The organism is Acinetobacter sp. NigerLNRRAM0016, from assembly GCF_054112845.1.
On the sequence record NZ_JBSYVT010000006.1, the window covers coordinates 57,672 to 115,342 of the forward strand.

The 57,671-nt window shown below is 41.4% G+C and carries 56 protein-coding genes, 1 tRNA gene and 3 pseudogenes (2 of these 60 cut by a window edge); 44 read left to right on the forward strand and 16 right to left on the reverse strand.

From position 1 onward, the window contains the following. From lpdA to ACWQ4X_RS06060, 15 genes are all read left to right on the forward strand, one after another. Nucleotides 1-256, forward strand: partial view of a dihydrolipoyl dehydrogenase gene (lpdA, locus tag ACWQ4X_RS05990; protein ID WP_457903061.1) — the end only. It extends 1,145 nt beyond the left edge of the window; only the last 256 of its 1,401 coding nucleotides appear in the window; its start codon lies beyond the left edge, outside the window; its stop codon occupies nt 254-256. A gap of 11 nt (nt 257-267) precedes the next feature. Beyond that, complete coding sequence (locus ACWQ4X_RS05995; RefSeq protein WP_457903062.1) at nt 268-1,053, forward strand: acetoin reductase; 786 nt, start codon at nt 268-270, stop codon at nt 1,051-1,053. Nucleotides 1,054-1,074: 21 nt separating this feature from the next. Continuing rightward, nucleotides 1,075-2,133, forward strand: a complete 1,059-nt coding sequence (locus ACWQ4X_RS06000; protein ID WP_457903063.1) for a 2,3-butanediol dehydrogenase — start codon at nt 1,075-1,077, stop codon at nt 2,131-2,133. Between the two features lie 709 nt (nt 2,134-2,842). After that, nucleotides 2,843-4,042, forward strand: a complete 1,200-nt coding sequence (locus ACWQ4X_RS06005) for an MFS transporter (RefSeq protein ID WP_457903064.1) — start codon at nt 2,843-2,845, stop codon at nt 4,040-4,042. 285 nt (nt 4,043-4,327) lie between these two features. Further along, nucleotides 4,328-5,551, forward strand: coding sequence for an efflux RND transporter periplasmic adaptor subunit (locus ACWQ4X_RS06010; RefSeq protein ID WP_457903065.1), 1,224 nt, complete (start codon nt 4,328-4,330; stop codon nt 5,549-5,551). Further along, nucleotides 5,548-6,771, forward strand: a complete 1,224-nt coding sequence (locus ACWQ4X_RS06015; RefSeq protein ID WP_457903066.1) for an ABC transporter permease — start codon at nt 5,548-5,550, stop codon at nt 6,769-6,771. Before ACWQ4X_RS06010 ends, ACWQ4X_RS06015 begins: the two co-directional genes overlap by 4 nt. Further along, a complete protein-coding gene (locus ACWQ4X_RS06020) occupies nt 6,764-7,471 on the forward strand; it encodes an ABC transporter ATP-binding protein (protein WP_457903067.1) in 708 nt (235 codons plus the stop codon). The genes ACWQ4X_RS06015 and ACWQ4X_RS06020 overlap by 8 nt, the downstream gene beginning before the upstream one ends. 308 nt (nt 7,472-7,779) lie before the next feature. Next, nucleotides 7,780-8,340 (forward strand): lipocalin family protein, encoded by a 561-nt coding sequence (locus ACWQ4X_RS06025; protein WP_457903068.1) that lies wholly within the window; start codon nt 7,780-7,782, stop codon nt 8,338-8,340. A 125-nt stretch (nt 8,341-8,465) separates the two neighbouring features. Continuing rightward, nucleotides 8,466-9,446, forward strand: coding sequence for an acyl-CoA desaturase (locus ACWQ4X_RS06030; RefSeq protein WP_457903069.1), 981 nt, complete (start codon nt 8,466-8,468; stop codon nt 9,444-9,446). Continuing rightward, nucleotides 9,443-10,708 (forward strand): NAD(P)/FAD-dependent oxidoreductase, encoded by a 1,266-nt coding sequence (locus tag ACWQ4X_RS06035; protein WP_457903070.1) that lies wholly within the window; start codon nt 9,443-9,445, stop codon nt 10,706-10,708. The genes ACWQ4X_RS06030 and ACWQ4X_RS06035 overlap by 4 nt, the downstream gene beginning before the upstream one ends. Before the next feature lie 21 nt (nt 10,709-10,729). Next, nucleotides 10,730-11,515: a DUF1365 domain-containing protein gene (locus ACWQ4X_RS06040; protein ID WP_457903071.1), complete on the forward strand. Its 786-nt coding sequence runs from the start codon at nt 10,730-10,732 to the stop codon at nt 11,513-11,515. Between the two features lie 6 nt (nt 11,516-11,521). After that, nucleotides 11,522-12,721, forward strand: coding sequence for a class I SAM-dependent methyltransferase (locus ACWQ4X_RS06045; RefSeq protein WP_457903072.1), 1,200 nt, complete (start codon nt 11,522-11,524; stop codon nt 12,719-12,721). A gap of 27 nt (nt 12,722-12,748) precedes the next feature. Further along, the gene (locus tag ACWQ4X_RS06050) at nt 12,749-13,528 is read left to right on the forward strand and encodes a DUF1295 domain-containing protein (RefSeq protein WP_457903073.1); all 780 of its coding nucleotides are present in this window, start codon (nt 12,749-12,751) and stop codon (nt 13,526-13,528) included. Nucleotides 13,529-13,536: 8 nt separating this feature from the next. Continuing rightward, a complete protein-coding gene (locus ACWQ4X_RS06055; protein ID WP_457903074.1) occupies nt 13,537-14,589 on the forward strand; it encodes an SAM-dependent methyltransferase in 1,053 nt (350 codons plus the stop codon). A 26-nt stretch (nt 14,590-14,615) separates the two neighbouring features. Then, nucleotides 14,616-15,941 (forward strand): sensor histidine kinase, encoded by a 1,326-nt coding sequence (locus tag ACWQ4X_RS06060; protein WP_457903075.1) that lies wholly within the window; start codon nt 14,616-14,618, stop codon nt 15,939-15,941. Here the strand turns inward: ACWQ4X_RS06060 and ACWQ4X_RS06065 are convergent. From ACWQ4X_RS06065 to ACWQ4X_RS06075, 3 genes are read right to left on the reverse strand one after another with little or no spacing between them, the layout of a single operon-like run. Beyond that, nucleotides 15,938-16,633: a response regulator transcription factor gene (locus ACWQ4X_RS06065; protein WP_457903076.1), complete on the reverse strand. Its 696-nt coding sequence runs from the start codon at nt 16,631-16,633 to the stop codon at nt 15,938-15,940. The two genes, ACWQ4X_RS06060 and ACWQ4X_RS06065, sit on opposite strands and share 4 nt — an antisense overlap. 18 nt (nt 16,634-16,651) lie before the next feature. Beyond that, complete coding sequence (locus ACWQ4X_RS06070; RefSeq protein ID WP_142768413.1) at nt 16,652-17,152, reverse strand: chalcone isomerase family protein; 501 nt, start codon at nt 17,150-17,152, stop codon at nt 16,652-16,654. Then, complete coding sequence (locus ACWQ4X_RS06075) at nt 17,125-17,697, reverse strand: nuclear transport factor 2 family protein (RefSeq protein ID WP_457903077.1); 573 nt, start codon at nt 17,695-17,697, stop codon at nt 17,125-17,127. The genes ACWQ4X_RS06070 and ACWQ4X_RS06075 overlap by 28 nt, the downstream gene beginning before the upstream one ends. Nucleotides 17,698-17,917: 220 nt before the next feature. Between ACWQ4X_RS06075 and ACWQ4X_RS06080 the strand changes: the two genes are divergently transcribed. After that, nucleotides 17,918-18,166, forward strand: coding sequence for a TIGR03643 family protein (locus tag ACWQ4X_RS06080; protein WP_161934316.1), 249 nt, complete (start codon nt 17,918-17,920; stop codon nt 18,164-18,166). A 60-nt stretch (nt 18,167-18,226) separates the two neighbouring features. Here ACWQ4X_RS06080 and ACWQ4X_RS06085 read toward each other — a convergent pair whose 3' ends face one another. From ACWQ4X_RS06085 to cysS, 7 genes and pseudogenes are all read right to left on the reverse strand, one after another. Beyond that, entirely contained in the window at nt 18,227-18,382 is a 156-nt protein-coding gene (locus ACWQ4X_RS06085) for a DUF2256 domain-containing protein (RefSeq protein WP_457903078.1), read from the reverse strand. A 4-nt stretch (nt 18,383-18,386) separates the two neighbouring features. After that, nucleotides 18,387-19,910: a cryptochrome/photolyase family protein gene (locus tag ACWQ4X_RS06090; protein ID WP_457903079.1), complete on the reverse strand. Its 1,524-nt coding sequence runs from the start codon at nt 19,908-19,910 to the stop codon at nt 18,387-18,389. 428 nt (nt 19,911-20,338) lie between these two features. Beyond that, nucleotides 20,339-22,567, reverse strand: a complete 2,229-nt coding sequence (locus tag ACWQ4X_RS06095; protein ID WP_457903080.1) for an OsmC domain/YcaO domain-containing protein — start codon at nt 22,565-22,567, stop codon at nt 20,339-20,341. Nucleotides 22,568-22,702: 135 nt separating this feature from the next. Then, the gene (locus ACWQ4X_RS06100; protein ID WP_457903081.1) at nt 22,703-22,858 is read right to left on the reverse strand and encodes a hypothetical protein; all 156 of its coding nucleotides are present in this window, start codon (nt 22,856-22,858) and stop codon (nt 22,703-22,705) included. Beyond that, nucleotides 22,855-23,030 (reverse strand): annotated as a pseudogene (locus ACWQ4X_RS06105) (IS481 family transposase); the annotation flags it as partial. The gene ACWQ4X_RS06100 and the pseudogene ACWQ4X_RS06105, both read right to left, overlap by 4 nt. A gap of 138 nt (nt 23,031-23,168) precedes the next feature. Further along, nucleotides 23,169-23,244: transfer RNA gene (locus tag ACWQ4X_RS06110), tRNA-Gly, on the reverse strand. 65 nt (nt 23,245-23,309) lie between these two features. Beyond that, the gene (gene cysS, locus ACWQ4X_RS06115) at nt 23,310-24,731 is read right to left on the reverse strand and encodes a cysteine--tRNA ligase (RefSeq protein WP_457903082.1); all 1,422 of its coding nucleotides are present in this window, start codon (nt 24,729-24,731) and stop codon (nt 23,310-23,312) included. Nucleotides 24,732-24,986: 255 nt separating this feature from the next. Between cysS and ACWQ4X_RS06120 the strand changes: the two genes are divergently transcribed. The 8 genes from ACWQ4X_RS06120 to ACWQ4X_RS06155 all read left to right on the forward strand — a co-directional run bounded on the left by ACWQ4X_RS06120 (nt 24,987) and on the right by ACWQ4X_RS06155 (nt 30,699). Continuing rightward, the gene (locus ACWQ4X_RS06120; protein ID WP_100242975.1) at nt 24,987-25,964 is read left to right on the forward strand and encodes a KpsF/GutQ family sugar-phosphate isomerase; all 978 of its coding nucleotides are present in this window, start codon (nt 24,987-24,989) and stop codon (nt 25,962-25,964) included. A gap of 3 nt (nt 25,965-25,967) precedes the next feature. After that, nucleotides 25,968-26,507 carry a KdsC family phosphatase gene (locus ACWQ4X_RS06125; protein WP_100242974.1) on the forward strand — a complete coding sequence of 180 codons (540 nt, stop codon included), beginning with the start codon at nt 25,968-25,970 and terminating at the stop codon, nt 26,505-26,507. 44 nt (nt 26,508-26,551) lie between these two features. Further along, nucleotides 26,552-27,106 carry an LPS export ABC transporter periplasmic protein LptC gene (lptC, locus tag ACWQ4X_RS06130; protein WP_457903083.1) on the forward strand — a complete coding sequence of 185 codons (555 nt, stop codon included), beginning with the start codon at nt 26,552-26,554 and terminating at the stop codon, nt 27,104-27,106. Continuing rightward, nucleotides 27,090-27,656 (forward strand): lipopolysaccharide transport periplasmic protein LptA, encoded by a 567-nt coding sequence (gene lptA, locus ACWQ4X_RS06135; RefSeq protein ID WP_142768425.1) that lies wholly within the window; start codon nt 27,090-27,092, stop codon nt 27,654-27,656. The genes lptC and lptA overlap by 17 nt, the downstream gene beginning before the upstream one ends. After that, on the forward strand, nt 27,656-28,402 hold the full coding sequence (gene lptB, locus ACWQ4X_RS06140) for an LPS export ABC transporter ATP-binding protein (protein WP_100242971.1): 747 nt from the start codon (nt 27,656-27,658) through the stop codon (nt 28,400-28,402). The genes lptA and lptB overlap by 1 nt, the downstream gene beginning before the upstream one ends. A 125-nt stretch (nt 28,403-28,527) precedes the next feature. Further along, complete coding sequence (locus ACWQ4X_RS06145) at nt 28,528-29,124, forward strand: IMPACT family protein (RefSeq protein ID WP_457903084.1); 597 nt, start codon at nt 28,528-28,530, stop codon at nt 29,122-29,124. Then, nucleotides 29,117-29,734 (forward strand): acyltransferase, encoded by a 618-nt coding sequence (locus tag ACWQ4X_RS06150; protein ID WP_100242969.1) that lies wholly within the window; start codon nt 29,117-29,119, stop codon nt 29,732-29,734. Before ACWQ4X_RS06145 ends, ACWQ4X_RS06150 begins: the two co-directional genes overlap by 8 nt. A gap of 122 nt (nt 29,735-29,856) precedes the next feature. Next, nucleotides 29,857-30,699, forward strand: a complete 843-nt coding sequence (locus ACWQ4X_RS06155) for a universal stress protein (RefSeq protein ID WP_142768427.1) — start codon at nt 29,857-29,859, stop codon at nt 30,697-30,699. Between the two features lie 128 nt (nt 30,700-30,827). Here the strand turns inward: ACWQ4X_RS06155 and ACWQ4X_RS06160 are convergent, their stop codons facing one another. From ACWQ4X_RS06160 to mutS, 4 genes are all read right to left on the reverse strand, one after another. Further along, the gene (locus ACWQ4X_RS06160) at nt 30,828-31,493 is read right to left on the reverse strand and encodes an O-methyltransferase (RefSeq protein WP_457903085.1); all 666 of its coding nucleotides are present in this window, start codon (nt 31,491-31,493) and stop codon (nt 30,828-30,830) included. A gap of 125 nt (nt 31,494-31,618) precedes the next feature. Further along, entirely contained in the window at nt 31,619-32,335 is a 717-nt protein-coding gene (locus ACWQ4X_RS06165; protein WP_100242966.1) for a D-Ala-D-Ala carboxypeptidase family metallohydrolase, read from the reverse strand. 134 nt (nt 32,336-32,469) lie between these two features. After that, nucleotides 32,470-32,793: a ferredoxin FdxA gene (fdxA, locus tag ACWQ4X_RS06170; protein ID WP_004938070.1), complete on the reverse strand. Its 324-nt coding sequence runs from the start codon at nt 32,791-32,793 to the stop codon at nt 32,470-32,472. Nucleotides 32,794-33,256: 463 nt separating this feature from the next. Continuing rightward, the gene (gene mutS / locus ACWQ4X_RS06175) at nt 33,257-35,893 is read right to left on the reverse strand and encodes a DNA mismatch repair protein MutS (RefSeq protein WP_457903086.1); all 2,637 of its coding nucleotides are present in this window, start codon (nt 35,891-35,893) and stop codon (nt 33,257-33,259) included. A 317-nt stretch (nt 35,894-36,210) separates the two neighbouring features. Here mutS and ACWQ4X_RS06180 point away from each other — a divergent pair, with 317 nt between their 5' ends. The 17 genes and pseudogenes from ACWQ4X_RS06180 (at nt 36,211) to ureC (ending at nt 52,602) form a co-directional block, all read left to right on the forward strand. Continuing rightward, nucleotides 36,211-37,110 (forward strand): AraC family transcriptional regulator N-terminal domain-containing protein, encoded by a 900-nt coding sequence (locus tag ACWQ4X_RS06180; protein ID WP_457903087.1) that lies wholly within the window; start codon nt 36,211-36,213, stop codon nt 37,108-37,110. A 154-nt stretch (nt 37,111-37,264) separates the two neighbouring features. Beyond that, nucleotides 37,265-38,179 carry an alpha/beta hydrolase gene (locus tag ACWQ4X_RS06185; RefSeq protein WP_457903088.1) on the forward strand — a complete coding sequence of 305 codons (915 nt, stop codon included), beginning with the start codon at nt 37,265-37,267 and terminating at the stop codon, nt 38,177-38,179. A 162-nt stretch (nt 38,180-38,341) separates the two neighbouring features. Next, nucleotides 38,342-39,493, forward strand: a complete 1,152-nt coding sequence (locus ACWQ4X_RS06190) for an NADH-dependent flavin oxidoreductase (protein WP_457903089.1) — start codon at nt 38,342-38,344, stop codon at nt 39,491-39,493. 25 nt (nt 39,494-39,518) lie between these two features. Further along, nucleotides 39,519-40,415, forward strand: coding sequence for an AraC family transcriptional regulator (locus tag ACWQ4X_RS06195; protein WP_457903090.1), 897 nt, complete (start codon nt 39,519-39,521; stop codon nt 40,413-40,415). Nucleotides 40,416-40,757: 342 nt separating this feature from the next. Next, a complete protein-coding gene (locus ACWQ4X_RS06200) occupies nt 40,758-41,663 on the forward strand; it encodes an AraC family transcriptional regulator (RefSeq protein WP_457903091.1) in 906 nt (301 codons plus the stop codon). A 351-nt stretch (nt 41,664-42,014) separates the two neighbouring features. Next, nucleotides 42,015-42,937: pseudogene (locus ACWQ4X_RS06205) on the forward strand (alpha/beta hydrolase). A gap of 37 nt (nt 42,938-42,974) precedes the next feature. Continuing rightward, complete coding sequence (locus tag ACWQ4X_RS06210; protein WP_457903092.1) at nt 42,975-43,892, forward strand: alpha/beta hydrolase; 918 nt, start codon at nt 42,975-42,977, stop codon at nt 43,890-43,892. Nucleotides 43,893-44,122: 230 nt separating this feature from the next. Continuing rightward, the gene (locus ACWQ4X_RS06215; RefSeq protein ID WP_457903093.1) at nt 44,123-45,223 is read left to right on the forward strand and encodes an MBL fold metallo-hydrolase; all 1,101 of its coding nucleotides are present in this window, start codon (nt 44,123-44,125) and stop codon (nt 45,221-45,223) included. A 206-nt stretch (nt 45,224-45,429) separates the two neighbouring features. Continuing rightward, a pseudogene (locus ACWQ4X_RS06220) lies at nt 45,430-46,065 on the forward strand (SDR family oxidoreductase). A gap of 765 nt (nt 46,066-46,830) precedes the next feature. Continuing rightward, nucleotides 46,831-47,313, forward strand: a complete 483-nt coding sequence (gene ureE, locus ACWQ4X_RS06225) for an urease accessory protein UreE (protein ID WP_005100601.1) — start codon at nt 46,831-46,833, stop codon at nt 47,311-47,313. Beyond that, nucleotides 47,300-47,965, forward strand: a complete 666-nt coding sequence (locus ACWQ4X_RS06230; protein ID WP_100242792.1) for an urease accessory protein UreF — start codon at nt 47,300-47,302, stop codon at nt 47,963-47,965. The genes ureE and ACWQ4X_RS06230 overlap by 14 nt, the downstream gene beginning before the upstream one ends. A gap of 17 nt (nt 47,966-47,982) precedes the next feature. After that, nucleotides 47,983-48,597, forward strand: a complete 615-nt coding sequence (gene ureG / locus ACWQ4X_RS06235) for an urease accessory protein UreG (protein ID WP_005100598.1) — start codon at nt 47,983-47,985, stop codon at nt 48,595-48,597. 14 nt (nt 48,598-48,611) lie between these two features. Then, nucleotides 48,612-49,178: a HupE/UreJ family protein gene (locus ACWQ4X_RS06240; protein ID WP_457903094.1), complete on the forward strand. Its 567-nt coding sequence runs from the start codon at nt 48,612-48,614 to the stop codon at nt 49,176-49,178. A 71-nt stretch (nt 49,179-49,249) separates the two neighbouring features. After that, complete coding sequence (locus tag ACWQ4X_RS06245; protein WP_457903095.1) at nt 49,250-50,128, forward strand: urease accessory protein UreD; 879 nt, start codon at nt 49,250-49,252, stop codon at nt 50,126-50,128. Between the two features lie 100 nt (nt 50,129-50,228). Continuing rightward, nucleotides 50,229-50,531, forward strand: coding sequence for an urease subunit gamma (gene ureA, locus ACWQ4X_RS06250; RefSeq protein WP_000422459.1), 303 nt, complete (start codon nt 50,229-50,231; stop codon nt 50,529-50,531). 19 nt (nt 50,532-50,550) lie between these two features. Then, on the forward strand, nt 50,551-50,859 hold the full coding sequence (locus tag ACWQ4X_RS06255) for an urease subunit beta (protein WP_005244909.1): 309 nt from the start codon (nt 50,551-50,553) through the stop codon (nt 50,857-50,859). 42 nt (nt 50,860-50,901) lie between these two features. Then, nucleotides 50,902-52,602 carry an urease subunit alpha gene (ureC, locus tag ACWQ4X_RS06260; protein ID WP_457903112.1) on the forward strand — a complete coding sequence of 567 codons (1,701 nt, stop codon included), beginning with the start codon at nt 50,902-50,904 and terminating at the stop codon, nt 52,600-52,602. Nucleotides 52,603-52,707: 105 nt separating this feature from the next. Here the strand turns inward: ureC and ACWQ4X_RS06265 are convergent, their stop codons facing one another. Next, nucleotides 52,708-53,817 (reverse strand): S-(hydroxymethyl)glutathione dehydrogenase/class III alcohol dehydrogenase, encoded by a 1,110-nt coding sequence (locus ACWQ4X_RS06265; RefSeq protein ID WP_109429099.1) that lies wholly within the window; start codon nt 53,815-53,817, stop codon nt 52,708-52,710. Between the two features lie 19 nt (nt 53,818-53,836). Further along, a complete protein-coding gene (locus tag ACWQ4X_RS06270) occupies nt 53,837-54,112 on the reverse strand; it encodes a metal/formaldehyde-sensitive transcriptional repressor (protein ID WP_142768511.1) in 276 nt (91 codons plus the stop codon). 997 nt (nt 54,113-55,109) lie between these two features. Here ACWQ4X_RS06270 and ACWQ4X_RS06275 point away from each other — a divergent pair. The 3 genes in view from ACWQ4X_RS06275 to ACWQ4X_RS06285 are tightly spaced (at most 43 nt apart) and all read left to right on the forward strand, a layout consistent with a single transcriptional unit that may run on beyond the window. Beyond that, nucleotides 55,110-56,237, forward strand: coding sequence for an amidase (locus ACWQ4X_RS06275; RefSeq protein ID WP_457903113.1), 1,128 nt, complete (start codon nt 55,110-55,112; stop codon nt 56,235-56,237). Then, nucleotides 56,234-57,403, forward strand: a complete 1,170-nt coding sequence (locus ACWQ4X_RS06280) for an acyl-CoA dehydrogenase family protein (RefSeq protein ID WP_457903096.1) — start codon at nt 56,234-56,236, stop codon at nt 57,401-57,403. The genes ACWQ4X_RS06275 and ACWQ4X_RS06280 overlap by 4 nt, the downstream gene beginning before the upstream one ends. 43 nt (nt 57,404-57,446) lie before the next feature. Further along, nucleotides 57,447-57,671, forward strand: partial view of a hypothetical protein gene (locus tag ACWQ4X_RS06285; protein ID WP_032068777.1) — the 5' portion only. 135 nt of this gene lie beyond the right edge of the window; 225 of the gene's 360 nt are visible here — the first part of the coding sequence; it begins with the start codon at nt 57,447-57,449; its stop codon lies off the right edge, out of view.

Consider the following 57,671-nt stretch of genomic DNA (forward strand, 5'->3'; position numbering starts at 1 on the left):
AGCCAATGGCAAGGCTTTGGCACTGGGCGACAGCACAGGTTTTGTCAAAACTATTTTTAATCAAGAAACAGGGGAATTGTTAGGTGCTCACATGGTGGGTCATGAAGTCACAGAACATATTCAAGGTTTCGCGATTGCAAAATACCTAGAAGCTACAGATGAAAGCTTAGCGCAGGTCATTTTCCCTCATCCTACTTTGTCTGAGGCGATGCATGAGTCGGTCTTGTCGGCGATGCAACGTGCAATCCATATTTAAGGAGTCGCAACATGCCTAGAGGTTTAAACAACAAAGTTGCTTTAATTACGGGTGCGGCACAAGGCATTGGACGTGGTATTGCCTTACGTTTAGCACAAGAAGGTGTTCATATTGCCTTGGTCGATCTTCATCAAGAAAAGTTAAATACTGTTCAAAAAGAGGTTGAAGCCTTTGGCGTAAAAGCCACCACATTTATTGCGGATATTTCAGATCCAATACAAATCAGTGACGCTATTAATCATGCAGAATCGACACTTAATGGTTTTGATATCATTATTAATAATGCAGGTATTGCACAAGTCAAAGCTTTGGCAGAAGTAACGCCGAGTGAATTTAACCAAATTATGAACATCAATGTCGGTGGTGTACTTTGGGGGATTCAAGCCGCAGCAAATAAATTTAAACAACGCCAACAGGCTGGAAAAATTATTAATGCATGCTCAATAGCAGGTCATGAAGGCTTTGCTTTACTCGGTGTTTATTCGGCAACTAAATTTGCAGTTCGTGCATTGACGCAAGCTGCGGCTAAAGAATATGCCAGTGTTGAAATTACTGTAAATAGTTATTGTCCGGGTGTTGTTGGTACAGACATGTGGGTCGAAATAGATCAGCGGTTCTCTGAAATTACAGGTGCACCAATTGGTCAAACGTATAAAAAATATGTAGATGGTATTGCTTTAGGACGTGCTGAAACACCAGATGACGTGGCTGCATTAGTTGCATTTTTAGCCAGCGAGGATGCAAACTATATTACAGGTCAGTCTATTTTGACAGATGGTGGAATGGTTTACCGTTAATATCAACATAAGGAATACACAATGAAAGCAGCTCGTTTTTATGATCGAGGGGATATTCGAATTGAAGATATCCCTGAACCGAAAGTACTTCCAGGCACAGTTGGAATTCAAGTTGCATGGTGCGGTATTTGCGGTACAGATTTACATGAATTCATGGAAGGCCCTATTTTTATTCCACCTTGTGGTCATCCACATCCAATTTCGGGAGAATCTGCACCTGTAACAATGGGACATGAATTTTCAGGCGTAGTTTATGCAGTTGGTGAGGGTGTAGACGATATCCAAATTGGACAACATGTCGTAGTTGAACCCTATATCATTGCAGACGATGTGCCTACTGGCCCAAATGACAATTATCATTTGTCTAAAAACATGAACTTTATTGGGCTGGGGGGACGTGGTGGTGGTTTATCAGAAAAAATTGCTGTTCAACGACGTTGGGTACATCCTATTTCGAATGATATTCCTTTAGATCAGGCAGCCTTGATTGAACCCTTATCTGTTGGACATCATGCCTATGTGAGAAGTGGAGCAAAAGCGGGTGATGTCGCTTTGGTCGGTGGAGCAGGACCCATTGGCTTACTACTCTCTGCTATTTTAAAGGCCAAAGGTCTTACAGTGATCATGACTGAACTCAGTGCAAAACGTAAAGAAAAAGCGATTGAAGCTGGCGTTGCAGATTATGTACTGGATCCATCACAGGTCGATGTTGTCACTGAAGTGATGAAAATTACCGAAGATCGTGGGGTTGATGTTGCTTTTGAATGTAGTAGCGTCAATAAAGTGATGGATACATTGGTTGCAGCGATGAAACCTACAGGTGTGGTGGTGATCGTATCCATTTGGAGTCACCCAGCAACCATAAATGTGCATAGTGTAGTGATGAAAGAATTAGATATTCGCGGCACAATCGCTTATGTGAATGACCATCAAGAAACGATTCGTTTAGTCGAGCAGGGCAAGATTAATCTGGAGCCATTTATTACTCAGCGTATTGCACTGGATGATTTGGTTTCGAAAGGATTTGAAACGCTCATTCATAATAATGAATCGGCTGTAAAGATTATTGTTCATCCTTAAATTGACGTTTCGCATAAGGCTAAACAATTTGTATTTATGCATTTTGTTTAGTCTTCATTATTCAAATCAAGTTGATTAAGACTCTGAAAATTAGAATTAATTTACTGTTTGTAATCATAAAAATATTTTCCAGAACTACTCAAAAGCCCTTCCTGAGTAATTTCCTGTTCAAATAAAGATGTGATTGGGTTTTAAATTTCAGAGTTCGAACATGCTTTTGCTTTGTTGATCAATCAAGGCGATTAACAGAGCATGTTGCGCCGTCAGTAGCAGTTACACAGGTAACGGGGCGAAATACGCAATATTGATATCATCACGCTGATGTACCCGTCTAAAGTTGTTCGCTATTTTATTTAGCTAAAGAGTATCTACAAAACTTGTTCTTATTTAATGTAGATAAATAAAAAATGGATCAAGTTAAAGCTTTAGGAGAAGAATAACGGATAGCGAAATATCTTGTAAAAATAGTATGAGTTCAGGCATTTAGTCTTAGTCATTAGGCTGTATATCATTTTTAAAAGCCAGTCACAAACTCAATTGATCTTGAAGATTTTATGGTTTAGCTTATGAAATTAAGGGGACTGATCATTCCCTGAAAATAATAATTTACCCTTCATCAACTGCAAAGATTGAATCCATCGTTTTTATTGTAGATCACTGTAGGTGTCGATATTCATTTATGGAATATTGATACCGCTGGATGTTGACTATGACGATACCTCCACAAAGTACTCGGCAGAAAATACCCGCAGGTGTATGGGTACTCGGTTTTGTCAGCATGCTGATGGATATTTCTTCGGAAATGATTCATAGCCTATTACCAATCTTCATGGTCACGGCACTCGGCGCTAGTGCGCTCGTAATTGGTTTAATCGAGGGTTTGGCTGAAGCCACCGCACTGATCATTAAAATATTTTCAGGGGTGATTAGCGATTATCTTGGAAAGCGTAAAAGCTTGGCTGTGATCGGGTACGCCATGGGGGCGCTGACTAAACCACTATTTGCTGTTGCCTCTACAACAGGCTTAGTACTGACAGCCCGACTGTTGGATCGCACTGGAAAGGGAATTCGAGGTGCTCCGCGAGATGCTTTGATGGCTGATATTGTACCTGCGCAAATAAGGGGTGCAGCGTTCGGTTTGCGACAGTCTCTCGATACAGTTGGTGCATTTCTCGGTCCATTGCTTGCCGTTGGTTTGATGCTGATCTGGAACAACAATTTCCGCGCAGTATTCTGGGTGGCAGTAATTCCAGGATTGCTGGCAGTCGCGTTACTTCTCTTTGGCGTAGGTGAGCCAGATAGTCCGCAGACTAATAAACGCAGTAATCCGATCAAGCGGGAAAATTTGAAACGTTTGGGTGTTTCCTATTGGTGGGTAGTAGGCATTGGTGCAGTGTTTACCTTGGCTCGATTTAGCGAGGCATTTTTGGTTTTACGTGCGCAGCAAGGCGGCATTCCAGTTGCATTCGTACCTTTGGTCATGGTGATGATGAATATCGTCTATGCCTTATCTGCCTATCCATTTGGAAAGTTATCCGATCATATGAGCCACAAGGCATTATTGGCACTTGGACTCATATTTTTGATTGCGGCGGATCTAGTGTTGGCAATCAGCAATCACTGGAGTGTTGTGTTGGCTGGTGTTGCTTTATGGGGTGTGCATATGGGAATGACGCAAGGTTTACTGGCGACCATGGTTGCCGATACTGCTCCAGAAGACTTGCGTGGAACAGCGTATGGATTTTTTAACTTGGTGAGTGGATTGGCTATGTTGCTAGCGAGTGTGTTGGCTGGGCTGTTATGGGATCGACTCGGGGCATCTTTTACATTCTATACAGGCGCGATGTTCTGTGTAATTGCACTTATAGGATTGGGCTGGCAGCCAATTTTGAAAATAGTGAAAAAATAGTGGGGTTATATGGTTATGCTGTTTATAGCGTTGATCAAAAGTTTAGAGTTTATATTAAGACTATTGATGTGATAATTTTTACCTATATGATGGCTGCAATATAAGTTAAGCTAATTACTCAATAAAAGGGACTAAATTAATTGATTTAGAGATTTAGAATATAAAAAATAATACAGCTATTTTATTGAAAAGATTAATGATTACTAAAAATTCTGATACGTAAAAACTCAAAAATCAATGTGGTTTGATTTATATTGATTGATGAAGTGAATTTGGAGAAGAGTATTGCGTGTAGCTCATTATAAGTCTCTGATAATTATATTACTTATTTTATTAATAGGTTTTGTTACCTATCGCTGGTGGCAGGGGCCTCTGTTACCGAGCTATCAAGTAATCTCTAGCCCCCTCGTTCAGACAGTGGTCGCATCAGGACGAGTAGAGACGGTATCTCGAGCCCAGATTGGGAGTGAAATTACAGGCGTTGTCCTTGAACGATGGGTTCAAGAGGGAGATCGGGTTTCCCGTGGGGATGTCCTTTTAATACTGAAATCGGATGAAATCTCAGCGCAGGTGCGGCAGGCAGAAGCCGAATTAAAGGAACTCACAACGACAAGACGTCCGCAAGCTGAAGTCGATTTAGCGAATGCCAAAGTGCAGTTAGAACAAGCCAAACGAGAAGCAGCACGGAGAAAAGGCACAGAATTAGGCATATTGTCGGCTGAGGAACGCGAGAAATCACTCGAGACAGAAAGAGTCGCACGTAATAATTTGGAATCAGCGCGAATAAAAGCCGTAGCTTTAGCCAAAGGTAATGTTGAAGAGACCATGTTGCGTGAACGACTGGCCGCGTTACAGGCTCAACTCGCCAAGACCAAAATTCGTGCTGAAGTCGATGGTACCGTTTTAACCCGTAATGTAGAGCCTGGGGATTTGGTACAACCCAGCCAGACACTCTTCACCATTGCACTGGATGGCGCGACTGAAATTCGAGTGCCCTTTGATGAACGCAATTTACCCTTGCTCGCTTTGCAACAAAAAGCCGTGGTTGCTGCGGATGCTTATCCAGATCGACCATTTCCTGCGCAGATTAATTTTATTGCCCCAAGTATTGATGCTCAGCGTGGCACAGTAGACGTCCGACTGACTGTTAATCCAGTCCCTGATTTTTTACGTCAAGACATGACCGTATCGGTAAATGTTGAAACCAACAAGCGCCAGCGGACCTTGGTCATTCCAAATGATGCCTTAAGCGCAATCAGTGGAAATAAGGCCACGGTTATTTTGATTAGGGAAGGAAAAATACAACGTCACCAAATTACATTAGGTTTACGCGGTTTGGTCATGTCGGAAGTTGTTGCTGGATTGAAAGAGGGCGATCAAGTCCTTGCTGATGCAGAATCACAGCTTAAAGATGGGACTCGTGTCCGCATAGAGCAAACCCAAAGCGTATTGCATAATCAAGCAGATCAGACAGATAGCAAAAATGAATTACCGGTGAAATTCGATTGAAAAACTTTTTAGGGCGACTTTGGACTGAGTGGACAATCGCAATCAGTTTTTTGCGAGAAGGTCGAACCCAGTCAATTATGATTACTATTGGCGTCGCCGTAGGTGTAGCGGTGATTGTGTTTATTAGCGCCTTAATTCAGGGTTTACAATCCAATATTGTAGAACGTACGTTAGGAACACAGGCTCATATTCGTCTGCTCTCACCCGATGAGGTGAATCACATTGTACCGCCACAAGCTGGAACGCTACTGTTATTACAGGAAGATAAGCGGGCGCAGCGCTTGCGTTCAATTAATAACTGGCAACAGATTACCGAAACGCTAGATCATTTACCCATATTGACTGCGGTTTCTCCAGTGGTCTCAGGACCCGCATTCGTACAGCGTGGAGAAGCAGTTGAATCCGTCGCCTTGGTTGGTATTAATCTTGAACGTTATCAAAAAATTATTCCGTTAAAGCAATATATCGTAAATGGTCAATTACAGGTGAGCGCGGATAATGTATTAATTGGACGCCAATTGGCCAAAGATTTAGGCGTGCAAGTTGGGAGCAAATTAAGGCTGGATACTGGGCAACAAAAGAATGCCATGGTCAATATCTCAGGAATCTTTGAATTGGGCGTGCGTGAATTGGATGCGCGCTATGTGTATCTGGATTTGAAGCAAGCGCAATCTTTACTTAATTTGCCGGGTGGGGTCACTGTCATCGATCTTACAATTCACGATATTTTTCAGGCTGATCAAATCGCCGCTCAAGTCGGACGCTTGACGTCATTAAAAGCAGAAAGCTGGATTGAAACCAATGCGCAGTTGATGAATGCGATTACTGCACAGAGCCTTTCGACCAATATGATTATCGTTTTCGTTGCGATTTCAGTCGCTTTTGGCATTGCCAGTGTCATGTCTGTGAGTGTGGTACAACGTACTCGGGAAATTGGTATTTTGCGTGCGACAGGGGCGACGCAATCACAAATTTTAAGGGTTTTCTTATTTCAGGGGGCAATATTTGGCTTGCTCGGTTCGGTGCTGGGTAGTGCGGTGAGTTATGGTTTGATATGGGGATTTAATCAGTTTGGACCTGGTTTGTTTTATATTTCAATTTCAATCAAGCTCATCATATCGGCATTATTATTGGCGACAATGACGGGAATATTGGCTGCTGCAATACCATCCCGTCGGGCGGCTGCACTCGATCCTGTGGAGGCAATTCGTCATGTCTGATTCATCTGAGGAAGTACTACGTTTAGAAGCATTGCGAAAGTCCTATAATGTTGGGCAACCGAATGAGGTTGAGGTATTACATGGAATTGACCTGTGTATTCAACGGAATGACTTTGCCGCGCTGATTGGTCCTTCAGGTTCAGGTAAAAGTACCTTATTGAATATTCTAGGCTTATTAGATCAGCCTAGTAGTGGTGAGTTGTACTTGTTGGGTCAGGCCACAAGCCAAATGGAGGATGCAGCACGGACTGCGTTACGCGGTAACAGCATTGGTTTTGTGTTTCAGTTCCATCATCTTATACAAGCATTTACTGCCTTAAATAATGTGCTTATGCCATTAATGTTGAAGCAGGGCAAGCCAGATAAATCTGCATTGGATTATGCACATGAGTTATTAGCCGCAGTAGGCTTGGAAAAGTTTGCGGATCGTAAACCGAATGAGCTTTCAGGGGGGCAGCAGCAGCGCGTGGCGATCGCTCGTGCACTCATTACTCAACCTGCGTTATTGTTGGCGGATGAGCCAACTGGCAATCTGGATACTCAAACGGCTGCTGAAATGTTTGAATTATTTCGAAAAGTACATCGTGAACATGACTGTGCCGTGTTGTTGGTCACGCATGATCCACGGTTATCTGCAACCTGCGACCGAACCATTAATCTGGTGGATGGGAAAATTCAGAATGATTCAAAAAATCAGTGAATTTAAGCATAAAGTTTGATTATTTTTCTGTAGAAGCTGCTCAAAAAAATATTTTTAGCGATATGAGAGTTTTTCCTTATCAAGTAGATAAATCGATGATTAGAAATATTAAATTGAAATAGATGTTTTTACACGGATTCCTGAAATTCTCAGGGCAAGCCTAAATCTATTGAGCCTGTGTTGAATAAAGTTAAAAAAATCTTCATCGCTTAAGCTTTGAGCTATGGTGATGAATACATTAAATAATTCACGCTTTGTTCACAAGTGGGTCGTGTATTTTGAAAAAAATACGATGAATAGGTTGAGTAATGCAAAATTTCTTTAAAACATCCCTAAGCTGCGCCGCAATTATCTGTGTTGGTTTATTCGCATCATTGACGACCCAAGCTGAAACGTCAAAGCCGCAAGCTGTTAGTCAAATTGACATTCATCAATATGCTGGGCAGTGGTACGAAATCGCGCATTTGCCCATGTACTTTCAACGCAATTGTGTCAGTAACACCACAGCAAATTATACGCTTCACTCAGATAAGACAGTCGCTGTCTTGAATAGCTGTCGTACCAAAACAGGTGAAATGATTTCATCTCAGGGTGTCGCTTATCCGCAAAATACTGGTATGAGCCAGTTAAAGGTCAGTTTTTTACCTGCGGGCTTAAGATGGATTCCTTTTACCAAAGGGGATTATTGGATTTTAAGAGTCGATCCTGAATATAAGGTTGCACTGGTCGGGGGACCTAGCCATAAATATTTATGGATCTTGTCGCGCAACCCACAAATTGACGAAGCGACCTACCAATCTTACTTACAAACGGCACGTCAATATAGTTATGATGTGACTAAATTGCAAAGAACAACTCATCCAAAATAACGCGCGAAATTCACGGGTGATTTTTCTGGTGCCCAAACAAACTTGACGGTGAACTTCACATAAATTTCATATGCTGCTACATAAAATGAAAGGCAAATATAAAAACTCAAAATGCGGAAGAAACAATGTTCAAATTTTTTCTACGCTGGATGGATAGCTGGTCGGGTGATGTCAAAACTCAAACAGTGCAGCCAGACAGTCCAAAAGACTTAAACATCCAATGGTTGCGTATTTTGCCATTCATTGTATTGCATCTTGCCTGTTTTGCGGTGTTTTGGGTGGGGGTGTCTAAATTTGCAGTGTTGTTTATGTTGGGGTTTTATCTGATCCGAATGTTCGCCATCACGGCATTTTTTCATCGCTATTTATCCCACAAAACCTTTCAAACTTCGCGTGTTGTCCAGTTTGCGTTTATTTTATTTGGCACCATGAGCGCACAGCGTGGTCCTCTATGGTGGGCAGCACATCATCGTTATCATCATCGATTTACCGATACCGAACAGGATCCGCATTCTTCTACCCATGGATTTTGGTATAGCCATGTCGGCTGGTTTTTGAATGATCAGAATTTCACCATCCGCAAAGAAGTGGTGAAAGATTGGTTGAAGTATCCAGAGTTGATTTGGTTGGACCGATTTAGCCTTCCCGTGGTTTTAGTTACGGCAGCGGCTATTTATGGCTTAGGAGAATGGCTGGCCGCAGCCTATCCGCAGTTCGCAACTTCTGGACCGCAATTACTGGTGTGGGGTTTTGTCATTTCAACCGTGTTGTTGATTCATGCCACGCTCTGTATTAACTCCCTCGCACATGTATATGGTTCTCGCGATTTTGATACTAAAGATCAGAGCCGTAATAACTTTTTCCTGTCGATTATTACTCTCGGTGAAGGGTGGCATAACAACCATCATTACTATGCGGGGAGTACCCGACAAGGGTTCTATTGGTGGCAAATCGATGTGACTTATTACCTTTTAAAAGTGATGTCTTGGATGGGTTTGGTTTGGGGCTTAAAACCTATTCCTGCACGAGTCTATGCAGCCAGTCATCGAAAGGTATCATCTATTTACATCCATCCAAAAAAATTTAAAAAGGAAGATTTTTCATGAAGATTGCGATTATTGGCTCGGGTATTTCTGGACTCTATGCGGCATGGAAATTATCAGCACAGCATCAAGTCACAATCTTTGAAAAAAATAGTTATTTTGGTGGGCATACTGATACGCATCATTTTCAGATTGAAGGTCAGACTCTTGCTGTAGACAGTGGCTTTATTGTATTTAATGATTTTAACTACCCATTGTTTAGTGAAATGTTGGCACAACTCGGGGTAGAGAAACAAAGCAGCGATATGAGTTTTTCAGTCAATAATGTTGTGACGGGACTCCAATATAACCCTTCAAAAAAATGGTCATTACTCCAGCGTCCGCAAAACTTTTTAAATCAAAAATTTCGGCGCATGTTGTTAGACTTATATCGCTTCTATCAAGAGAATAAAGACCAATCCGTAATGGATTGTGATGCTGAACTGACTATCGAAAGTTATTTAAACCAACATCACTACTCAGAAGAGTTTCGGCACGAGCATCTCTATCCCATGTGTGGTGCCTTGTGGTCAACCCCAGTCGATCAAGTTGGACAAATTCCTTATAAGTTTGTGGTGAGTTTTTTCCAGCATCATCGTATGTTGCAGTTAAAGGCAAGACCACAATGGCAAACTGTCAAAAATGGCTCAAATCGCTATATTCAGGCAATTCGGCAGCAATGCCCGAGTATTCAGTGGGAACATCTGGAAGTGCATAGCGTCAGCCGACATTCCGATCGTGTCGAAGTAAAAACAGATGCAGGTTTACATACCTTTGATTGGGTTGTTTTTGCCAGTCATGCCGATGATACGTTGCAATTATTGGAAGATGCGACGGATTTAGAACGAGAGATTCTACAAAACTTTGATTATCAAAATAATCACATGGTTGTTCACCATGATAGCTCAATTATGCCGAGGCAACGCTCACAATGGGCGAGTTGGCATGTCCATGTCACAGCAGATGAAGAAGCTGGCGTAGATTTAGCGGTCACACAATATAGTTTTAGCTACTGGATGAATAATTTGCAGAATCTGCAATGTAAAACTCAAATTTTTGCCACGTTAAATCCGAATCTGAAACTTGACCCTGACAAAGTCTTGGTACAACGACATTATCGTCATCCTGTATTTGACCAAAAAGCAATTCAAGCTCAAGCACGTTGGCAGGAGTTGCAGGGGCTGAATCGTACTGCTTATTGTGGTGCTTATTGGGGCTGGGGCTTTCATGAAGATGGTGCTCGCAGTGCGGCACGTGTTGTTGATTATTTAGCGAAATTATCTTGATATGAGTCATGGAGCTGATAGATGTTGAATACGCCGCTTGCAATTGCCGAGGCCAGCATCCGTCATCGGCGCTATATGCCGAAGGCTCATGCATTTGAAGCTAAGTTGAATTACTTGTGGTTTGATCCTGATCAACTTGAACGCCTTGCAGCTCAATCGCTGTTTTGGTCTGCGCATCACTGGAATATCCTGAATTTATATAGTGCGGATTTCTTAACCGACTATCAGGGCAGTCTCAGACAAAAAGTCGAGCAGGTGCTGGCTCAGCAAGCCGAGGTTGAGTTATTGCAGGATTGGCAGATTCGTATTCTGGCTTTGCCGCGCTGTCTGGGCTTTCGCTTCAATTCAGTGGTGTTTTATTTCATTTTTGATTCGCAACATGAGCAGCCTATTTTTATTTTGAGTGAAATCACCAATACGCCTTGGAATGAACGCAAAGTCTATCTACATGATTGTCGACAGCCGCTGCAAGCACATGGGGATTTTAAGGGCTACGAGTTCTGTTTTGAGAAATCATTTCATGTCTCGCCGTTCATGCCCATGGAGTTGGATTATCGCTGGCGGTTTAACTTTTCAGACTCACTGAATGTGATTCACATGCAACTGTTTGAACAACAAAAACAGATATTTGATGCCACTATGCGTTTTCGTTTGTGTCCCATCACATTTCCTTCACAGCAACATTATTATGCTCTCAGATATAGTTTAGAACCTTTAAAAATGATGGCTTCAATCTATGTGCAAGCATTTAAGTTATGGTGGAAAAAGGTGCCGTTTTATCGGCATCCGAAGAAAAATAAGGATTAACATATCATGATGAAAGCATTTCTTTATGGTGAGCAAGCTTCGCTGCCATTTTTACTCAGAAGTTTACTGAAATTACGTCATGGGCAAATCAGTTTTCGTGGCGTGTGGAATGGTACGGTCGGAGAAGTTTCAGATTTGCATGCGGTGGTTGAGGTGCACAATCCAGAAGTCATGCAGCTTATCTTCAAACAGGGTGTGTTAGGTGCTGCTGAAGGTTATATTCGCGGTGACTGGAAAAGTGATGATCTGGTCGAGCTGATTCAGATTTTGGCACGTAATCGCGATGTCCTAGATAAAATCAATCAAAATGCTGTGGCACAGTTGAGCCAGTTTGTGCTGAAAAACTGGTACAAAAGCCGCAGAAATACGCTCAGTGGCAGCCGTAAAAATATTGCGGAACACTATGATTTAAGTAATGATTTTTTTAAACTCTTTCTTGATGAATCCATGATGTACTCCAGTGCGGTGTATCAACAAGCCGAGATGTCACTTGAAGCGGCATCGGAATTGAAGAAAGAGTTGATCTGTCAAAAACTACAACTTAAACCTCTTGATCATCTGGTGGAAATTGGCAGCGGATGGGGTGGTTTTGCCATCTATGCGGCTCAGCATTATGGCTGTAAAGTTACCACCATCACCATTTCTCAGGCGCAATACAATGAAGCGGTGGCGCGTGTTCAGGTGGCGGGTTTAAGCCACCGCGTCGATGTTCAGCTCAAAGATTACCGTTTACTGGAAGGTAAATACGACAAATTAGTTTCCATTGAAATGATTGAAGCCGTGGGTGAGCAGTATCTTCCGACCTATTTTAAAAAGTGTCGCGAGTTGCTTAAACCACAGGGTCTGGCACTGATTCAAGCCATTACCATCGAAGATGCACGCTATGAAAAAGCACTCAAAACGGTTGATTTCATCAAGCGCTATATTTTCCCAGGTAGCTTAATCCCTTGTATTAGCGTGCTCACCCAAAGTGCCTCAGAACAAAAGTTAAGATTGAAACAGTTGGATGATATTGGACTGAGTTATGCGCAGACCATTCATCATTGGCGTGAGCGTTTCTTGAATGCGAAACAACAGGTTTTACAGCTCGGTTTTGATGAACAGTTTATTCGGATGTGGGACTTCTATTTATGTTATTGCGAAGGCGGCTTTAAAGAGGGCGTGATTAGCGATGTACATATGTTGTTTGAAGCCAGCAGTTACTAATTCCGCAGATCAAGATAGGGGAAGATGATGTTTGTTCAACTCGCGATCCTGAACCTTGTGATTATGTTGTGTTGCTGGGTTTGGGCAACCTTGAATCGACGTGTCGGTATCGTGGATGTCGCTTGGAGCGCTTGCTTAGCTTTAAATATTATCCTGACCGCGATTTTGGTTGATGTTGCTCCCGTACCGATCCGCCTGTTCATTGGCATTTTCAGTGGTTTGTGGTTTATCCGATTGTGTGCCCATTTGTTAAGACGTTATCTTGCCGAAGAACAGGAGGATACACGTTATGCCAATATGCGCCGTGCCATGGGTAAATTTCAGCATCTTGGATTTCTGCTGTTTTTTATTTTTCAGGCTGGTCTAGCTCTCTTATTCTACGTGCCGATGTGGACACTGTTGACTACGCCACAACAAGATTGGAGTTCGGCTTATCCTATGTATTTGGCTGTAGCTGCAATCATCCTAATTCTGGCTTTTGTAGGGGAAAGCATTGCAGATCAGCAGCTCTATCGCTTTAAACAGCAACCGCAACATCGTGGTTTAACCATGGATCAGGGGCTGTGGCGTTACTCGCGCCATCCCAACTATTTTTTTGAATGGATGCATTGGTTTGTTTATCCCATTTTGGGGTTGGCAGCAGGACTCTATTTATTATGGATTTATCCCGTGTTGATGTGGTTGTTTTTGTATTACATCACGGGTATTCCGTTTAGCGAACAACAAGCACTTAAGAATCGCGGACAGAATTATCTCGATTACCAACAACGAACATCAATGTTCATTCCGTGGAAACCCAAAAAGTAGGTACGCACATGGATTATATAATTCAAAAATCATTAAAGCTGGTCGAAAGTGGTTTTATTCCAGATCAAGCCATTCGCGCAGCCATTCGTGGCCTAAGTAAAAAACGTCTGATTCAAGAGGGGCGTTATGATCCTGAGCAGGCAGCACAGCGTCATATGGATGTGCTGAATATGCTTAAGCAGAGTGAAATTGCGATAGAAACCGAGAAAGCCAATGAGCAACATTATGAATTGCCGACGCAATTTTTTCAGGCAGTGCTCGGTAGACGCCTAAAATACAGTGCCTGTTATTTTCCCCATGACACGACCACATTGGATCAGGCGGAAGAGTTTGCCTTGCAGCTATATAGTGAACGCGCCAAGCTGCAAGACGGTCAACACATTTTGGAACTCGGCTGTGGTTGGGGATCATTCACTTTATGGATGGCTGAGCGTTACCCGAATGCGCTGATTACCGCAGTTTCTAATTCCAAAACACAACGTGAACATATTTTAAAGCAGGCAAGAATTCGTGGGCTGTTGAATATTGAGGTGCTCACGTGTGATGTGAATGTTTTGGAGCTGAGTCATCAACAGTTTGCTCGGGTCGTTTCAGTCGAAATGTTTGAGCACGTTCGAAATTATCAGCGACTGTTTGAAAAAATTAATGGGTGGCTCAAGCCAGATGGTTTATTGTGGTGTCATATCTTCTGTCACCGTTTCTTGCACTATCCGTTTGAAATTAAGTCTGAATATGACTGGATGTCTAAATATTTCTTTACTGGTGGGCTTATGCCTTCAGTATCCACTTTTTTACATTTCCAAGAACATTTAGAACTGGAACAGCATTGGCAGTGGTCGGGTCAACATTATGAAAGAACAGCCAATGCTTGGTTAGAAAATATGGATGCACATGCAATAGCGCTTAAACCTATTTTTGAGCAAACATATGGCAAAGAGGCTGATGCTTGGTGGCAACGCTGGCGCATCTTTTTCATGGCCTGTGCTGAATTATTTGGGTTTGAGCAGGGTCAGGAATGGGTCATTGGTCATTTCTTATTTCACAAAAAGACCACTGGATGAAGTGGTAACTGATCTAGGGAAATTATATGCAGAAATCCCAAGCACACTTTCAAAAACATGCTTTAACTGAAATTTTCAATCGTTATTACTGGTTGCAAATTGGGCTGATTGCGCTGTCGATTATTATTGGAATTGGCTGTAGTGCTTGGGTGATTAAAGGTTCATTATTAAAGACCGCATTAGAACAAGAAATGGCACATTACTGGTCAAGGGTAGAGCGTGATCCCCAAGCAGATCTACCTGATACTAAAAACCTTTACGGTTATCGCTGGACCAGCAGTACTCCACCTGAACAGTTTCAGAATTTGTCCTTAAATTTAGGTGTGCATCGAATCTGGGTGGATGGTAAAGAACGTATGACCGTTTATGGTGAGCAAAATGGACAGCATGTTTTACTGGTCTTTGGTGAAAGCAATGTCAATAAGCTGGTCTGGTTGTTTGGGTTGGCGCCACTCATGTTCAGCCTATTTATTCTTTACAGTTTTCTATGGTGGTCAAATCGCCGTGCCAAACGCTATTTTTCTCCTATTACTCGGCTCGCAAATGCCTTGGAACATATTGATTGGGCACATCACAATACGCAAGCCTCTCCATTTCAAGATATTAATACCAATGGCAATATGGAAGCGGAATATTTGAAGCAGGCACTCGAAAAATATCATCAAGTGCTGAGTGAGTTTATTCAACGCGAACGTGAGTTCACGGGTGATGTCAGTCATGAGTTGCGCACACCACTCACCATTTTAAAAGGCAATGTGCAGCTCTGTCAGGCACGATATGGGCAAGATAAGGTTTTTACCCGCTTAAATAACACCATTGATGATATGCAGCTTTTGGTTGATACGTTGTTGGCAATTGCCCGAAATACAACGCAACATTTGGCATCAGAACAGATGCTATTGTCTGAAATTATTGAAGATTTAGTCGATTCATTACAAGCAGTAAGTCAAAGCAAGAGTATCCGGATGGATGTGCAACAGGATCCATCTGAGCAGCTTCGGAATCTTTATCCTTCCATGACCAAAATGGTGCTGAGTAATATTCTCAGAAATGCACTGAATTATTCGCAAGGATCAGACATTCAGATCATTCAGCAGAAGCATAGTCTGTTGATTGCGGACAATGGCATTGGAATCAATTTGCCGAATGATGTCAAAGTACAAGAGTTAAATAGTTCTCAACTCGATTTTGAAATTAAAGGGCACGGTATTGGCTTACAACTGGTCGAGAAACTGTGTAAACAGCTCGGTTGGCGCGTGGAATTGTTCGATCGGGAATATTATTTGTCTGTGCATCCCGAACTGAATTTAGCTGTGAGTACGGGTTTGATTGTGGTGGTTTATTTTTATTAATATTCTTCAGACTCCATCGAAATTTTTACACCGACCCCTGAAACTGTATGCAATAGTTTCTGTGAAAATGGTTTGTCGATCATTTTACGCAGGTTATAAATATGACTGCGTAGGGCATCACTTTCGGGTTCTTCATCGCCCCATAATTCAATCATGATCTCTTGTTTGGTAATCACTTTAGGTGAGTTGCGCATCAAAATTTTCAGGAGTTTGAACTGAATGGGCGGCAGTTCTATGCTTTGCCCCGCACGTGAGACGGTCTGTGTGGCACTATCCAGCACCAGATCATGTATTTGCAACTTCTGATTGGCGACTTCACCCAAAGCACGTTTAATGAGGGCACGAATACGCATCACCAGTTCATTAAAATCGAAGGGTTTAACCAGATAATCATCTGTGCCTGCTGCAAAACCTTTGAGTTTGTCATCCAGTGTGTCACGTGCTGTGAGCATAAGTACAGGAATATCTAAATTTTGCTGATTGCGAATCCACTCGCATAGGTCATATCCTGAACCATCGGGTAAATTAATATCCAATAATAATAAGTTGTAGTGCTGTGATTTGAGGAATGTTTTAGCCGCATCTAGGTTGCGTGCATGATCAATCACATAGCCATGTGCTTCTAAAAACTCGCATACTGTTGCCGCAAGTTCGAAATGATCCTCCACCATGAGGATAAAGTGATTACTCATATGCTAAAAAATTGCCGATTAATTTAATAATTGTTGCTTTAATTTAGCATTAAAAGGGGCAGTGCCAAACCAGATTTTAAAATATTGGTTGGCATTCGGATCACGTATTGCACCTAACTTTTTTTGATTCAATTTTAATTCAAGTATTTGATTTTCATGTTGATAGTAGAGGCTGTACAAATCGCCCTGTTTCACTGGCTGATAGAGTTGAGTAATATGGTTTAACTGTGAGTTTTCATTAAAGCCGGCCACATTTTTCTTTAAGAAATAGGATGCAGCCTGCTTAAATGCCCATTCTGGAATGTCGTGGTTATAGTTAAAATCTAGGCGTATGGTCTGTTTTTCCCAAGATTTTTGACAATTGGTTGCGAAATAGCTCACCCTACCGACATTTTTTTTGGTCACAATCAGCGGGGCGCTGTTGCATTTATCTAGACTGGTCGCATTAGTCGATAGACTGACCATGAATGTTGTCGCGCCGACCAAGCTCATCAAGATTTTTTGAATGGTAAGACCCATTTGTAAGCCCCTCCAAAAACAGGTAATGAACGATACAGACCATTGGCAGGATCCCAGTAATCTTGCTGGAAAATGATTTGTTGCTTTGCATTAATCTTGATTTCACTAATGCCATAAGATGCCATAGTTTTACTACGTCCAAACATCTTGAAATCATAAGCCATATACCAATGAATATAGGCTGAATCTTCATGATGTGTTGCACTGATTAATTTTACGCTGACATTGCTGACGCGGTTATTCATGCCTTCAAAATGCTGAATCAGGTCTTGTTTGTTAGAAAATTGAGACAGCGTATCATTAATATATAACTGATCTGCATAGAGACTACTCGCTTGAGTCACAAACTTTGACGTTCCCAATGTATTGAATGCCGCGACAAAACGAGTGCCTATCTCGTGAGCTTGTTCATCATTTAAGTTAATCCCTTGGATATTCTGATCTGCTTGAGTGTAGTCTTGGCTATAACTCGGAAGACTTTTGCAGGCAGAGAGTCCCAGCACAGTCACCACAGTGGTCATTAGTGTTGTAAAAATTTTCATCACACTCTTCCATTGTTTTTATTTAATGTAAGTAAAGTGATGTGAAGTGAACGTGAAAAATTTTGTCGCTAAAATAAATTTCAAAAAGAAATCATCACAAAAAATTCATGTTCAATTTTCTATGATTCACCCTAGAGCATAGATGTGATACAGACTGAATCAAGTGGTTTTGAAACGGTCTAGGTTAAACATTTGGCATTTAAAAAAAGGGGATAGAGTGAATATGTTTGTGGAACAGGATTTGTCTAGAATTATTGAAATGGCGTGGGAAGATCGGACGCCTTTTGAAGCGATTGCGCGTGAGTATGGTTTAAATGAAGCTGCAGTTGTACGTTTGATGCGGCAGAATTTAAAAGCGGGCAGTTTTAAATTATGGCGCAAACGTATGGCAGGGCGTAAAAGCAAACATCAACAGTTACGATCACCTGAAATTAGCCGAGCTTACTGTTCACGTCAGTATAAACAGGCTTAAGTTAAGCGGAAATGATTTATATATCGTAGACATTCAAGATCTTGACAGCTTTCATTGTAATTATGAGGTGGCAGATTTACTTTTTGTACGGGCATGGCGTTTACATCTTTCGGAGCAATACTTCACCTCATTCCAACAACGTTGCCACTTTTTGCGCCAAAGAAAAGGGCGCTGGCAATAGGCACATATCTTTTCGGGTAAATGTTGTTTTTTCATAGGTTTACAATTGATCAAGTTGTTTCAATAGTGACTGGGCATGAGCCATAATCTTGGCTTTATCTTGCAGACGATCAAGTGTTTTATAGACCATAGACATTCGTGGGTTGTGTCGAAGTAAAGCCTCATGCCGAAGCATAAAATACCAATACAGGCTATTAAATGGGCAGCTGTCTGCTTCGGTTTTGGTCTTGACGTTATACGTACAGTGCTGGCAATAATCCGACATTTTATGAATGTAATTGCCTGATGCCGCATAAGGCTTAGTTGCCATTAAACCACCATCGGCATACATCACCATGCCTAAGGTATTGGGTAATTCGACCCATTCATAAGCATCGGCATAGACAGCTAAATACCATTCGCAAATTTCATGTGGATAGACACCAGTCAAAAGTGCAAAGTTCCCCGTAATCATTAAGCGCTGAATATGATGGGCATAAGCATGTTGAAATGTATTACGGAAACATTCGGCCATACATGCCATTTTAGTATCGCCTGTCCAGTAATATTGGGGTAAAGGCGTTGTAAGCTGGAGTGCATTTTGGTCACGATATTCAGGCATGTATAACCAGTAAATTCCGCGAACAAATTCTCGCCAGCCTAAAATCTGTCGAATAAAACCTTCGACGGCATTCAAGGGAGCTTGACCGTTGTAATAAGCCATTTGCGCAGCGTCACAGACTTCTTTGGGCAAGAGTAAGCCACAATTTAAGTAGGGTGAAAGCAGGCTGTGAAACATAAAATCTGAGCCATGAATCATGGCATCTTGATAATCGCCAAAGTAGGGCAAGCAATGCGTAATAAAATGATGGAGTACTAGCAGCGCATTCTGACGCGTGGTTGCCCAGTGAAATGGTTCTATATTACCGATATGTTGAGAAAACTCTTTTTTGACTAGCTCAATTACGTCTTGATCAATTTGATCACGTTCAAATACTAATGGGCTAGTCAGCGGTGGATTTCCAGACCATGCTTTACGATTGGCTTGATCAAAATTCCATTGCCCACCTATGGGTTGCTGTTCATGCATTAAATATTGAGTTTGCTTGCGCATTTCTCGATAGAAATATTCCATGCGCAGGGTTTTGTATTTTTTAGCCCATTGATTAAATTGTTCTATACCGCAAAAGAAGCGATCATCCTCCAAACAAATAACGGGGAGTTGCAGTGTTTTGCCCCATGAAGTCTCAATTTCATGCTGTAAACGATATTCACCACATTGCGTGATCACCAGTGCACTTGCAGAGAATAACTGTTGATGATGCTGAATGAAATCAAGTAATTTTTTTATCTCGCTATCCCGTTTGAAGGTGTGATAACGAATTTTCCAACCTGCGGCTTGTAGCTCTTTAGCAAAGTGACGCATGGCACTAAAGATCAGCGCTATTTTTTGTGGGTGATGAGCGACATACGTTGTTTCTTCAAGTACTTCCGCCATAAGAATGAGATCTTCTGCGGGGTTTAAATACTTGAGAGTGGCGAGTTGGTGATTTAATTGATCACCTAAAATTAAACCAAAACGCATGAGCTGGACTTCATTAGAAGGATACTTATCAGTGTATGTCTATAAATCTCAATTTTCTGTGAAGCAATGTTTTAAAACTTTAGAAGCGATTTAGTGATGTACTTGTTTCTTAATCTATTTTTTCGATAATGCAGAGGTTTAATATATTTTTTTATACAAGCTATAGTGATTGGGTTGAAAATTAGATATAGGATTAATAAGTTCAATTTCTTATGTAAAAGTTGTGATTTTAATTCTTCGAATTTATGTGAGAAGAAATCAAACAAAAAATATTCAGACATCATCGGCAAGTTTATGCAACAACGTTGATCAACCGTAAAATATGGTGTTCAGCTAAGTTAACTTTTCCTCGTTAGATGAACAGAGAAAATGGTCATACTTCTTGAATGAGAAGTATGACCCAAAGCTTTTCTATACTCGAAACTGAATTAGATCGAATTAACTAGCGATTCTGCTTTAGAGATGCTTGAATATTTTGCACGTGCAGCATGCAATTTTTGGTAGCTATCAAGCAAACGTTGATGACGATCCAATCCTTCCAGCTTCATGCTGGTTGGTGTCAATCCATAGAATCGAACACTGCCATCCACTGAACCTACTGCGGCATCCATGCGTTCATCGCCAAACATGCGACGGAAATTCGCTTCATAATCTTCAAGCTCCATCTCATCATCCAACTCAACTTCAAGCACCACATTTAAGCATTGGTAGTACAAGCCACGCTCAACCGTGTTGGTGTTGTATTGCAAGAAAGTCTCAACCAGTTCTTTGGCTTCTTCAAACTGCTGTAAAGCCAAATAAATCATGAGCTTTAATTCAAGAATGGTGAGCTGCCCCCACACTGTATTGTCATCAAATTCGATCCCGATTAGGGTCTTGATGTCAGTATAGTCATCGAGTTCGCTTTCTTCTAAACGTTCAACCAACGCTTCTAACTGTTCATCATCCAAACGATGTAAATTCAGCGTATCTTCACGGAACAACAGGGCTTTGTTGGTGTTGTCCCAGATTAAGTCTTCAACCAAATACACTTCTGAATAGTCAGGCACCAAAATACGGCAAGCTGTCGCACCTAAATGCTCATAAACTGCCATATACACTTCTTTGCCCATGTCTTTCAAGATATCAAATAAAGTCTTGGCTTCATCGACATTTTTCGCATGTCCTTCAGCACTAAAATCCCATTCGACAAAGTCATACTCAGATTTTGCACTGAAGAAACGCCAAGAGACTAAACCACTCGAATCAATAAAGTGTTCAACAAAGTTGTTCGGCTCTGTCACAGCGTGCGAGCTAAAGGTCGGTTGCGGTAAATCATTCAAGCCTTCAAAACTACGGCCTTGCATCAGTTCGGTCAGGCTGCGTTCAATCGCCACTTGCATATTTGGATGCGCACCGAAAGAGGCAAATACGCCACCCGTACGCGGGTTCATTAAGGTCACACACATCACAGGGAACTGACCGCCCAGCGATGCATCTTTGACTAAAATAGGGAAGCCTTGTTCTTCTAAACCTTTAATGCCTTCAATAATACTTGGATATTTCGCCAGTACGTCAGCAGGAACATCTGGCAGTGCAATTTCACCTTCAATAATTTCACGCTTTACTGCACGCTCAAAAATCTCAGATAAACATTGGACTTGTGCTTCAGCAAGGGTATTGCCCGCGCTCATCCCGTTACTTAAATATAAGTTTTCAATCAAATTGGTTGGGAAGTACACCACTTTACCATCGGACTGGCGCACGTATGGCAGTGAGCAAATACCGCGTTCAATATTGCCTGAGTTGGTGTCGTATAAATGAGTACCCAAAAGTTCATTTTCAGGGTCGTAAATGGCTTTGCAATATTCGTCTAAAATTTCTGGCGGTAATTCACCATTCGGTCCAGGCTGGAACCATTTTTCTTCTGGATAATGCACATACTCGGCATTCGCAATCTCTTCACCCCAGAACTGATCGTTGTAGAACAAGTTGCAGTTCAAACGTTCAATGAATTCGCCCAATGCTGATGCTAAAGCACTTTCTTTGGTCGCACCTTTACCGTTCGAGAAACACATTGGCGAATGTGCATCGCGAATATGCAATGACCACACATTTGGCACAATATTACGCCAAGAGGCAATTTCAATTTTCATGCCCAAGTCAGCCAATAAGCCTGACATGTTCGCAATGGTTTCCTCTAAAGGTAAATCCTTACCTGTGATATGGGTGAGGTGTTCAGAAGCTAAATTCGGCATTAAAAGTGCTTGCGCATCTGCATCAATACTTTCAACTTCTTCAATCACAAAATCAGGTCCAGTTTGAATCACTTTCTTAACTGTACAGCGATCAATCGAACGTAAAATCCCTTGACGGTCTTTTTCTGAAATATCCGCAGGAAGTTCAACTTGGATTTTAAAAATTTGTTTATAGCGATCTTCAGGGTCGACAATATTATTTTGCGATAAGCGAATGTTATCAGTTGGAATGTTACGTGCAAGGCAATAGACCTTCACAAAGTATGCTGCACACATTGCTGAAGATGCTAAGAAATAGTCGAATGGTCCTGGTGCTGAACCATCGCCTTTGTAGCGAATTGGTTGGTCAGCAATTACAGTAAAGTCATCAAATTTAGCTTCAAGTCGAAGTTTATCGAGATAATTGACTTTAATTTCCATGTGGGCACCTAATGAAGCTTATCAGCCTAAACCAGACAGATACGCGTCTAAAATATTGAATTAAAAGCAGAATGCAATGAAGAAATTGGTTTGCAAAAAGAATCAGTCAAAGAATTGGGGCTGATTAAAAACGGCTTAACGAATGCGAGCTAATTTTACAGATTTATCGCTCAAAGTGGAAATGCTATCTTTAGATTTATTTAAATTTACTAGGTCAAACCCAATCTTACCGTTATCCATTTTTGTAGGTACCTGTAAGGTTAAATTTGAGCTAAATTCTTCTCGGCTCAAATTCGCTTCCCATCAAATAGTTTTTCTAGTGGTGTGAGACCACAGCACATTTTTTCCTATGAGTTCGTTCAGTATTATAGAATTTCAGCCAAACGTCTAGATCAGCTTGTAATTCCTCTATTCTGCTATACAGCTTCTTCTTAAATGTAATTTGATAAAACTTCATTAACAAAAATCATGGTCATCTTTTCTTTTGAGGGAGGAGATGGGATTGATGATAGTGAAGGAACAAGCAAAATTGATAAAGATAAAACTTTATAAAATACAATAAGAAAAGGCGCTTATCTTTCGATAAGCGCCTTTCAAATTTTGGAGCGGGAAACGAGACTCGAACTCGCGACCCCAACCTTGGCAAGGTTGTGCTCTACCAACTGAGCTATTCCCGCAATATGGATGTGCATTATAGAGAGTTTGATTACACTGTCAACTCTCTAACAGCACAACTGCTTAATTAATCAGCACGTCGCCATACTGTCCCTTGGCGTGTATCTTCTAAAACCACACCTTGATCCAATAATGATTGACGAATACCATCGGCTTTTGCGAAATCTTTTGCTTTCTTGGCATCTTGACGTTGCTGGATTAAATCTTCAATTTCAGCTTCAGACAAGCCTAAAGCTTCTTGACCAATATCCGATTTTAAAAATTCTTCAACATCGTGCTGAGCCAAACCAAGAATATTGGTAAGGTGGCGTAAGGTTGCATAATATACCGCAGCTTGCTCAGCATTTTCTTCTTTGACCGAACGATTGAGCTCTTTGTTAATTTCAAACAACACTGCAATTGCTTCAGCAGTATTAAAGTCATCACGCATTGCCGCATTAAAACGTTCAACTAATGCATCATCAAGCTGTTCAACTACATGGGTGCCATAAACTTGTTGATAAGCTTTAAATGAATGGTAGAAACGGCTTAACGTCGTTTTCGCTTCTTTGAGCGCGACATCAGAAAAGTTCACTGGACTACGATAGTGTGAAGACACAATGAAATAGCGAATCACTTCAGGGTGGAATTTATCCATCACATCGCGAATAGTGAAGAAATTGCCCAAAGACTTCGACATTTTCTCGCCATCTACATTAATAAAGCCCACGTGCATCCAATAATTAACATATTGTTCGCCTGTAGATGCTTCACTCTGTGCAATTTCGTTTTCATGGTGCGGGAACATCAAGTCTGAACCACCACCGTGAATATCAAAATGGTTGCCTAGGCAGCAAGTCGACATGGCTGAACATTCAATATGCCAACCTGGACGACCATTGCCCCAAGGTGAAGCCCAAGCGGGCTCATTTTCTTTGGCATGTTTCCAGAGTACAAAGTCAAAAGGATGTTTTTTCTCAACTTCAACATCAACACGTTCAGATGCGCCTGCTTGCATATCTTCAAGTTTACGACCCGAAAGACGACCATATTTGGCAAATTTTTCCACTTGGAAATACACGTCACCATTGCTTGCTGGGTAGGCGGTGCCTTTATCAACCAAGTCACCAATCATGCTTTGCATTTGGTCAATGTATTCTGTCGCACGTGGCGCTTCATCTGGGTGTAAACAGCCCAAATTCTCTGCATCTTCATTCATCGCCTGAATAAAGCGGTCTGTCAGTGCTGTAATGCTTTCGCCATTTTCATTGGCACGTTTAATAATTTTGTCGTCAATGTCGGTAATGTTGCGAACGTATTTCACGTTCCAGCCCTGACTACGTAAAAAACGAATAATGTAGTCAAATGCAACCATGACGCGCGCATGTCCAATATGACAGTAGTCGTACACAGTCATGCCGCAGACATACATATCGATATGACCTTCTTTACGCGGTACGAATTCTACTTTTTTACGTTGCTCTGAATTGTAAAGAACAAAAGGTTGCATAGGGCTTACATATTGCGATAACAAAAAGATTTCTCATCATAACGTAAGGTCCATGATTCACAAAGTTTTATACGTTATTTTTATAAGCAAGTGAAAAGTTATACATTTAGAAACGATGCATTTGCATAGATATGATAAAATTGCGAAAATTATTTTTTGCTTGAGACTGGGGTAAGTCATTATTTCTACAATGATGAAACTCCCTAAAATCAACTCTTATTGAGTTTAAGGTTGCCAACGTTGAATCTACAAACCATGCCGAATCCAATCGATTTTCAGAAAGCCGCATTAGAAACTTTGCGCATTGAAGAACAAGCTTTAGGGGTATTAGCGACTCAAATTGATGAGCGTTTTAGCCGTGCCTGTGAAATTATCTTGCAGTGCAAAGGGCGCTTGGTGGTCACAGGTATGGGGAAGTCAGGACATATTGGTCGTAAAATGGCGGCGACTTTTGCTTCTACAGGCACACCTTCATTTTTCATGCATCCTGGTGAAGCTGGACATGGTGACTTAGGCATGCTGGTACGTGGTGACGTACTCATTGCAATTTCAAACTCAGGCAAGAGTGATGAAATTATGATGTTAATGCCATTAATCAAGCATTTGGAAGTGCCTTTAATTACCATCAGCGGTGATGATACCGGCCCAATGCCACAAAATGCAGATGTCGCATTGACGCTAGGTAACATTCAAGAAGCTTGCCCATTGGGTCTTGCTCCAACATCGAGTACCACTGCAACTTTGGCATTGGGTGATGCTCTAGCCGTGGCTTTGTTAGAAGCGCGCGGTTTCACCGCAGATGATTTTGCGCGTTCACATCCAGCAGGTGCGTTGGGTAAACGCTTGTTATTACATGTAAAACACTTAATGCACACAGGTGCAGAACTGCCAAAAGTAGCACCTGAAACACCTATGAATAAAGTGTTGTATGAAATCTCTAATAAGCGTTTGGGGTTAACTACGGTTGTAGATGCAGAAGACCGTCTATTGGGTATTTTTACCGATGGTGATTTACGCCGTTTAATTGATAAACAGCAAGGGTTCGATGTGAATTTGCCTGTTTCAGAAGTGATGATTCAACATCCAGCGACAATTTCGCAGGAAGCACGTGCTGTTCAAGCCTTAGAACAATTACGCGATAAAAAAATTAACCAATTTGTAGTGGTTGATGCTGCCAATAAAGTCATTGGTGTCATCAGCATGCATGACTTAATTCAAGCAGGGGTAAACTAATCCATGGCATCTTATGTTTTATTAGAGCAAGCACGTCATATTCAAGCGCTAGTGTTAGATGTCGATGGTATTTTAAGTGATGGTTTTGTGACTTTGACCAATACAGGGGATGAAATTAAATCCTTTGATATTCGTGATGGTTTAGGCATGAAGTTGGTGCAAAAGTCTGGCATCAAAGTAATTATTATTACAGGTCGTAAAAGTAATATCGTTGAAAAACGTATGTCAGATTTAGGCGTGGACTTGGTATTCCAAGGTCGCGAAGACAAAGGCGTGGCTTTACGTGAAGCTTGTGCACAACTCAATCTTTCCCCTGAAGACTGTCTCTATATGGGGGATGACTGGCCTGATCTTTCTGCTTTTGCCATTGCTGGTATGAAAGTTACCGTACCCAATGGTCATGTTGAAGTACGCCGCCGTGCAGACTTGGTCACTCAAGCGATGGGCGGTCGTGGTGCAGTTCGTGAAATCTGCGACATGCTGCTCATGGCTAAAGGGACTTACCAAGAGCTACTTGAAAAATTTATTACAATCCCGCATTAATGTTTATATACGTACATAATTGTTTTTAGTGAAGAACCACACTTATGGATACTAAAGTTTTATATATCACAGCGATTGCAATTGCTGCTGTAAGTGGTGGTTATTACTATTACAGTGGTAAGGGAAATAAATTAGAAATTGAGTCTGCACGGAGTATGACCTACTCCGCAGAAAAAATTAATCTAACCCAAACTGATGATGCGGGCAATCTCTATGTTCGTGCTCAAGTGGACCGACTAGAACAAGACATGCAGAAGCAAACGTCCAAACTCGAAAACTTGACTGCCTCTCTGTATAAAAATGGTGCTGTAGATGCAACATTCTTTGCTAAACAAGCCAATGGCTATGAGGACAACAAAAAAGTTGTGTTATCTCAGCAAGTTGTGGCAACCAAGTTGCTCGATCAAGGGCAAGGGAAAATGCAGTTTTTGACAGATGAGCTGACTGCATATCCTGAAAACCGCGTAATAGAAACAAACCGTCAAGTGACCGTACAATCTTCTCAAGCAGAGTTTGTGAGTCAGGGACTGAAAGCCAATTTAAATGATGGTCAATACGAATTTTTTAATATTCGAGGAAAGTATGAACCAAAATCTTAAGTTTCAAGCTTACAAAGCTTTCCTTAAAAAAGCAGTTGTTCTAAGTTTTGGGATCATTGCTGCATCTTCTGCTTTTGCAATTCCATCGGATCGTAATCAGCCGATTTCTTTGGTGGCTGACCGTGCGACCTTTAATGAAAAAACAGGTGTAACCACATACTCGGGTAATGTGATTATTGAACAGGGCACCATGCGTTTACAGGCAGCATCGATTGTTGCCAATCTAAACCAGAAAAAACAGATCAGTTCAATTACTGCATCGGGTTCGCCAGCACGTTTCCAACAGCAGTTAGATGCCAATAAAGGCTTAGCCAAAGGGCAAGCGCAAAAAATTGTTTACAATGCAGAAACAGGCATCATTACCATGTCTGGCGGTGCGTTGTTAGAGCAAGATGGCGCCAGTATTCGCGGTAACACCTTAAAATACAGCATGAACAAAGGTGATATTGAAGCGACAGGTACGCCAAACAGCACAGGTTCATCATCTGGTCGTGTGCAAATTGTGATTCCACCTTCAAGTACTAAATCCTTCCCAGGAGCACGTGATTAATGGATCAGGTTGAGACTGCGACACAAACCCTTTGTATTAAGCACCTTGCGAAGAACTACAGTAAGCGTTGGGTAGTGAAAGATGTTTCATTTAGCATGCAAAGCGGACAGATTGTCGGTTTGCTTGGTCCAAACGGTGCAGGTAAAACCACCAGCTTCTATATGGTGGTTGGACTGGTGCGTATGGACAAAGGTGAAATCCATCTGGATGATCTGGATATGTCAGACCTTGCCATGCATGAGCGCGCGCGTAAGGGCATTGGATATTTACCGCAAGAAGCCTCTATTTTTAGAAAACTCACCATTTCTGAAAATATCATGGCGATTTTAGAAACCCGTAAAGATTTAGATAAGCAACAACGCCAAAAGCGTTTAGCAGAATTATTGGCGGATTTCAAAATTACCCATATTAAAGATTCTTTGGGAATGAGTGTGTCAGGTGGTGAGCGCCGTCGTGCTGAAATTGCCCGTGCTCTAGCGGCCGACCCTAAATTTATGTTACTGGATGAACCTTTTGCAGGGGTCGATCCAATTTCGGTGAATGATATTAAAGATATTATTCGTACGCTTAAAGATCGCGGTATTGGTGTACTAATTACCGATCACAATGTACGTGAGACTTTAGCAATTTGTGAACGCGCTTATATTGTGAGTGAAGGTTCCGTGATTGCAGAAGGCACACCACAAGAAATTTTAGAAAATGAAACCGTTCGTCAGGTTTACTTGGGCGAAGATTTCATGGTTTAAGCTTAAACGCTGAATAATCTTTAAGAGAAAACCTCCATAGATATGGGGGTTTTTTATTAACTCGTGTTTAGGTTAAGAATTGAAACACGTTACAATTGTGCTATTCCTGTTGGTTATCTTTACATATGCCGTTCACTATTGCAGCCCAAGTCAGTTACGAAGAAGAAATTAAGAAAAGTCGTTTTCAAGCCATCGCAGTGCCTGTTGAAAATGAAGCAGCGGTAAAGGCATTTCTGGAAGAAAATAAAGACATCACGACGACGCATCAATGCTGGGCTTGGAAAATTGGACATCAGGTCCGATTTAATGATGATGGAGAACCCTCAGGCACAGCAGGGCGTCCTATTCTAGCCACCATAGAGGGTAATGAGCTGACCAATGTGCTGGTATTGGTGAATCGCTGGTATGGCGGGGTCAAACTGGGTACAGGCGGCTTGGTGCGTGCCTATGGAGGCAGTGCAGGGCAATGTCTACTTTTGGCTGAAAAAATTGAATTGATAGAAAAGAAAATGGCACATTTTAATTGCCAATTTTCAGAGTGGTCTATTTTTCAATATGAAATGCAGCAGCAGGGCATAGAATTCCAAGAACAATATACTGCGGATGGTGTTGATGTCGAATTGCAGTTACAAGTCCATCAAATTCCAGAATTGGCAGCTAAAATTCGTGATGTCACGCGCGGACGTGAGCAACTTAAGCTAGTGGAAGAACAGCATGACTGAGCCAGATCCATTACTCAAATATCGTGAGCAACATAAACACCGACTTAACTATATGCCTTGGCTGTATTGGAGCTTAAAGCCGAAACATCGTGCGTGGGCAGAACAGTGGCAAAACGAATATCAGCAGTATTTACGTGAGATGGAAACGGTTGAGATAGGGAAGAACTGTTTTATCTCACCACTCGCACATATTTTTGCAGAGCGTGGTCGTACGATACGCATAGGTGATAATTGTTTTATTGCAGCGGATTGCACCCTGCATGGACCACTAGATATTGGCAATGAGGTCGCCATTAATCATCACTGTATTTTGGATGGTGGACGCGTGGGGATTAAATTACATGATCAGGTGCGTATTGCTGCCTATAGCCATCTGTATGCATTTGATCATGGTATGCAGCTTGATCAACCCATTTATCAGCAGCCAGTTCGGTCACAAGGCATTGAGATTGGGCGTGATGTTTGGCTGGGTGCACACGTGGGCATCAAGGATGGCGTAAAAATTGGCGATCATGCCATTGTTGGAATGCAGAGCATGGTCACCAAAGATGTCGGTGAAAAAGAAATCGTGGCTGGTAATCCAGCCCGCTTTATTCGTTACCGTGAATAGAATAATTGTATATTTTTCATCACTCTCGGTTACAGAAAAGCTGCCAACTCTTGTATAGATGTGCTAAGTTTAGAGTCAACAACTAGACCTATAGTCACAAGAGACTAATTGAGAGGCGAACAATGAAACGGGTAATAGCGTGTATAGATTCTTCTCCCTGCATCAATGCTGTCGCAGAAGCAGCGGCTTGGATTGCAAAACAAACACAACGCGAACTCGTGTTATTACAAGTGCTAGATTACTATCCAGCCAGCTATCATTTGGGTGAAATTAGCGGGGTTATTGGTTTTGAAAGCAATGCAATGCTGCTTAAAGAGCTAGCAGAGCTTGAACAAAAACAAAGTCAATTGGCTTTGGACTATAGCAACAACTTACTCAATCACATTTCTGAAATGGTCAAAGACAAATATGGCTTAGACGCGACCCATATTCAGGAAAAAGGGGACTTTTTAGAACAAAGCTTCCATGTGTTGAAAGAAGATGATATTGCGGTAATTGGGCGAGTCGGGGAGCGCTCAGCGGAACGTAATAAACCAATTGGTGGCAATGTTGAAAACTTTATCCGTGGAGTGAGTAGTACGGTACTGACGGTGGGAGAGAACTTTGTTCCACCAACGCGTTTTATTTTTGCTTATGAATATTCACCAACCTGCGTCAAGATGATGCAACGCATTGCGCAAAGTGATTTGCTGCGCCTATTACAATGTCATTTGCTGTATGTGGGAGATCATCCTGAAATCTTGAATGAGCCTTCGCAGTTCTTGCGTGATGCGGGTCTAGATGTGGTGGTGGAATACCGTTATGGCGATGTTTCAGAAAACATCTTGGAATATCAGCGAGAACATGATATTAAATTAGTGGTCATGGGGGCATTTAGCCACAGTAAAATTCACCAGTTCTTTTTGGGAAGCATTACCACCACCATATTCAGGAATTCTACAGTACCACTCTTGGTTGCTAAATAAACAATGAAAGTGTGAGCTGTGAGCGATATAGTTATCCGCATTATATGTGGATAACTATATGGACAAGCTCTGTAAATAATTGTATTTTAAAATAAAAATACAATAGATTGTTTTTTGTCCTTTCTTTATTATTTTACGATTGCGATCGCAAAACCATCATGTCCTTTACTTCCTACAGTTTGTAGTGCAGTACATGATAATAAACGTGGATGGTTTTGTAAGCGCGCAAACATTTCACGTATGCCTTCGATACTTGGCTTGTGATTGTCAGGATTAATGATATCACCCGCGCGAATCACATTGTCTAGCACGATCACTGTACCAGAATGCGACAGATCTAGGCTCAGCTCAAGATATTCAGGATAGCTTTGTTTATCCGCATCAATAAAAATGAAATCGAAAGGCTCAAAGTTTGCTGGTAGAGCTTTAAGCACATCTGCTGCACGACCTACTTTCAACTCAATGGTTTGCGGTAAATTGGCGCGGTCAATATTCTCTTGTCCTAAAGCCGCATGTGTATCACGCCCTTCAATCGTCAGAATATAGCCATCTTCAGGGAGTGCTCGCGCTAACCACATGGTGCTATACGCTGCAAAGGTTCCAAGCTCCAGTACGCGTTTACAGCTATTCATCTGAATCAGCATTTGTAACAGCATACCTTGATTTGGCGCAACAGCGAGGTGGTCAGGAAAGCCCTTTTGAGCAGTATTTTCAAGGGTTTGTAACAGGATTGGGTCTTCAGGAATTAAATGTGTATCGATAAAATTATCAATCTCAGACCACATTTCTTGCATAATCTTAGCGCCTAAATTTCGAATCAGAGCATTTTAAACTTTTCCAGACAGAGTTCAATTCTCTCTGAAGATTAATCATTAAAATAAAAACAGAGGTGCGAAGACCTCTGTGATTGAATGATGTTTTAGTAATTACACATGGATGAATAACGACTTAAGTCAGGTCCCCAAGTGCGATAGCCTTGAGTATCAATATGGATTTGACCTGAAGCATATAAGCCTAAGCCCATATTTAGGCTTTGACCATGTTGTTCCCAGAATTGACACAATTTGAACTTGGTATTTTCAATAAAAGCATAATCTTCAGGTTGTGGATATTCAGGTCCAATACGGAAGTCGATGGCTGAATTAAACAAGTGACGCGAAGAGCTTGCTCCACCTGCACATTGGTTGAGTGTTAAATCACGATACACCGACGTGACTTCAAAGTCGGTGAGGACTTTTGCTGCCACCAAATATTTGAACACTCTTAAGGTCGGCACTTGGTTTGCCCATAATTCACGGGTTGGAATCATGTATTGCGAGCGACCACATTTTTGCCAGTCTCTTGCGGTACGTAACAATTCGAAGCTCGGAATAATATTACCGACATTATTCTTTTCTAGAAAAACCTCATATTCACGAACGCGACGTAAGTTATCACTGGCTGCGACCCAGCTGTTGTAGGTATAGGGAATGATTTTGGGAGGTATCGGTCTTTCAATAATGACACGTTCTTGAGGAATGAAAATCCGTTTTCCATGAGGTGTGCCTTGCCCAGATTTATGAGGAGATGAACTACATCCGATCATAACCAAAGGGATCATACTCAATGTGAGCACACCCTTGAAAAAATGCTTCATGTATGAAAATCAAATGCTTAGAAATATAGATGCTTATTTTAATCGAAAAGGGGGATGTAAATTAGGAAATTTTGCAATCAAATGTGTGCTTTTGGTATAAAAAAAGATCAGCAATTGCTGATCTTTTGTATGGCTTATTTTTCCAAGTATTGTAACTTGTCAGCTTTGCCATTCCATTCTTCGCGGTCTGCAGGCTGGTCACCAATTTGAGTGATGTTTGGCCATTTTTGTGCAAGTTCAGCATTTAGTTCGATAAATACTTCTTGACCCTCTGGAAGTTCATCTTCAGAGAAAATTGCATTTGCTGGGCATTCTGGTTCACATAGTGCACAGTCAATACATTCGTCTGGATTAATCACCAAGAAGTTAGGACCTTCGTAGAAACAGTCAACAGGGCAAACTTCTACGCAATCTTGATATTTACATTTAATACAGTTTTCAGTGACAACAAAGGTCATGGCGACAGCTACCTAAATAATATGGTTTTATTTACTCATGCAGTATTTTAGGCAAAAAAAGGGGCAACTAACAATTCCTTTTATTGATATTTGTTATTCAAACTCATGAAATACATTTAAGTAAATGATAATTAATAGCAATAATTCAATATTTGAGTTCAAGCCTGTATGGAGGATGTTGTTTTTAGTTTATATAAAACAAGTGTTTAGGATTTTGTCTATCTCAGTGTTTCTATAAGGGTGGTGGAAATTAAAACATATAAATATACAAATTAAGTGTATGTTTATAGGGCTATATTTTAATTCTATTGCCTATAAATTAGTCCAAAGCGTTTAAATGACGATGCTGCTCTTAGGTATCGCAAAGATAAGGTCAGTGATTTAGATTTTTAGTTGCATAATTTATGGCTTAAGCGGATGAAACCATAGATCGGTTAATCTGAACCGATCTATGGCGAAGGGTTTAATTGTCGAGCTGTTCTTTTAACATATACAAGTGTTGTAAAGCTTCGCGTGGCGTGAGGTTGTCGACATCCAGCTCTTTTAAAATTTCCAGCGCAGGTGAGACTTTCTCTACTTCAACCACGCGTTCAATAATGTCGGGTTCAACAGGCGCAGTAGCGGTGAACAAATCACGTTGTACTGCGGTATTTACATGTTGCTGCTGTTGACGCTCCAGAATCTTCAAGCGGTTTTGCGCTTCTTTAATGACATTGGCTGGAATACCTGCCAATTTTGCAACTTGTAAACCGTGACTTTGGCTGGCAGGACCTTGCTGAACCTTATGCAGTAGAATCAAATTGCCATTTAGTTCTTTAGCACTGACATGGTAATTGTAAATACCAGACTCTTTACTGAGTTCGGTAAGTTCAAAATAATGGGTTGCAAACAGGCATAAGCACTTCACACGTTTGGTCAGGTCTAGAACGCAGGCCCAAGCCAGAGACAAACCATCATAGGTACTGGTACCACGCCCAACTTCATCCATTAGTACTAATGACTGGTTGGTTGCATGATGCAAAATTTGCGAGGTTTCCGTCATTTCCACCATAAAGGTCGACTTACCTGTCGATAAGTCATCAGCAGAACCAATACGAGTGAAAATACGGTCAATTGGACCTAGCACAGCGGACTGTGCAGGGACAAAGCTACCACAATAAGCAAGCAGGCTAATCAGTGCTGTTTGACGCATAAAGGTTGATTTACCGCCCATATTTGGACCTGTAATAATCGCCATGCGATGCGCATAATCCAGATGCGTATCATTTGGGGTAAAGGCTGTTTTGCTCAAAGCCTCTACCACAGGATGGCGACCCGCGATAATATTGATGCCCGTTTCTGGGCTAAATTCAGGTCGAGTCCAGTTTCTTAAACGCGCTTGATGGGCAAAGTTGCTGAGTAAATCGATCTGTGCAATCGCAGCACTCATCATCTGTAAAGCTGCAATCTCTTGGCGTAGTTCGTCCAAGAGCATTTCAAACAGCATTTTTTCACGCGCTAATGCACGAGATTCACTGGATAATACTTTATCTTCAAAACTTTTCAGTTCTGGGGTGATATAGCGTTCCGCATTTTTTAAGGTTTGACGACGGATGTAATGTGCAGGCGCCTGTTCTGCTTGAGCACGGGTCAGTTCAATATAATAACCACTGACACGGTTGTAGCCGATTTTTAAGGTTGAAATGCCAGACTCTTCGCGCTCCTTAATTTCAAGATCAATCAGGAATTGTCCAGCATGGTCGCGGATTTTACGTAACTCATCCAATTCACTGTCAAAACCTTCGGCAATGACATTACCATCACGTAACAGTACAGGTGGATTTTCGACAATGGCTGCGAGTAAGCGTTGATGCAAACCATGAAAATCTCCCAATTCCTCATTTAATTGCTGAACCAATTGAGATTCTTGGTTGGCAACGATGGGGTTGATTGCATGGCGCAAGAAAGGCAATTGAGCACTAGCATGGCGGAGTTGTACCAAGTCACGTGGACGAGCACTACCTAAAGCGACACGGCTTAAAATCCGTTCAATATCGCCAATTTCCTTGAGGACTAAGCGAATCGGGGACTCATGATAGCCTTTAATAAAAGCATGAATGGCATCCAGACGTGCATCGAGTAAGGCGGTATCACGCAGGGGTTGCATGAGAGTACGGCTGAGTAAGCGTCCGCCCATTGCGGTTTGACAGTCATTGATCAGTTGAAATAATGAGGTGCCATGTTCAAACAATGGCTCGACAATTTCTAGGTTACGATGTGTGACGGGATCAAGTGCAATAAAGTCACTGCTTTGTTCGAGTTGAATGCTACGGATATGTGGCAAAGCGGTTTTTTGCGTCTCTTTGGCATAATGAATCAGTGCGGCTGCCGCAGCTTTTGCCAACGGTAAATGATCAATACCAAAACCAGAGAGGGTTGAAACACCGAGCTGATCACACAAGGTTTTTTGTGCATTATTTAAATTGAAGTCTACATTTGGACGCTTGGTCACTGGGCAGTCGAGCTGTTTTTTGACTTGCTCTAAAATATTCGGATCAACAATATCTTCATCGACCAGAATTTCACTTGGCATCAGACGTGCCAATTCAATGCTGAGTTGTTCCAGTTTGAAATCTTGCTGTTGTACTTTGAATATACCTGCACTCAAATCGAGTAGCGCAATACCAATTTGGTTCTGCTGTAAGCACAGTGCAACTAAATTTGAAGATTGATGACTATTCAGCAAAGCATCATCAGTAAGCGTACCCGGGGTGAGAATACGTACAACTTGTCGATCTACAGGTCCTTTGCCTGTGACTTCGCCGACTTGTTCGCAAATTACAACGGTTTCGCCTTTTTTGACTAAACGCGCAAGGTAACCTTCTGCGGCATGGAAGGGCACGCCTGCCATGGGGATAGGATTACCATTGGTTTTGCCACGGTGAGTGAGCGTAATACCGAGTAGTTTGGCTGCTTTATGTGCATCATCGAAAAATAATTCGTAAAAATCGCCCATACGATAAAACATTAAGGCATGAGGATGCTGCATTTTGACTTTTAAATACTGCTGCATCATAGGAGTGTGTGAATCAATATTGGCTATGATGTCTTGCAAGCTCATGTATATGAAATCCTTAAGTTTCAATAATGTAAAAATAGGTTGGGTGTCGGAATCCGCACAAATCGTGATTTGTTGGTACGATTCAATCAGAAAAGCTGATTTTTAAAAAAGTATAAAAGTACCTAGACAGATGGTAAAAATCGTCTTTAGTTACGCGATGTATGGTAGCAAATTCGCGGGACTGAGCAAAAGAAAAATGCAAGTGAAAAAATAGTGGATAAGAACTATGTAGTGATTGCAAAAATGAGTAATTGACTATTAATTTTTGAGTTCTATAGTTTTAAGAATGGATTTTAAAAATTTAACATGGGAAAGAAATGACTTTAATGAATGATCTGGATCAAGTCATTGAGCAAACTAAATTATTAGCCAGAAAAGTTGATGGTCTTGTTCACAATGAAGATTTTCAAACCGAAATTCCGGGTTTTTCCTTACATAGACGTATCAATCAACAGTCCATCCACTGTATCTATGATTTAGGTCTAGGTATTGTATTGCAAGGAGAAAAGCAAGTTCTGATTGGAAATGAGATTTTCAGTTATGGTCGTGGTCAATCCATGTTAACAACCATAGATCTGCCTGCGGTAAGTCGAGTAACAAAAGCATCCTATTCAGAGCCTTTTCTAGGCATGATGCTTAAATTAGATATTGGCATGATCACAGAGATTGTTGGCAATATGGACAATGTTCATACCACGCTACACATTCCATCCTTTTCAATCGAGCAAATGGATTTAGGTTTAATCGCAGCCTTAGACCGTTTAGTCGATTTGGTTGTAGAACCTGCATTGATTCCTCAATTAGCCCCACTGATACAACGTGAAATTATTGTTCGTCTATTATTAGGTCAACATGGAGATTATTTAAGGAATTTAGTCAAAGTAAGTACGCATGGGCAAAATATTTTTAAAGCCATTGCATGGTTGAGGAATAATTTTCTCGATGATATCGGGGTTGCTGAAATAGCAGAGCAAGCCAATATGAGTTTAGCAACCTTTAGAAATCATTTTCGAGAGATTACGAGAATGACACCTTTACAATATCAAAAGCAGTTAAGATTACAGGAAGCACGAAAACTATTGTTTATACAGTCTTTGGAAGTAAGAAGAGTTGCAGAATTAGTTGGTTATGAAAGTCAGTCTCAATTCACAAGAGAATATCATCGTCTATTTGGTGTTACGCCACAAAAAGATACTCAAGAAAACAAAGTGATATAAGGATTTTGGTGAGTTTTCATCAGTTTTAAAAGTTGAAAACTCAAAATAGGCAAACAATATTTAGAATTAGGCAAATAGATCAAGCCGAAGAACCCTAAACTGCATTCAACAAGCAATCATGCTTATTCATGACCCACATTGATGAGGTGACGAAATGGAATCAGTTAAAATTAAAAATACCTATTGGGATATCGCTGCCGATGTGTATTTCCCGCCAGATTTTGATGCAACCAAAAAATATCCAGCTATTATCAGTGCACACCCTATTGGAAGCTGTAAAGAGCAAACTTCAGGTAATGTGTATGGTGAAGCTTTAGCAAAAGCAGGTTTTGTTGTGATTGCTTTTGATGCAAGCTTCCAAGGTGAAAGTGGTGGCGAGCCTCGCTATATTGAAGATCCAACTTTACGTGTGGAGGACTTTAGCGTAGTTGCAGATTATCTCGTGACTTTGAATTATGTCGATGAAAATCGCATTGGTGTATTAGGGATCTGTGGTGGTGGTGGCTATTCAATTAATGCAGCCATGACAGAGCGTCGCATTAAAGCCGTAGGCACAATTACTGGTGCAAACTATGGTCGTGTCATGCGTGAGGCGAGCGGAGGAAATCCTGTTGCATTTTTAGAAGCAATTGCGGCTCAAAGAACTGCCGAGGCTCGTGGCGCAGCACTCCGTGTAGATCAGGGTTTATATCCTACAGTAGCAGCTGCGCAAGCAGATCATGCAGATATCGATCCATTAGAAGCTACTGAATACTATCGTACGGCTCGTGGTGAAAAACCAAATGGTGTAAATAAAACCTTATTTTCACGTAATGCTGTCGCTGTAGGGTGGGATGCTTTTCATCTAGCTGAAGTGTTATTAACTCAACCTCTAATGATTATTGTAGGGAGTAAGCCTGGTGGTTTTGGTGCCTATCGAGATGGCTTCGAAATTATCAATCGTGCCGCTTCTAAAAATAAAGAATTGGTCGTGGTGGAAGGTTGGTCGCATTACGACCTATACGATAAACCTGAACCTGTGAAAATTGCTTTGGATAAGTTAATTCCTTTCTATCAACAGAATCTTTAATAGAAATAAAAAAAATCGGGACGTTGCTCCCGATTTTTTTGCGTCATTTTGAACGAATCATTTTTCTGGCAGATTAGGCAAATAACCGTTCAGATTAGGCAAATTGATGAAATTCGCACGATTTATACTTTTTTTAGAAAGTTAAGTTTGTGAGTTGAAATCATGGCGACAGAGTATTCCCAATTATTCCAATCCTTCCCGCTAACAGCAGATATTACATTACGCAATCGTGTGATTATGGCACCCATGACCACATGGTCGGCAAATCATGATGGGACAGTTTCAGAAGAAGAGTTAGCGTATATGCGCCAGCGGGTAAAAGATGTTGGATTGGTGATTACAGGCTGTACCCATGTACTAGAAAATGGGATTGGATTTACCAAAGAATTTGCCGCTTTTGATGACCGATTCATTCCGAGTCTAGCGAAATTAGCCCAAGCTGCGAAAAGTGGCGGTGCGCCAGCAATCTTGCAAATTTTTCATGCTGGAAATAAAGCGCTACCTGATTTAATTCCAGATGCTGATGTCGTGAGTGCGAGCACGCTTAAGACACCAACAGCTTCCTTTGTTGACAGTCAGATAATGAGTCGTGCGTTGTCTCATGCAGAAGTTTTGGACATGGTTCATGCATTTGGTGAAACCACGCGCCGTGCAATTGAAGCTGGTTTTGATGGTATAGAACTGCATGGCGCACACGGATTTTTAATTCAGAATTTCTTTTCACCCTTGTTTAATCAGCGAACCGATGAATGGGGGGGATCACTTGAGAAACGTATGAGCTTTCCATTAGCTGTGGTTAAAGAAGTAAAACGTGTCATTCAACAATATGCGCAGAAACCCTTTGCTTTGGGTTATCGCATGTCGGTTGAAGAATATGATGAAAATGGATTAAGGATACAGGACAGTTTGCAATTGATTGACCGATTAGTTGCGGCAGGTATTGATTATCTCCATGTTTCATTGGTTGATGTATTGAATGCTAAACCCGTCGATCATTTTGATGATGAGCTTACCATTACACGCGTGATTAAACATTTGAATCATCGGATTCCTTTAATTTCTGCAGGTCAAATTCGAACGCCAGACCAAGCTGAACGGGCTTTGGAGTTAGGCTTACCATTGATTGCAATTGGTAAAGCATTGGTGATGAATCCGAATTGGATTGAATTAGCCAAAACTCAGCGAGTACATCTGATTTCAACCGAACTTCAGCTTGAAATGAAGAATGCTGACTTACACATACCAGATCATCTCTGGCAAGAAATAAAACTCAGAAAGGGCTGGTTCCCTATACGTCAGATTGAGCAGGTTTAATCCTGTTTTGCGGGGAGGAGCGATTATGGTTGACTATGAAAGCACACAAGATGTTCTGACATCCTTGGCACAGACGGTCGATCGTTTAATTCAAGTGGATGGCGATCATAAAACAGCGATTCCTGCTTTATCATTGCATCGTCATTCTGAGCCGAGTGCCAGCCATTGTCTCTATAATTTGGGTTTGGGAATAGTGTTACAGGGTGAGAAACAAGTTGTTGTTGGAGATCAAATCCTGACTTATTCAGCTGGACAGTCGATGATTACCACCATTGATATTCCAGTAGTCAGTCATACCCGTAACTCAGCAGGTCATAAGCCATTTTTAGGTCTGATGCTCTTACTGGATGCATCCATGATTACAAAAATGGCGACCCAGATGGGACAACTTAATTTCAAAGAGAAAGTACAGCCATCTTTTGCGGTACAGCCTATTGATTATGTGTTAATCGAAGCTGTGCAGCGTTTAGTGGCTTTGCTAGACGATCCGATATTGCTGCCACAATTATCACCGATCATTCAGCAGGAGATATTGATTCGATTATTAACTGGCGTAAATGGAGTTTATTTACGCCAGTTGGTTAAAACTGGTTCAGTGAGTGAGAAAATAGTGAATGTGGTGAATTGGTTGAAACAGAATTTTGTTGAATCCATTCGCTTGGATGAATTAGCCGATCAAGTCTATATGAGTGCGGCAACGCTTCGACATCATTTCCGTGAAGTCACGGGTATGAGTCCTTTACAGTACCAAAAGCAATTGCGCCTTCAGCAGGCACGACATTTGATGTTCAGTCAGCATCTAGATGTAGGACATGTCGCTGATTTGGTTGGCTATGAGAGTGTTTCTCAGTTTAGTCGAGAATATTCCCGCCTATTTGGAGCTACCCCCCAGAAGGATAAGCATAGCTTAAAACTGTTTTGATGGAGCAGGGATACAAAATTCAGTATGGGAAACAAAATATTATTTTAGTTTCCTGCTCTCTGTTTTCTTGATCATTTTATCCCATAAAAATCTAGCTTGGGAGTCAGCAGCCAATATCCTTTTTCCGAATGACTTTGATAAATTTCCATATTTTTATATTATTTAGAGTGGGTTGGGCGAAATTTATGATTAGTTTTCTTAAATGATCGTTGTTAAAAACATTTACGGCATGAGACCGACATGATAATTATTAAGTTAAACTTTTATTGCGGTCATCTTTAAAAGAAAAGGACGACTAAATTTAAATTTTATATTTAAGTTTCTGATTGGATTAGAATATTTATGCCTCGCACTTTTTCTGAAAGAAATATAGATCAACTCACACAAACCGTTTTACGTTTGGCTGAGGTGGAAGGTGATCATATTTCAGGGATTCCAGAATTTTCATTTCATAGCCGAATGCATCCAACAGAAAGTACCCATTGTATTTATAACCTAGGCATTGGCATTATTTTACAGGGTCAAAAAGAAGTCATCATTGGTGATCAGGTCTATCCCTGTCATGCTGGGCAGAGCATGTTGACCACGATTGATTTACCCGTCACATCGCATGTCATTGAAGCGTCTCTACATCAGCCTTTCTTGGCGATTTTACTGCTACTTGATGCTCAAATGGTGAATGAAGTCGTCGCTGATATGCCTGATTCAACAGCGGTATTGTCTGATCATGCTCATCATGCATTTACTGTAGAAACTGCGGATGAGCCTTTGATTAGTGCTTTTCTAAGATTGGTTAAAGTACTCGATGAACCAACGATGATTCCGCATTTAGGACCTTTGATTCAAAAAGAAATTATCGTACGTTTGCTCAGTGGTCCACATGGCAATTATTTACGTCAATTGGTGAAATCAGGCTCAACTAGTCAAAAGATTCAACAAGTGATCAGTTGGTTGAAAACCAATTTTATTCAACCCATTCGTATGGATGAACTGGCAGAGAAAGCTTTTATGAGTCCATCTGCTTTTAGGCAGCATTTTCGTATTGTCACTGGAATGAGTCCGTTGCAATATCAAAAGCAACTTCGATTACAAGAAGCCAGACATTTGATGTTCAATCAAAATTTGGATGCAGGAAGAGCAGCGGGTATGGTGGGCTATGAAAGTGCTTCACAATTTAGTCGTGAATATAGTCGTATGTTTGGTGAGTCGCCCCAAAGAGATATTCAACGTATGCGTCAAAGTCTATAAATGTATTCATCAAACTTTAATTCTGAAAAGTCGCTTATTGTATTGCTGATTGAATATAGAAAACATCGAACTAAATTCAGCTCCTGCTATTTTAAGCAAAGCGGATATGCATAAACGACAAGATGTCAGGAATTTTATAAGTTCCATAAAACCCCATTATGATTAGTGTGTAATGGGGTTTATCTTTATGAAATATATAAAAAATATAAAAGTGAACAAAATAGGCAAACTCTTTGTCGTTTTAGGCAATTTTATGGTCTGATCGCAACCTATACTAAAACCATGAAGAGACAAAGATCCAATCAAAAATTGGATTGCTATACAGCATAATCATTGAATGAGGTATTCAAGATGCAAACGGTTCAATATAAAAATCTAGCTTGGGAATCAGCAGCCAACATTCTTTTTCCGAATGATTTTGATAAAAGCAAAAAATATCCAGCGATTGTCAGTGTACATCCAATCGGAAGCTGTAAAGAACAAACTTCTGGCAATATTTATGGTCAAGCTCTAGCGGATGCAGGCTTTGTAGTACTAGTCATTGATGCATCATTCCAAGGTGAAAGTGGTGGTGAACCCCGTTTTATTGAAAATCCCTACCACCGTGTTGAAGATATTCGTTATGCCGTAATTTGGTCACTCAAGATTTTGTGGATGAAAATCGGATCGGTGCATTAGGTGTCTGTGGTGGCGGCGCATATGTATTAAATGCAGCGATGACAGAGCGCCGTATTAAAGCCGTGACCTCAATCACGGGTGTGAACTTTGGCCGTATGACGCGTGAAGGTTATGGCGGCACAGGTGATGCTTTGATTGAAGGGCTTGAAGCCATTGCCCAGCAACGTACTGCGGAAGCTCGTGGTGCAGAATTATTAGTGAATAATTTATTACCACCATCTGTAGAAGAAGGTAAAAAAGCGGGCATTACCGATATTGACCCACTCGAAGCGACGGAATATTACAAAACTGCGCGTGGTCAGCAACCGAATGGCGCAACCCGTGCCTTGTTCTCTCGTATGAGTGTGGCTTTAGGCTGGGATGCCTTCCACTTGGCTGAAGTTTTATTAACGCAACCCATCTTAGTGGTGATTGGTGACAAGCCAGGCGCATTTGGCGCTTATCGCGATGGTCATGAGGTGATACGCCGTGCCGCATCGAAACAAAAAGAGCTATTGGTTTTAGAAAATACATCACATTACCAATTGTACGATCAACCAGAACCTGTTGCTAAAGCACTTGCTAAAGCAATCCCATTTTTTAAAGCACATCTTTAAGTTTGAAACACAGAAAGTTCAATAGAGGAATATGAAAATGTCAAAAGAAATCAGTATCCAGAATCACAATGGTCAAGGGATTACCCTTGCAGCAGTCATTAACTTCCCAGAAGGTTTTGATGAAAGCAAAACTTATCCTGCGGTGGTGGTGAGCCATCCAGGCGGTGGAGTTAAAGAGCAAACCGCTGGCCTATATGCACGCAAGCTTGCCGAACATGGCTTTATCACAATTACGTATGACGCATCGTATCAAGGTGCAAGTACGGGCATGCCGCGTCAGTTAGAAAACCCGTATGTCCGTACGGAAGATGTCAGTGCTGTGATTGATTATCTAACAACCTTGCCTTATGTCGATAATAGTCGTATTGGTGCAATGGGAATTTGTGCAGGTGCGGGTTATACCGCAAATGCAGCCATCAATGACCGACGTATTAAAGCGGTGGGTATGGTCAGTGCAGTAAACATTGGGCAAATGTTCCGTAATGGTTGGGAAAACAATGTGAAAGATGCAGATGCGATCCCATATATTCAAGCAGGTTCAGATGCTCGAACTTCAGATGCGAGTGGTGCTGAAATTGCAACGATTCCGCTTGCTCCATTAAGAGAGGAAGATGCACCGAATGAAGAGTTACGTGAAGCATGGGAGTATTACCATACCCCACGTGCAGAACATCCAAATGCACCAGGTTTTGCGACTGCGCGCAGCTTAACCCAAATCATTACGTATGATGCCTATAACAAAGCAGAAGCATTTTTTACTCAGCCCTTACTTGCGATTGCGGGGAGTCAAGCTGGCAGTAAATGGATGAGTGAAGACTTGATTCAGCGTGCAGCGAGTACAGATAAAACTCTCTATGTAGTCGATGGTGCGAACCATATGTCACTTTACGACAAATTGAATTTTGTTGATGAAGCTGTCGCTCAACTCGTTCCATTCTTCACGACAAAACTTTAATTTCTAAAGGTTCAAGTCATTAAACAGGTCACGAATACGTGACCTGTTTTTTTGACACTAGGTTTAAACCATTCTATTCATTTGCTTTAGGTTCTTTAGCAGAGTCTTAGCCGCTATTCGCTCAGAATAGGCAATAAATTGCTAGAAAATGGCAAACCTTGAGCAGCGCAACATTCAATAATAATCAAAATTCTTGTGTTCCCTATTTTATGGAAAGGTTAGCTAAGCAAATGTTGATTACTTTTTCTGCCCTTGTCGTGCTACTGATTATGGTTAGTTTTATTACTGCACAGCATCCACTGCTAGGTAAAAATCCTACAGAGCAACGTATGGAATTCGTGCAAAACTCTCCCAATTTTCAAAATGGTAAGTTTCGTAATCTGATTGAAAAACCAGGTATGACCGAAGGTTCTAATATCGTTGTTGAAGTTTATAAGACCTTCTTTAAATCAATTCCAAATCGTGAACCGAGTGAAGCACTGCCATCGGTGAAAACAAATTTGAAAGCATTAGATCCTCAGCAAGATGCTTTAGTTTGGTTTGGTCATTCATCCGCCTTTATGCAGTTAGATGGTAAAACGTTCTTAATTGATCCTGTCATGAGTGGTAAAGCATCTCCGTTCCCATGGGGCACACGTGCTTATAAAGGAACAGATATTTATACGGTGGATGATCTGCCAGAAATTGGCTATCTCTTAATCTCACATGACCATTATGATCACCTAGACTACGAAACGATTCTTAAATTGAAAGACAAAGTAAAACTGGTGGTGACTGGTCTAGGTGTGGGCGAGCATTTTGAGCATTGGGGATATCCAAAGAATAAACTGATTGAAGCCGACTGGGGGGATAAAATGGATTTCGGTAATGGAATCAGCATTATTACCGAAACGGCCCATCATGATTCAGGTCGGGCCTTTGGTGGAGGACAGCATCTCTGGGTCTCTTTCATTATTCAATCTTCTGAGCGAAAAATTTTCTATACAGGCGATGGTGGATATGACAAACACTTTGCTGAAATTGGCAAGAAATATGGACCTTTTGACTGGGCTTTAATGGAGAATGGGCAATATGATCCTGCATGGCGCTCTGTGCATTGCCATCCTGATGAAGTGGCTCAAGCAACCGAGGAACTTCAAGCCCGTAATATGATTCCTGTGCACCATTCTAAATTCAGTTTAGCCAAGCATGCGTGGTATGAACCGATTACCCGAATTTCAGAATATTCGAAATCTAGAAATTATCGACTTGCGACACCTATGATCGGGGAGTTGGTTCAGCTTGATAATGATCAGCAGCTTTTTAAAGAGTGGTGGAAAGACGTAAGATAATCTAGATTTTTAAATCTTCGCTTAGCCTCATCTTCGTATGAGGCTTTTTTCTGCCTGAATAGATTTATGTCCAAATACAGTTCGTCAAATTAGGCAAACATCTCGACATTTCAGGTGAATGTCGCTTCTGTGGTTGTTATTAAATATCACTATAAAGATTGGTTAGACATTCTTTCCTTTGATGAAATAAATATAAGGTGACAGTGATGAAAAAAGTTTTAATTCTCGGTGCGACAGGACAGATTGCGAAATGGGTCGTCGCCATGTTGGCGAATGAAAATGATATTCAACAGACGCTTTTTGTTCGTGATGCTAAAAAATTAGGTGATTCTATCCCTTTGAATGCTGATGTGGTTGAAGGCGATGTTCTGAATATCAATCAGTTAAATCAAGCGGTAAAAGGGCAGGATATTGTTTATGTCAATTTAGCCGGTGAAGTTGATTTGTAAGTTGAAAACATTATTCAAGCCATGCGTGACAATGGGGTTCAACGTATTATCTTCATTAATTCACTTGGTATCTATGATGAGGTCGCAGGTAAGTTTGGGGAGTGGAATACCAAAGAAATAGGTATGTACCTACCACCTTACCGTAAAGCAGCGGATATGCTTGAAGCGTCAGATCTAGACTACAGTATTTTACGCGCAGCGTGGCTCATGGACGAAGATGAAATTGATTACGAAACCACGGAACGTGATCAACAATTTAAAGGTACCGTTATTTCGCGTAAAAGTGTTGCAGCACTGGTGGTAAAAATTATTCAAGACCCGAGCTTTGCCTCTTGTAAAAATTTAGGTGTGAATAAACCGAATACGGATACTGACAAGCCATACTTTTTATAATTTTCACAGCTCAGGCTCAAGGCTAAAATACCTTGAGCCTTATTCATATCGATGGTTCTAAAGATTATAGAGATCGATTTTTTATGGCTTTGTTCTGTTAAAACTTAATAAAGGAATCGCATTAACAGCTTAAAATTTAAAGATTAAGTTAAAGTGCGGGTTTAATTTTTATTTAAAAATGATATTGGAAAGATAAATGCTGATTTTAGAAACTGTATACATACTTTCGTATAGCTCAAATCAAAGAAAAAGCATGTGAAACGGGTGTTCGAAAAAGAAGCCCCATGCATCATGTCCACTCAAATACAAACTAAATAAGTTTAGCTTCAAGCACTTTCGGATAAACGATCTAGCAGTAACAATCAACTCAATAACAATCAATAAGACGTATTGCAGAGCAATTTATTCTTCAACCTGTCTAAAATTTGCGCCGTGCTGAATAAAGAGCAAGGAATATATAGCCTCAGAACCAGAAATTCCTCTTAGCTCATAAGTTTCTGCTAGGCGTTTTTGAACAAGATTTTAGTTCAAAGGCAACCCGCTCATATATCAAATAACACAAAGATGAATCATCGCGTTTGAAGTATTAAAAACAGAGAAATATACGAATTTTGTTAAGGGGTTACCCGTTTCTGATCATGGAGTCTATGAGTTGGTCTGAATATTGCTTAACTGTAGATAATGGTGCGTTTTGTGAAGGTGATTTATTTTTTGAATCAATTTGGATCAAAAGCAGTACTAAACAAAGTCAAGCATGGAGAAAAAATGGAAATTTATACTCAACGATTAGAAGCAGTTACAGAAAATTGTGACTTTGATGTCATTGAGCTGACTTTCGATACGCGCCAAAAGAGCCGTTTTCGTGCAACTTTAAAAAATGGGGTAGATATTGGTGCAGATTTGCCGCGCACAGGCATTTTACGCAGTGGGTCATATATTTCGACGGAGAGCGGAAATATTCTTAAAGTTGAAGCGAAACCAGAAAAACTGATGAAAGTTTCGGCTCAGCAAGAATTTGATTTATTAAAAGCTGCATATCATCTCGGCAATCGTCACGTTCCCTTAATGTTGACGCCAACAGCATTATATTTCGAACCTGATCATGTACTGGCTGAAATGGTAGTGGGTTTGGGATTAAACGTTGCAGAGGTAGATCATCCTTTTGAACCTGAAAGCGGTGCCTATGCACAACATCAACATGATCATCGCTTAAGCCCAATCAAGACTTTACATCATGTCCATCACTAATCCATCGCAACTACTCAGCCTGTTGACCTTGTCATCAACTGCGTTACCGATAGGAGCCTATTGCTATTCGCAAGGCGTGGAAAGTGCCATTGATCGAGGGCTGATTCATGATGAAGCCTCCAGCATTGCTTATTTTGAAGAAGTGCTGGAAATGCTTTTGGTTCGTTTTGAGTTGCCAGTGCTGAAACGTTTAATGCAATACAGTGATGACGAAGAAAATTTTACTTACTGGGCAAACTTTTACCGCGCCAGCCGTGAGAGTAAAGAGTTGCTGGCGGAATCGAAACAGTTGGCATTTTCTTTAAATGCATGGATTAGAGACGTATTAAAGCAACCCGTTAAAGTGAAAAAACAGCTGGGCTTTGTTCCTGTGTATGGCAGCCTGTGTGGCACTTTGGGGTTAAATCAAACAGAAGTACTCACGGCGTATACCTTTACCGTTTTAGAAAATCAGGTCTTGGCGGCAGTCAAAACCGTACCGCTTGGGCAGATGAGTGGTCAGCGTATTTTGTGGCATTTACATGCACTTATTCCCGCAGCAATTGCGCGTGCCTTGGAGCTGCAAGACACTGAAATCAGTAGTGCCTTACCACAATATGCCATGCTGAGTATGCACCACGAGACCCAATATTCAAGACTATTCAGATCATAATTTTAAGAGGAAAAAACATGTCACAACGTAGCCCATTACGTGTAGGAATTGGTGGACCAGTCGGGTCAGGTAAAACAGCGCTGACTTTGAATTTATGTCAGGCCTTGCGTGAAAAATATAATATGGCGGTCGTCACCAATGACATTTATACCAAAGAAGATTCAAACTTTTTAACCCGCAATGAAGCCATGTCTCCAGAGCGTATTGTGGGTGTCGAAACTGGCGGTTGCCCGCATACCGCTATTCGTGAAGATGCCTCTATTAACCTCGCAGCAATTGATGATTTATGTGAAAAGTTTGATGGACTTGAGCTAATTATTATTGAAAGTGGTGGGGATAATTTGGCGGCAACGTTTAGTCCTGAGCTTTCAGATTTAACCCTATATGTGATTGATGTAGCGGGAGGAGAAAAGATTCCACGTAAAGGTGGTCCAGGCATTACCAAATCAGATTTGTTGATTATCAATAAAACCGACTTGGCACCGATGGTCGGCGCAAATTTAAGTGTGATGGATCAAGATGCTAAACGTATGCGTGGTGATAAGCCGTTCTTGTTTAGCAATATGAAAACCAAAGAAGGTCTGGAAATAATTATTTCGTTCATTGAAAAACAAGGTCTATTCAAAGCGTAATTCGGGGAAACACAATGACTTATTTAAAAAAAACTTTTGCCACTTTCGCCGCAGCTTTTCCAATGTGGGCAATGGCACATCCCGGTCATGAACAACACAATAGTTTTTTGACGGGCTTTATTCATCCTTTTACTGGAATTGATCACCTCACGATGGCAATCGCTTTTGGTGTACTGCTGTGGTCGGCGGTTAATCGTTGGAAAGTAGGCGGATTGCTGGGTTTAGTTGTTGCCATGATTGCAGGTTTTAGCCTTGGGCAATTGCATATGGTTTCTACGAATATTGCTGAATACGGCATCGTTTTCTCCTTGTCTGTTCTTGCCATTGCACTATGGACCAAAGCCAATCGACTGTTTGCCGTTGCGACCATGGTTTTAGCAAGTTTTCATGGCATGGCGCATGGTGCTGAATTGAGTCATTCAGGTCATGTGATCGGTTTAGTCTTCGGCATGGTTGTTGCTATGTCTTGCATCTACGCAGGTGGATTAGGGTTAGGTGCTTTGGTACAAAAATATGTGCCACATGGTAAGAAAATTGTCGGTGGAATTGCCGCCGTTGTTGCATTGATTGGTTTGGCTTAATGTTTTTCAGGTCATTTTGATGAACAAATTTCAGCACACCAGATTATTGGTATTCATCACGCAGAGGAAGCATGCAGGATTTAACTGTCAGTCGAACGCATGATACTCAATTATGGTTTGCCAAGTTGGAACTCGGTTTTCAGGCTCAAAAAGAGCCTGAATGCACGGTGTTACATCACCGCAAACATTATGGTCCTGTGCGGGTACAAAAAATGCTTTGGCCTGAAAAAACAGGAGTGTGCCATGCCATTATTGTACATCCCCCTGCGGGTATTGCGGGTGGCGATCACCTAACTTTTGATATGTCTGTCGACGCGCAGGCACATGCCTTAGTGACTACCCCGGGCGCAGGTAAATGGTACAAAACCAATGGTAAAAAGGCTTATCAGCATATCAATATAAGTTTGAATGCTGATGCTATTTTTGAATGGCTGCCGCAAGAAACCATGCTGTTTAATGGTGCGAATGCGCATTCAGAAACCATCATCCATTTGGATCAGGCAGCCAGTTTTATTGGTTGGGACATGTTGGTCATTGGTCGCCAAGCACGTGAAGAGCAATTTAGTGATGGTGCCTATATCAACCAGTTCAAACTGTTTCGTAATCAGACTTTGTTGGTGGCCGATACCTTAAGTTTTAAGGGAAATGACCGTTGGTTAAGTTCATGCCTAGGCATGCATGGTCAATCTGTGATGGGAAGTTTCTGGGCCGTTCCACCTACTCAATATCGTGCCAGTCTAGATTTAGAACAGCATCTGGATTTAATTCGTGAACTGATGATGCGTATGGATGTATCTGTCACCTTAACGGTTTTGGATGATGTGATTTGTGCGCGCTATTTGGGGAGCGATGTTCGGCAATGTCACGATGCCTTTGCTGCCATCAGAGCTAGATTAAGACGCTATTGGTACGGTCTGGATGAAGAATTTCCACGTATTTGGAGAACTTAAAGTCATTTTAGCCTGTAATTTCAAGACCAAATGACACAATGTAATTTTGGTCATGCACGGCTTATGAGCGAACATCTCCACGTTTAAATAGGTAAAAGATATGGAATTAAATCCAACAGAAAAAGACAAGCTTTTAATTTTTACCGCGGGCTTGGTTGCAGAGCGCCGTAAAGCACGTGGTTTAAAGCTGAATTATCCTGAAGCGATTGCGTATATTTCTGCTGCCTTGTTGGAAGGCGCACGTGATGGCATGAGCGTAAGCGAGCTGATGCATTACGGCACGACTTTACTGAGCCGCAATGATGTGATGGATGGCATTGCAGAAATGATTGTTGAAGTCCAAGTTGAAGCAACCTTTCCAGATGGTTCAAAACTGGTGACCGTACATCAACCGATTATGTAAAGAATAATAAGGAATAAAGATGATTCCAGGTGAAGTAATTACGCCAGATCGCGATATTGAGTTAAATGTTGGACGTGAAACCCTAAAAATAACGGTTGCGAATGCTGGGGATCGACCGATTCAAATTGGTTCACATTTTCACTTTTATGAAGCTAACGATGCTTTGCAATTTGAGCGCGAGCGTGCCAAAGGCTACCGTTTGAATATTGCAGCAGGCACCGCAGTACGTTTTGAGCCAGGTCAGAGCCGAGATGTCGAGTTGGTGGCACTAGCTGGAAAGCGTGAAGTGTATGGCTTTGCGGGTCGAGTGATGGGGAAATTGGACTAAGTCGGGCCATCAAAATTTTTTAAGAATTTAGAGTAATCTATGATGAAAATGTCACGTCGTGCATATGCGGAAATGTTCGGACCAACCGTAGGGGATCGTGTTCGTTTGGCGGATACGGAACTGTTTATTGAAGTCGAACAAGACCTGACCACTTATGGTGAAGAAGTGAAATTCGGTGGCGGTAAAGTCATTCGAGACGGCATGGGGCAGTCCCAATTATTGGCAGATGATGTTGCCGATACCGTCATTACCAATGCGCTCATTGTCGATTGGTGGGGCATTGTGAAAGCCGATGTTGGCTTAAAGAATGGTCGTATCTGGAAAATTGGCAAGGCAGGGAATCCCGATATACAACCCAATATTACCATTCCGTTGGGAGCTGCCACGGAAGTGATTGCGGGGGAAGGTCAAATTCTTACCGCAGGTGGCATCGACACACATATTCACTGGATTTGCCCGCAACAAGTGGAAACTGCACTGATGTCAGGTACAACCACCATGATTGGTGGCGGAACAGGTCCAGCCGCGGGAACATCCGCGACCACGGTTACACCGGGACCATGGCATATTGCGACCATGTTGCAAGCCATCGATGATTTACCCATGAATATTGGGCTATTAGGCAAAGGAAATTTGAGTTTGCCTGATCCTGTCCGTGAGCAGATTGAAGCAGGCGTCGTGGGTTTAAAACTGCATGAAGACTGGGGTTCAACACCTGCTGCCATCGATAACTGTTTAACAGTTGCCGATGAATACGATGTTCAGGTTGCTATTCATACCGATACTTTAAATGAAAGTGGTTTCTTGGAAGAAACGCTGGCGGCATTTAAGCAACGCACCATTCACACCTATCATACCGAAGGTGCAGGTGGTGGACATGCCCCCGATATTTTGAAAGCCATTGGTCAAGCCAATGTGTTGCCATCTTCGACCAATCCCACCCGTCCTTATACCGTCAATACCATTGATGAGCATTTGGACATGCTGATGGTATGTCATCATTTAGATCCTGCGATTTCAGAAGATGTTGCGTTTGCCGAAAGCCGAATTCGCCGTGAAACCATTGCCGCGGAAGATATTTTGCAGGATTTGGGTGCGATTTCCATGATGTCGTCCGATTCACAGGCAATGGGGCGTGTGGGCGAAGTGATTATTCGCACATGGCAAACGGCACATAAAATGAAAGTGCAGCGTGGACCATTAGAAGGTGATACGCCACATACCGATAATCAGCGGGTTAAACGTTACATTGCGAAATATACAATTAATCCAGCGATTACCCACGGATTAAGTCATGAAGTCGGCTCGGTCGAAGAAGGCAAGCTGGCAGACTTGGTGCTGTGGAAACCTGCATTTTTTGGTGTTAAACCTGCCATGATTATTAAAGGCGGTATGATTGCAGCAGCGCCAATGGGTGACATCAATGCGTCCATTCCAACACCACAGCCTGTGCACTACCGTCCCATGTTTGGCGCAAATGCGCGTGGTGTACATAACACCTGTATTACCTTCTTGTCGCAGGCTGGAATTAATAATGGTGTAGCGGAAAAATTAGGTCTGAAGAAAATTATTTCTGCATGTAAAAACACGCGTAATATTTCAAAAGCCGATATGAAGCACAACACCTATACACCAGTGATGGAAGTTGATCCAGAAATTTACGAAGTACGGGCAGATGGTGTGCATTTGACTTGTGAACCCGCAGCAGTATTGCCCATGGCACAACGTTATTTCTTGTTTTAAAAATAGCGGATTGTGTTGATGTTTTAAAAAAGCCCACCTAGTTAGGTGGGCTTTTTATCATGCCTCCTTAACACAGGCTAAGGAGGCATTGAAAGCAGGGAGTTATTAGAAATGAACCACTGAGCGGATGGATTTGCCTTCATGCATCAAATCAAATGCTTCATTAATTTTGTCTAAGCCCATGGTGTGCGTTACGAAAGGTTCTAATTGAATATCACCTTTCATGGCATCTTCGACCATGCCTGGAAGTTGAGAACGACCTTTTACGCCACCAAAAGCAGTTCCCATCCATTTACGACCAGTCACCAATTGGAACGGGCGAGTAGAGATTTCTTGACCTGCACCAGCAACACCAATGATCACAGACTGTCCCCAACCACGGTGTGCACATTCTAAAGCAGAACGCATAACATTCACGTTGCCAATACATTCAAAAGAGTGGTCAACACCCCAACCTGTCATTTCGACAATCACTTGTTGAATCGGCTTGTCAAAATCTTTTGGATTTAAGAAATCTGTTGCACCAAACTCTTCAGCCAATTTGAATTTATCAGGATTCATATCAACCACGATAATGCGACTTGCTTTAGCTTGACGCGCACCTTGTACAACGGCAAGACCAATACCACCTAAACCAAAGACGGCAACAGTATCGCCTTCCTGTACTTTAGCGGTGTTGTGGACTGCACCAATACCAGTCGTTACGCCACAACCGAGTAAACATACATGTTCAGGGTTTGCATCTGGATTAATTTTGGCTAAAGAAACTTCAGCAACTACCGTATATTCACTAAAGGTTGAACAGCCCATATAATGGTAAATCGGTTCGCCATTATAAGAAAAACGAGTCGTACCATCTGGCATAACCCCTTTACCTTGTGTTGCACGCACTGCGACACAAAGATTGGTTTTACCAGATTTACAGAATAAACATTCGCCACATTCCGCTGTATAAAGAGGGATTACGTGATCGCCAGGTTGAACGCTGGTTACACCTTCACCCACTTCAACCACAATCCCTGCACCTTCATGACCTAAGACTGCAGGGAAAACACCTTCCGGGTCATCACCCGATAAAGTAAAGGCATCTGTATGGCAAACGCCTGTGTGGGTAATTTTGACCAAAACTTCACCTTTTTGTGGTGGAGCCACGTCAATTTCAACAATTTGGAGGGGTTGTCCTGCTGCGAAGGCGACCGCTGCACGTGATTTCATATGATTTTTCCTTATAGAACTATTTTAAGTACGATTTGAGAATTTTGGCTATATCCACAAATTCATCTTTTCTTTCTTGTTCAGTTGAATCACCTGTGACAAGAGTATCTTTTAAATGAACTTCTAACATTTCATTCATTAAGCCATTGATGGCGCCACGCACTGAACAGATTTGCTGAAGTATGGCACCACAATCTGCATTTTCTTCTAATGCATTTTCAATGGCTTGGGTTTGACCCTTAATGCGACGAACACGCAGCAGGATCCTTTTTTTATCTTCAATTTGATTGGGCATAGGCATGTTCTTTTAGGTTTTATAGCATAGTACCCTATAGTATGCTTGAGAGCAATAAAGCTAAACTTTGATCTGGTAAAAAGATGGATTTTTATTCGGATTACTGGCGCAGAGTTGCGGCGGATAAACTTGAAAATATGCAGAGTACTGCGAGAAGCAGGCAGATTTAGTTTAGATTGTTTTTAAATTATAGAAGGTGTATTTGAAACCTAGAGGAAAAGTATCATAAAAGAATGGGAAATAATAATGTCAGTAACGCTTTTAGATTAACTTTATTAAATAATTGATTTATAATATTTTATATTAAAAATAAAACCATGTTGAATATACACAAATCTAAATTTTCCATAATGTAGTTCAACGCTTCAAATGATAAAAAAATCTAATCTTAAATTGGTTTTATAAAAATCTATCTCTCCTAGCTTGAACAGCTTTTTAGAGTGAAAAATTTCATGTTTGTATTCTAACATTTCAAATTTTAGCCCATCACTTTCAGGATTTCAGCTTTAGGGCAGTGAGATTTTTTTCGTAGTCATGCCATCCAGAAATCATGATTCTGCTGGTTAAATTTTGAGTGATTTTATACAGAAAAATGCCATTTATTAGGAGGGGATAATGTTGTGAATGGTGATGCAAGTCACATGTTTTGAACGGTGAGTCTGAGTCACCATAGCACGTTGCAATCGAGTTTGCTCCCTAAATAAGACTGAAAACCATGTCTTAAAAAAGTGCATGTGAAAAAAATATAGAAAAATATAATTAAAAAATACATGTTAAAAATGAGGTTTTAATTTCGCTTAAATTTTTATATTACTGTTTTATATGTGGATAATAATTAAAAAACTATTTTTGTGCTGTTTTAAACCCATGCTTGCACCAAAATAAAACCATTAAATTATGTTTGACAATTCAAATAAATTGACGCATTTTTGTTGCATAAGAAAGACGCATCTAAGCGATAAAAGGTGTAGTAGTGAAAAATATTGTGTATGAAAAAATGGCTCTGGGTAGCGGTGCTCTCAGAGTGATGTTGAAGGATACAATCAACATAAAAGGATATAAAACTGTGGGTGGTAGTGCGGCGTTGCTGGATACACAACCTGCGAAAGAACATGCCGATATTGTGAATCATATTTTAAATCATGATTGCCAGATTACGGGTAAAACCAATTTACATGAGCTGGCTTTCGGTACTACAGGTATTAATCACTTTACAGGCACAGCGACCAATCCTAAATACCCTGAGTTAATTCCGGGTGGTTCTTCCAGTGGTTCGGCTGCAGCCGTTGCAGCTAATCTGGTGGATTTTTCTGTTGGTACGGATACAGGCGGTTCAATCCGTATGCCAGCAGCCTGTTGTGGAATTTATGGATTAAAACCAACCTTTGGCCGCGTTAGTCGTCAAGGAGTGCTGCCAGAAAGTACGAGTTTGGATTGCGTTGGGCCGTTTGCTGCAAGCCTGAACGCATTGACGCAAGCCATGGCAATTATTGATCCGACTTTTCAATACGAGCTAGCTCAGAAAGATCAAATTCAATCCTTGCGACTGGCGGTGTTGGATGTCGAGGCGAAGCCTGAAATTTGGCAGACCGTAAACGCATTTTTAGCACAAGCGGGCTTTTCAAATCCTGCACAGGTCAAGTTGTCTTATTTTTCTGATGCTTACCGCGCGGGAATGCAGGTCATTAATTATGAAACTTGGCAAGCATTTGGTCATTTGGTTGCTTCGGGCAAAGTTGGACAGGATGTGGCAAACCGACTGCTCAATGCCGCTAAAACCACACTGGATGAAGTCGAATTAGCCAATCAGGTGCGTCAAAGCTTTACCCAAGAAATTGACCAATTACTGAATGAATATGATGTTTTGGTGCTACCAACACTGCTACAAACTCCACCTAAAGTCGCTGATGCTGAAGATACTACGGCATTTCTAAATATGACTGCGCTTATTCGCCCATTTAATTTATCGGGGCATCCTGCAATCACTTTGCCACTTGAAACTCAAGCGGGGCTACCGGCGGGTGTTCAATTGGTGGGGCAACATGGTGCTGATGAAAAACTGTGTGCGATTGCCGCTTATTTAATGGATTTAGTGCAATCAAAACAACAAGGAGAAAAAGAATGAATGGTCTATCTGCAATTAGCTTAAGCAATCAAGTGAATGATGAAGTCGAGCTTGAAACCTTATGTCAGGAAATTCGTGAGCGAGCATTAACGGGTGAGTTTGATGATCAGGCTTATGTTTCACTCGATATTATCGAAAAGCTAAAAAAACTTGGAGTTTATCGTGCTTTGGTTCCTGCTCGTTTTGGCGGAGATGAATGCTCGCCGCGCGAGTTTTGTGAGCTGATTGAAAAACTTTCTATGGCAGATGGGTCTGTGGGTTGGGTTGCAAGTTTTGGGATGAGTCCTGCTTATTTGGCAGGATTACCAGAGTCTACACTGGCGCAGATTTACCAAGATAGCCCTGATGTGGTGTTTGCGGGCGGTATTTTCCCACCGCAACCCGCCGAAATTACACCTGAAGGCTTGCGTGTTAAAGGTCGTTGGAAATTTTCAAGTGGTTGTATGGGAGCAGACATCATTGGTGTGGGGATTACACCAAGCCAAGGTAAGGAAACAAAGGGTTTGCCACGTATGGCAGTCATTCCAGCCGATCAAGTTCAGATTGATATGACATGGGATACGGTTGGCTTAAAAGGTACAGGTAGTCATGACCTTTTGGTGAATGATGTGCTGGTGCGTGAAGACTGGACCTTTGTGCGTGGTGAAGCATCAAAGCTTCCTGAGCCATTTTTTAAATACCCATCGCTTTCTTTTGCGACACAAGTGTTGACGGTGGTTGGGATTGGTGTTGCAGCAGCAGCCTTAGAAGAATTTAAAAAACTTGCACCGGGCAAGGCGTCTATTACGGGTGGCTCTGAAATTGCCAACCGACCTGTAACGCAATATGAATTTGCTCAAGCCGAAGCCGAATTTCTCTCTGCAAAAAACTGGTTCTACCAAACCATGGATGCAGTATGGGATGAGATTCAAAAGGGTCAACAGCCGACAGTCGAACAAATTAGCCATGTGCGTTTAGCGTGTACGCATGCAGCGCGTGTTTCTGCTCGAGTCGCAAGAAAAATGCAGATGTTGGCAGGAATGACGGCAATTTATACCAACAACGTCTTCAGCCGTTTTGTGAATGACACCAACGTGGTAACCCAGCATGCCTTTATGGGGGATGCAACCTTATTAAACGCAGGTTCTGTGAGTTTTGGTTTGCCACCAACGCCAGGCTACTTATAAGCACATTTTATTATTTTTATAGATTACAAAGAGGTGATTTTAAATGGAAGCTAAAAAAACTTTACGTGTCCTATTCTGCATGGGTATTAACCAGAATTTTTTTGATGCAACGCCAGAAGAAGCAAAAGCAGTTTGGGCGGCCTTTGGTGAGATGTGGAACGGTATTCATGATCTGCCAGGCGTACATGTTTTTGGCAATTTAGATGATGACCAAAGCATGGTCGGACCAAGTTCAGGTTGGCCGTGGACCACGTATCTTTTAGCGGAT

Bases quoted from the DNA above. Each gene is read 5' to 3' on its own strand.
- ACWQ4X_RS05995 (WP_457903062.1), top strand. From the start codon at position 268: ATGCCTAGAGGTTTAAACAACAAAGTTGCTTTAATTACGGGTGCGGCA.
- ACWQ4X_RS06000 (WP_457903063.1), top strand. From the start codon at position 1,075: ATGAAAGCAGCTCGTTTTTATGATCGAGGGGATATTCGAATTGAAGAT.
- ACWQ4X_RS06005 (WP_457903064.1), top strand. From the start codon at position 2,843: ATGACGATACCTCCACAAAGTACTCGGCAGAAAATACCCGCAGGTGTA.
- ACWQ4X_RS06020 (WP_457903067.1), top strand. From the start codon at position 6,764: ATGTCTGATTCATCTGAGGAAGTACTACGTTTAGAAGCATTGCGAAAG.
- ACWQ4X_RS06025 (WP_457903068.1), top strand. From the start codon at position 7,780: ATGCAAAATTTCTTTAAAACATCCCTAAGCTGCGCCGCAATTATCTGT.
- ACWQ4X_RS06030 (WP_457903069.1), top strand. From the start codon at position 8,466: ATGTTCAAATTTTTTCTACGCTGGATGGATAGCTGGTCGGGTGATGTC.
- ACWQ4X_RS06035 (WP_457903070.1), top strand. From the start codon at position 9,443: ATGAAGATTGCGATTATTGGCTCGGGTATTTCTGGACTCTATGCGGCA.
- ACWQ4X_RS06040 (WP_457903071.1), top strand. From the start codon at position 10,730: ATGTTGAATACGCCGCTTGCAATTGCCGAGGCCAGCATCCGTCATCGG.
- ACWQ4X_RS06045 (WP_457903072.1), top strand. From the start codon at position 11,522: ATGATGAAAGCATTTCTTTATGGTGAGCAAGCTTCGCTGCCATTTTTA.
- ACWQ4X_RS06050 (WP_457903073.1), top strand. From the start codon at position 12,749: ATGTTTGTTCAACTCGCGATCCTGAACCTTGTGATTATGTTGTGTTGC.
- ACWQ4X_RS06055 (WP_457903074.1), top strand. From the start codon at position 13,537: ATGGATTATATAATTCAAAAATCATTAAAGCTGGTCGAAAGTGGTTTT.
- ACWQ4X_RS06060 (WP_457903075.1), top strand. From the start codon at position 14,616: ATGCAGAAATCCCAAGCACACTTTCAAAAACATGCTTTAACTGAAATT.
- ACWQ4X_RS06065 (WP_457903076.1), bottom strand. From the start codon at position 16,633: ATGAGTAATCACTTTATCCTCATGGTGGAGGATCATTTCGAACTTGCG.
- ACWQ4X_RS06070 (WP_142768413.1), bottom strand. From the start codon at position 17,152: ATGGGTCTTACCATTCAAAAAATCTTGATGAGCTTGGTCGGCGCGACA.
- ACWQ4X_RS06080 (WP_161934316.1), top strand. From the start codon at position 17,918: ATGTTTGTGGAACAGGATTTGTCTAGAATTATTGAAATGGCGTGGGAA.
- ACWQ4X_RS06085 (WP_457903078.1), bottom strand. From the start codon at position 18,382: ATGAAAAAACAACATTTACCCGAAAAGATATGTGCCTATTGCCAGCGC.
- ACWQ4X_RS06090 (WP_457903079.1), bottom strand. From the start codon at position 19,910: ATGCGTTTTGGTTTAATTTTAGGTGATCAATTAAATCACCAACTCGCC.
- ACWQ4X_RS06095 (WP_457903080.1), bottom strand. From the start codon at position 22,567: ATGGAAATTAAAGTCAATTATCTCGATAAACTTCGACTTGAAGCTAAA.
- cysS (WP_457903082.1), bottom strand. From the start codon at position 24,731: ATGCAACCTTTTGTTCTTTACAATTCAGAGCAACGTAAAAAAGTAGAA.
- ACWQ4X_RS06120 (WP_100242975.1), top strand. From the start codon at position 24,987: ATGCCGAATCCAATCGATTTTCAGAAAGCCGCATTAGAAACTTTGCGC.
- ACWQ4X_RS06125 (WP_100242974.1), top strand. From the start codon at position 25,968: ATGGCATCTTATGTTTTATTAGAGCAAGCACGTCATATTCAAGCGCTA.
- lptC (WP_457903083.1), top strand. From the start codon at position 26,552: ATGGATACTAAAGTTTTATATATCACAGCGATTGCAATTGCTGCTGTA.
- lptA (WP_142768425.1), top strand. From the start codon at position 27,090: ATGAACCAAAATCTTAAGTTTCAAGCTTACAAAGCTTTCCTTAAAAAA.
- lptB (WP_100242971.1), top strand. From the start codon at position 27,656: ATGGATCAGGTTGAGACTGCGACACAAACCCTTTGTATTAAGCACCTT.
- ACWQ4X_RS06145 (WP_457903084.1), top strand. From the start codon at position 28,528: ATGCCGTTCACTATTGCAGCCCAAGTCAGTTACGAAGAAGAAATTAAG.
- ACWQ4X_RS06150 (WP_100242969.1), top strand. From the start codon at position 29,117: ATGACTGAGCCAGATCCATTACTCAAATATCGTGAGCAACATAAACAC.
- ACWQ4X_RS06155 (WP_142768427.1), top strand. From the start codon at position 29,857: ATGAAACGGGTAATAGCGTGTATAGATTCTTCTCCCTGCATCAATGCT.
- ACWQ4X_RS06160 (WP_457903085.1), bottom strand. From the start codon at position 31,493: ATGCAAGAAATGTGGTCTGAGATTGATAATTTTATCGATACACATTTA.
- ACWQ4X_RS06165 (WP_100242966.1), bottom strand. From the start codon at position 32,335: ATGAAGCATTTTTTCAAGGGTGTGCTCACATTGAGTATGATCCCTTTG.
- fdxA (WP_004938070.1), bottom strand. From the start codon at position 32,793: ATGACCTTTGTTGTCACTGAAAACTGTATTAAATGTAAATATCAAGAT.
- mutS (WP_457903086.1), bottom strand. From the start codon at position 35,893: ATGAGCTTGCAAGACATCATAGCCAATATTGATTCACACACTCCTATG.
- ACWQ4X_RS06180 (WP_457903087.1), top strand. From the start codon at position 36,211: ATGACTTTAATGAATGATCTGGATCAAGTCATTGAGCAAACTAAATTA.
- ACWQ4X_RS06185 (WP_457903088.1), top strand. From the start codon at position 37,265: ATGGAATCAGTTAAAATTAAAAATACCTATTGGGATATCGCTGCCGAT.
- ACWQ4X_RS06190 (WP_457903089.1), top strand. From the start codon at position 38,342: ATGGCGACAGAGTATTCCCAATTATTCCAATCCTTCCCGCTAACAGCA.
- ACWQ4X_RS06195 (WP_457903090.1), top strand. From the start codon at position 39,519: ATGGTTGACTATGAAAGCACACAAGATGTTCTGACATCCTTGGCACAG.
- ACWQ4X_RS06200 (WP_457903091.1), top strand. From the start codon at position 40,758: ATGCCTCGCACTTTTTCTGAAAGAAATATAGATCAACTCACACAAACC.
- ACWQ4X_RS06210 (WP_457903092.1), top strand. From the start codon at position 42,975: ATGTCAAAAGAAATCAGTATCCAGAATCACAATGGTCAAGGGATTACC.
- ACWQ4X_RS06215 (WP_457903093.1), top strand. From the start codon at position 44,123: ATGTTGATTACTTTTTCTGCCCTTGTCGTGCTACTGATTATGGTTAGT.
- ureE (WP_005100601.1), top strand. From the start codon at position 46,831: ATGGAAATTTATACTCAACGATTAGAAGCAGTTACAGAAAATTGTGAC.
- ACWQ4X_RS06230 (WP_100242792.1), top strand. From the start codon at position 47,300: ATGTCCATCACTAATCCATCGCAACTACTCAGCCTGTTGACCTTGTCA.
- ureG (WP_005100598.1), top strand. From the start codon at position 47,983: ATGTCACAACGTAGCCCATTACGTGTAGGAATTGGTGGACCAGTCGGG.
- ACWQ4X_RS06240 (WP_457903094.1), top strand. From the start codon at position 48,612: ATGACTTATTTAAAAAAAACTTTTGCCACTTTCGCCGCAGCTTTTCCA.
- ACWQ4X_RS06245 (WP_457903095.1), top strand. From the start codon at position 49,250: ATGCAGGATTTAACTGTCAGTCGAACGCATGATACTCAATTATGGTTT.
- ureA (WP_000422459.1), top strand. From the start codon at position 50,229: ATGGAATTAAATCCAACAGAAAAAGACAAGCTTTTAATTTTTACCGCG.
- ACWQ4X_RS06255 (WP_005244909.1), top strand. From the start codon at position 50,551: ATGATTCCAGGTGAAGTAATTACGCCAGATCGCGATATTGAGTTAAAT.
- ureC (WP_457903112.1), top strand. From the start codon at position 50,902: ATGAAAATGTCACGTCGTGCATATGCGGAAATGTTCGGACCAACCGTA.
- ACWQ4X_RS06265 (WP_109429099.1), bottom strand. From the start codon at position 53,817: ATGAAATCACGTGCAGCGGTCGCCTTCGCAGCAGGACAACCCCTCCAA.
- ACWQ4X_RS06270 (WP_142768511.1), bottom strand. From the start codon at position 54,112: ATGCCCAATCAAATTGAAGATAAAAAAAGGATCCTGCTGCGTGTTCGT.
- ACWQ4X_RS06275 (WP_457903113.1), top strand. From the start codon at position 55,110: ATGGCTCTGGGTAGCGGTGCTCTCAGAGTGATGTTGAAGGATACAATC.
- ACWQ4X_RS06280 (WP_457903096.1), top strand. From the start codon at position 56,234: ATGAATGGTCTATCTGCAATTAGCTTAAGCAATCAAGTGAATGATGAA.